General features: G+C 61.8%; 60 protein-coding genes (2 of these 60 cut by a window edge). 58 read left to right on the top strand and 2 right to left on the bottom strand.

The window, feature by feature from the left end; all coding sequences use genetic code 11:
• The 49 genes from ACMGG8_RS26425 to ACMGG8_RS26185 form a co-directional block, all read left to right on the top strand.
• Window positions 1-324 carry the 3' portion of a TIGR00180 family glycosyltransferase gene (locus ACMGG8_RS26425; RefSeq protein WP_414158706.1) on the top strand. Its footprint begins 2,610 nt before the window's first position, so only the last 324 of its 2,934 coding nucleotides appear in the window; the start codon falls outside the window, past its left edge; it ends in the stop codon at window positions 322-324.
• A gap of 10 nt (window positions 325-334) precedes the next feature.
• Window positions 335-1,336: a UDP-N-acetylglucosamine 4,6-dehydratase (inverting) gene (gene pseB / locus ACMGG8_RS26420; protein ID WP_414158705.1), complete on the top strand. Its 1,002-nt coding sequence runs from the start codon at window positions 335-337 to the stop codon at window positions 1,334-1,336.
• Entirely contained in the window at window positions 1,333-2,505 is a 1,173-nt protein-coding gene (gene pseC, locus ACMGG8_RS26415) for a UDP-4-amino-4,6-dideoxy-N-acetyl-beta-L-altrosamine transaminase (RefSeq protein WP_108544769.1), read from the top strand. The genes pseB and pseC overlap by 4 nt, the downstream gene beginning before the upstream one ends.
• Complete coding sequence (pseF, locus tag ACMGG8_RS26410; RefSeq protein ID WP_108544770.1) at window positions 2,502-3,209, top strand: pseudaminic acid cytidylyltransferase; 708 nt, start codon at window positions 2,502-2,504, stop codon at window positions 3,207-3,209. Before pseC ends, pseF begins: the two co-directional genes overlap by 4 nt.
• Complete coding sequence (gene pseG, locus ACMGG8_RS26405) at window positions 3,206-4,711, top strand: UDP-2,4-diacetamido-2,4,6-trideoxy-beta-L-altropyranose hydrolase (RefSeq protein WP_108544771.1); 1,506 nt, start codon at window positions 3,206-3,208, stop codon at window positions 4,709-4,711. Before pseF ends, pseG begins: the two co-directional genes overlap by 4 nt.
• Complete coding sequence (pseI, locus tag ACMGG8_RS26400; RefSeq protein ID WP_108544772.1) at window positions 4,704-5,756, top strand: pseudaminic acid synthase; 1,053 nt, start codon at window positions 4,704-4,706, stop codon at window positions 5,754-5,756. Before pseG ends, pseI begins: the two co-directional genes overlap by 8 nt.
• A 231-nt stretch (window positions 5,757-5,987) precedes the next feature.
• On the top strand, window positions 5,988-6,914 hold the full coding sequence (locus tag ACMGG8_RS26395; protein ID WP_060838135.1) for a ketoacyl-ACP synthase III: 927 nt from the start codon (window positions 5,988-5,990) through the stop codon (window positions 6,912-6,914).
• A gap of 82 nt (window positions 6,915-6,996) precedes the next feature.
• Complete coding sequence (locus ACMGG8_RS26390; protein ID WP_414158704.1) at window positions 6,997-8,283, top strand: motility associated factor glycosyltransferase family protein; 1,287 nt, start codon at window positions 6,997-6,999, stop codon at window positions 8,281-8,283.
• Window positions 8,280-8,549, top strand: coding sequence for a hypothetical protein (locus ACMGG8_RS26385; protein ID WP_060838137.1), 270 nt, complete (start codon window positions 8,280-8,282; stop codon window positions 8,547-8,549). The genes ACMGG8_RS26390 and ACMGG8_RS26385 overlap by 4 nt, the downstream gene beginning before the upstream one ends.
• A gap of 232 nt (window positions 8,550-8,781) precedes the next feature.
• Window positions 8,782-9,633 (top strand): flagellin domain-containing protein, encoded by an 852-nt coding sequence (locus ACMGG8_RS26380; RefSeq protein ID WP_060838138.1) that lies wholly within the window; start codon window positions 8,782-8,784, stop codon window positions 9,631-9,633.
• A gap of 73 nt (window positions 9,634-9,706) precedes the next feature.
• Window positions 9,707-10,078, top strand: a complete 372-nt coding sequence (locus ACMGG8_RS26375; RefSeq protein WP_060841896.1) for a flagellar protein FlaG — start codon at window positions 9,707-9,709, stop codon at window positions 10,076-10,078.
• A gap of 82 nt (window positions 10,079-10,160) precedes the next feature.
• Window positions 10,161-11,600, top strand: coding sequence for a flagellar filament capping protein FliD (gene fliD / locus ACMGG8_RS26370; protein ID WP_414158703.1), 1,440 nt, complete (start codon window positions 10,161-10,163; stop codon window positions 11,598-11,600).
• Window positions 11,601-11,728: 128 nt separating this feature from the next.
• Window positions 11,729-12,124 carry a flagellar export chaperone FliS gene (fliS, locus tag ACMGG8_RS26365; protein ID WP_060838140.1) on the top strand — a complete coding sequence of 132 codons (396 nt, stop codon included), beginning with the start codon at window positions 11,729-11,731 and terminating at the stop codon, window positions 12,122-12,124.
• 11 nt (window positions 12,125-12,135) lie between these two features.
• Window positions 12,136-12,432 carry a hypothetical protein gene (locus ACMGG8_RS26360; protein WP_016963150.1) on the top strand — a complete coding sequence of 99 codons (297 nt, stop codon included), beginning with the start codon at window positions 12,136-12,138 and terminating at the stop codon, window positions 12,430-12,432.
• A gap of 171 nt (window positions 12,433-12,603) precedes the next feature.
• Window positions 12,604-14,079 carry a sigma-54 dependent transcriptional regulator gene (locus ACMGG8_RS26355; protein WP_414158702.1) on the top strand — a complete coding sequence of 492 codons (1,476 nt, stop codon included), beginning with the start codon at window positions 12,604-12,606 and terminating at the stop codon, window positions 14,077-14,079.
• Window positions 14,080-14,207: 128 nt separating this feature from the next.
• Entirely contained in the window at window positions 14,208-15,401 is a 1,194-nt protein-coding gene (locus ACMGG8_RS26350) for a sensor histidine kinase (protein ID WP_414159983.1), read from the top strand.
• 5 nt (window positions 15,402-15,406) lie between these two features.
• Complete coding sequence (locus ACMGG8_RS26345; RefSeq protein WP_414158701.1) at window positions 15,407-16,813, top strand: sigma-54-dependent transcriptional regulator; 1,407 nt, start codon at window positions 15,407-15,409, stop codon at window positions 16,811-16,813.
• Between the two features lie 129 nt (window positions 16,814-16,942).
• Complete coding sequence (gene fliE, locus ACMGG8_RS26340; RefSeq protein ID WP_016963157.1) at window positions 16,943-17,269, top strand: flagellar hook-basal body complex protein FliE; 327 nt, start codon at window positions 16,943-16,945, stop codon at window positions 17,267-17,269.
• A 15-nt stretch (window positions 17,270-17,284) separates the two neighbouring features.
• A complete protein-coding gene (fliF, locus tag ACMGG8_RS26335; RefSeq protein WP_060838144.1) occupies window positions 17,285-19,072 on the top strand; it encodes a flagellar basal-body MS-ring/collar protein FliF in 1,788 nt (595 codons plus the stop codon).
• Window positions 19,065-20,084 (top strand): flagellar motor switch protein FliG, encoded by a 1,020-nt coding sequence (fliG, locus tag ACMGG8_RS26330; RefSeq protein ID WP_011059975.1) that lies wholly within the window; start codon window positions 19,065-19,067, stop codon window positions 20,082-20,084. Before fliF ends, fliG begins: the two co-directional genes overlap by 8 nt.
• A 9-nt stretch (window positions 20,085-20,093) precedes the next feature.
• A complete protein-coding gene (fliH, locus tag ACMGG8_RS26325) occupies window positions 20,094-20,930 on the top strand; it encodes a flagellar assembly protein FliH (RefSeq protein ID WP_414158700.1) in 837 nt (278 codons plus the stop codon).
• A complete protein-coding gene (fliI, locus tag ACMGG8_RS26320) occupies window positions 20,920-22,278 on the top strand; it encodes a flagellar protein export ATPase FliI (RefSeq protein ID WP_060838146.1) in 1,359 nt (452 codons plus the stop codon). Before fliH ends, fliI begins: the two co-directional genes overlap by 11 nt.
• A gap of 6 nt (window positions 22,279-22,284) precedes the next feature.
• Window positions 22,285-22,734, top strand: a complete 450-nt coding sequence (fliJ, locus tag ACMGG8_RS26315; RefSeq protein ID WP_016963162.1) for a flagellar export protein FliJ — start codon at window positions 22,285-22,287, stop codon at window positions 22,732-22,734.
• 87 nt (window positions 22,735-22,821) lie between these two features.
• Window positions 22,822-23,127, top strand: coding sequence for an STAS domain-containing protein (locus ACMGG8_RS26310; RefSeq protein ID WP_011059979.1), 306 nt, complete (start codon window positions 22,822-22,824; stop codon window positions 23,125-23,127).
• 14 nt (window positions 23,128-23,141) lie between these two features.
• Complete coding sequence (locus tag ACMGG8_RS26305) at window positions 23,142-24,839, top strand: SpoIIE family protein phosphatase (protein ID WP_414158699.1); 1,698 nt, start codon at window positions 23,142-23,144, stop codon at window positions 24,837-24,839.
• Between the two features lie 31 nt (window positions 24,840-24,870).
• Entirely contained in the window at window positions 24,871-25,215 is a 345-nt protein-coding gene (locus tag ACMGG8_RS26300; RefSeq protein WP_060838147.1) for an Hpt domain-containing protein, read from the top strand.
• Between the two features lie 95 nt (window positions 25,216-25,310).
• A complete protein-coding gene (locus ACMGG8_RS26295) occupies window positions 25,311-26,738 on the top strand; it encodes a flagellar hook-length control protein FliK (RefSeq protein WP_414158698.1) in 1,428 nt (475 codons plus the stop codon).
• Window positions 26,739-26,891: 153 nt separating this feature from the next.
• A complete protein-coding gene (fliL, locus tag ACMGG8_RS26290; protein WP_060838149.1) occupies window positions 26,892-27,392 on the top strand; it encodes a flagellar basal body-associated protein FliL in 501 nt (166 codons plus the stop codon).
• Between the two features lie 9 nt (window positions 27,393-27,401).
• Window positions 27,402-28,370, top strand: a complete 969-nt coding sequence (fliM, locus tag ACMGG8_RS26285; RefSeq protein WP_011059984.1) for a flagellar motor switch protein FliM — start codon at window positions 27,402-27,404, stop codon at window positions 28,368-28,370.
• Between the two features lie 55 nt (window positions 28,371-28,425).
• Window positions 28,426-28,887, top strand: a complete 462-nt coding sequence (fliN, locus tag ACMGG8_RS26280; protein ID WP_042940599.1) for a flagellar motor switch protein FliN — start codon at window positions 28,426-28,428, stop codon at window positions 28,885-28,887.
• Window positions 28,888-29,325, top strand: a complete 438-nt coding sequence (fliO, locus tag ACMGG8_RS26275; RefSeq protein ID WP_060838150.1) for a flagellar biosynthetic protein FliO — start codon at window positions 28,888-28,890, stop codon at window positions 29,323-29,325. It abuts the gene before it with no gap.
• Window positions 29,325-30,074: a flagellar type III secretion system pore protein FliP gene (fliP, locus tag ACMGG8_RS26270; protein WP_011059987.1), complete on the top strand. Its 750-nt coding sequence runs from the start codon at window positions 29,325-29,327 to the stop codon at window positions 30,072-30,074. The genes fliO and fliP overlap by 1 nt, the downstream gene beginning before the upstream one ends.
• Window positions 30,075-30,098: 24 nt before the next feature.
• Window positions 30,099-30,368, top strand: a complete 270-nt coding sequence (gene fliQ / locus ACMGG8_RS26265) for a flagellar biosynthesis protein FliQ (RefSeq protein WP_011059988.1) — start codon at window positions 30,099-30,101, stop codon at window positions 30,366-30,368.
• Window positions 30,369-30,372: 4 nt separating this feature from the next.
• Window positions 30,373-31,155, top strand: a complete 783-nt coding sequence (gene fliR / locus ACMGG8_RS26260) for a flagellar biosynthetic protein FliR (RefSeq protein ID WP_414158697.1) — start codon at window positions 30,373-30,375, stop codon at window positions 31,153-31,155.
• Between the two features lie 3 nt (window positions 31,156-31,158).
• Window positions 31,159-32,334 (top strand): flagellar biosynthesis protein FlhB, encoded by a 1,176-nt coding sequence (flhB, locus tag ACMGG8_RS26255; RefSeq protein WP_414158696.1) that lies wholly within the window; start codon window positions 31,159-31,161, stop codon window positions 32,332-32,334.
• 298 nt (window positions 32,335-32,632) lie between these two features.
• On the top strand, window positions 32,633-34,762 hold the full coding sequence (flhA, locus tag ACMGG8_RS26250; protein WP_060842820.1) for a flagellar biosynthesis protein FlhA: 2,130 nt from the start codon (window positions 32,633-32,635) through the stop codon (window positions 34,760-34,762).
• Between the two features lie 11 nt (window positions 34,763-34,773).
• A complete protein-coding gene (gene flhF, locus ACMGG8_RS26245; protein WP_060838154.1) occupies window positions 34,774-36,096 on the top strand; it encodes a flagellar biosynthesis protein FlhF in 1,323 nt (440 codons plus the stop codon).
• A 118-nt stretch (window positions 36,097-36,214) separates the two neighbouring features.
• Window positions 36,215-37,045 (top strand): flagellar synthesis regulator FleN, encoded by an 831-nt coding sequence (gene fleN, locus ACMGG8_RS26240; protein WP_016963180.1) that lies wholly within the window; start codon window positions 36,215-36,217, stop codon window positions 37,043-37,045.
• Window positions 37,042-37,782, top strand: a complete 741-nt coding sequence (fliA, locus tag ACMGG8_RS26235) for an RNA polymerase sigma factor FliA (RefSeq protein WP_011060003.1) — start codon at window positions 37,042-37,044, stop codon at window positions 37,780-37,782. Before fleN ends, fliA begins: the two co-directional genes overlap by 4 nt.
• A 165-nt stretch (window positions 37,783-37,947) precedes the next feature.
• Window positions 37,948-38,319 carry a chemotaxis response regulator CheY gene (locus ACMGG8_RS26230; protein ID WP_003183998.1) on the top strand — a complete coding sequence of 124 codons (372 nt, stop codon included), beginning with the start codon at window positions 37,948-37,950 and terminating at the stop codon, window positions 38,317-38,319.
• Window positions 38,320-38,349: 30 nt separating this feature from the next.
• Window positions 38,350-39,138, top strand: coding sequence for a protein phosphatase CheZ (locus ACMGG8_RS26225; RefSeq protein ID WP_047284566.1), 789 nt, complete (start codon window positions 38,350-38,352; stop codon window positions 39,136-39,138).
• 12 nt (window positions 39,139-39,150) lie between these two features.
• The gene (locus tag ACMGG8_RS26220) at window positions 39,151-41,424 is read left to right on the top strand and encodes a chemotaxis protein CheA (RefSeq protein ID WP_060842821.1); all 2,274 of its coding nucleotides are present in this window, start codon (window positions 39,151-39,153) and stop codon (window positions 41,422-41,424) included.
• Between the two features lie 47 nt (window positions 41,425-41,471).
• Complete coding sequence (locus ACMGG8_RS26215; protein ID WP_060838156.1) at window positions 41,472-42,587, top strand: protein-glutamate methylesterase/protein-glutamine glutaminase; 1,116 nt, start codon at window positions 41,472-41,474, stop codon at window positions 42,585-42,587.
• A complete protein-coding gene (locus ACMGG8_RS26210) occupies window positions 42,587-43,327 on the top strand; it encodes a flagellar motor protein (protein WP_016963185.1) in 741 nt (246 codons plus the stop codon). The genes ACMGG8_RS26215 and ACMGG8_RS26210 overlap by 1 nt, the downstream gene beginning before the upstream one ends.
• Before the next feature lie 2 nt (window positions 43,328-43,329).
• Window positions 43,330-44,214, top strand: a complete 885-nt coding sequence (gene motD, locus ACMGG8_RS26205) for a flagellar motor protein MotD (RefSeq protein WP_060842822.1) — start codon at window positions 43,330-43,332, stop codon at window positions 44,212-44,214.
• Between the two features lie 50 nt (window positions 44,215-44,264).
• A complete protein-coding gene (locus tag ACMGG8_RS26200) occupies window positions 44,265-45,053 on the top strand; it encodes a ParA family protein (RefSeq protein ID WP_047302706.1) in 789 nt (262 codons plus the stop codon).
• An 84-nt stretch (window positions 45,054-45,137) separates the two neighbouring features.
• Window positions 45,138-46,040, top strand: coding sequence for a CheW domain-containing protein (locus ACMGG8_RS26195; protein ID WP_060842824.1), 903 nt, complete (start codon window positions 45,138-45,140; stop codon window positions 46,038-46,040).
• A gap of 79 nt (window positions 46,041-46,119) precedes the next feature.
• A complete protein-coding gene (locus ACMGG8_RS26190) occupies window positions 46,120-46,602 on the top strand; it encodes a chemotaxis protein CheW (protein WP_011060011.1) in 483 nt (160 codons plus the stop codon).
• Window positions 46,603-46,995 carry a DUF2802 domain-containing protein gene (locus tag ACMGG8_RS26185; RefSeq protein WP_016965424.1) on the top strand — a complete coding sequence of 131 codons (393 nt, stop codon included), beginning with the start codon at window positions 46,603-46,605 and terminating at the stop codon, window positions 46,993-46,995.
• A gap of 57 nt (window positions 46,996-47,052) precedes the next feature.
• Here ACMGG8_RS26185 and ACMGG8_RS26180 read toward each other — a convergent pair whose 3' ends face one another.
• Window positions 47,053-47,382, bottom strand: coding sequence for an EscU/YscU/HrcU family type III secretion system export apparatus switch protein (locus ACMGG8_RS26180; protein ID WP_060838159.1), 330 nt, complete (start codon window positions 47,380-47,382; stop codon window positions 47,053-47,055).
• Window positions 47,379-48,968 (bottom strand): flagellar hook-length control protein FliK, encoded by a 1,590-nt coding sequence (locus ACMGG8_RS26175; protein WP_060842826.1) that lies wholly within the window; start codon window positions 48,966-48,968, stop codon window positions 47,379-47,381. The genes ACMGG8_RS26180 and ACMGG8_RS26175 overlap by 4 nt, the downstream gene beginning before the upstream one ends.
• A 196-nt stretch (window positions 48,969-49,164) precedes the next feature.
• Here ACMGG8_RS26175 and ccmA point away from each other — a divergent pair, with 196 nt between their 5' ends.
• From ccmA to ccmI, 9 genes are all read left to right on the top strand, one after another.
• A complete protein-coding gene (gene ccmA / locus ACMGG8_RS26170; RefSeq protein ID WP_060845086.1) occupies window positions 49,165-49,800 on the top strand; it encodes a cytochrome c biogenesis heme-transporting ATPase CcmA in 636 nt (211 codons plus the stop codon).
• On the top strand, window positions 49,797-50,465 hold the full coding sequence (ccmB, locus tag ACMGG8_RS26165; protein WP_060841898.1) for a heme exporter protein CcmB: 669 nt from the start codon (window positions 49,797-49,799) through the stop codon (window positions 50,463-50,465). The genes ccmA and ccmB overlap by 4 nt, the downstream gene beginning before the upstream one ends.
• 78 nt (window positions 50,466-50,543) lie before the next feature.
• A complete protein-coding gene (locus tag ACMGG8_RS26160; RefSeq protein WP_060838161.1) occupies window positions 50,544-51,299 on the top strand; it encodes a heme ABC transporter permease in 756 nt (251 codons plus the stop codon).
• Window positions 51,296-51,472 (top strand): heme exporter protein CcmD, encoded by a 177-nt coding sequence (gene ccmD, locus ACMGG8_RS26155; RefSeq protein ID WP_060838162.1) that lies wholly within the window; start codon window positions 51,296-51,298, stop codon window positions 51,470-51,472. The genes ACMGG8_RS26160 and ccmD overlap by 4 nt, the downstream gene beginning before the upstream one ends.
• On the top strand, window positions 51,469-51,924 hold the full coding sequence (gene ccmE, locus ACMGG8_RS26150; RefSeq protein ID WP_016965417.1) for a cytochrome c maturation protein CcmE: 456 nt from the start codon (window positions 51,469-51,471) through the stop codon (window positions 51,922-51,924). The genes ccmD and ccmE overlap by 4 nt, the downstream gene beginning before the upstream one ends.
• Window positions 51,925-51,927: 3 nt before the next feature.
• The gene (locus ACMGG8_RS26145; protein WP_060838163.1) at window positions 51,928-53,916 is read left to right on the top strand and encodes a heme lyase CcmF/NrfE family subunit; all 1,989 of its coding nucleotides are present in this window, start codon (window positions 51,928-51,930) and stop codon (window positions 53,914-53,916) included.
• Complete coding sequence (locus tag ACMGG8_RS26140; protein WP_060838164.1) at window positions 53,913-54,449, top strand: DsbE family thiol:disulfide interchange protein; 537 nt, start codon at window positions 53,913-53,915, stop codon at window positions 54,447-54,449. The genes ACMGG8_RS26145 and ACMGG8_RS26140 overlap by 4 nt, the downstream gene beginning before the upstream one ends.
• Window positions 54,446-54,916, top strand: coding sequence for a cytochrome c-type biogenesis protein CcmH (locus ACMGG8_RS26135; RefSeq protein ID WP_060838165.1), 471 nt, complete (start codon window positions 54,446-54,448; stop codon window positions 54,914-54,916). Before ACMGG8_RS26140 ends, ACMGG8_RS26135 begins: the two co-directional genes overlap by 4 nt.
• On the top strand, window positions 54,913-55,158 hold the 5' portion of the coding sequence (gene ccmI, locus ACMGG8_RS26130; RefSeq protein ID WP_108544782.1) for a c-type cytochrome biogenesis protein CcmI. The gene runs 960 nt beyond the window's last position; only the first 246 of its 1,206 coding nucleotides appear in the window; its start codon is at window positions 54,913-54,915; its stop codon lies beyond the right edge, outside the window. Before ACMGG8_RS26135 ends, ccmI begins: the two co-directional genes overlap by 4 nt.

Genomic DNA, 55,158 nt, shown 5'->3' with positions numbered 1-55,158 from the left:
TCCGGTGCCTGCCTGATGATCGCCAAGGCGCTGTTCGAGGCGGTGGGCGGACTGGACGAAGAGCATTTCGACCAAGCCTTCGCCGATGTCGACCTGTGCCTGAAAGTCGCCGATGCCGGTTACCTCACCGTAGTGACTCCCCAGGCGCAGATTCAGCACCCGGGCACCCTGGCGCAGGATTCACAAGCCGCAGCGGCCCTGCAGGACAAGTGGGCGGCGCGCTTTGCCCAGGATAGTGCCTATAACCAGAACCTTTCATTGAGCGGCAAGGGCTTTACCCTGGGCGTTGCTGGCGCGGTGAACTGGGCTCAGTTGCTCGGATAAGGAGCCAGTCATGTTTAACGGCAAATCGATTTTCATTTCCGGCGGCACCGGTTCGTTCGGGCGCAATTTCATTCGTCGTCTGCTGGAGCAGTATCAGCCCAAGCGGGTGGTGGTGTTTTCCCGTGACGAGCTTAAGCAGTATGAGATGCAGCAGACTTTCAATGCGCCCTGCATGCGTTACTTCCTGGGCGATGTGCGTGATGCCGAGCGTCTGCGCCAGGCGATGCGCGGCATCGACTATGTGGTCCATGCCGCAGCCCTGAAGCAGGTGCCGGCCGCCGAATACAATCCCACCGAGTGCATCCGTACCAACGTCAATGGTGCCGAGAACATCATTGCCGCAGCCATCGACAACGGGGTGAAGAAGGTCGTGGCCTTGTCCACCGACAAGGCGGCCAGTCCGATCAACCTGTACGGCGCCACCAAACTGCTGTCGGACAAGCTGTTTGTGGCGGCGAACAATATTGCCGGTGAGCAGCCAACCCGTTTTGCCGTGGTGCGCTACGGCAACGTCGCCGGCTCCCGTGGTTCGGTCGTGCCATTCTTCAGCAAGCTGATTGCCGAGGGAGCCAGGGAACTGCCGATCACCGATGAGCGCATGACGCGATTCTGGATCACGCTGGATCACGGCGTGCAGTTTGTTCTGGACAGCTTCGCCCGCATGCACGGCGGTGAGATCTTCGTGCCCAAGATTCCCTCGATTCGTATTGTCGATCTGGCGTCGGGCATGGCTGCCCATCTGCCACAGAAACAGGTCGGCATCCGTCCCGGAGAGAAGCTCCATGAGTTGATGGTGCCGCTGGATGATGCGCGCATGACCCTGGAGTTTGCCGATCACTACACGATTCAACCGTCCATTCGGTTTACCAGCGTCAATGTCGACTTTGCCGTTGATGGCGTGGGGGAGCGGGGCGTTTCGGTCGCCGAGGATTTCGAGTACCGCTCCGATACCAATCCGCATTTCCTCTCGGTGGGGCAGATTGCCGAGTTGCATGACGGAATCTCGGCATGATTCCTTACGGTCGCCAGAGTATCGACCAGGCGGATATCGATGCCGTCGTGGCCGTTCTGCAGTCCGACTGGCTGACTCAGGGGCCGGCCATCGAAGCCTTTGAGCAGGCCATCGCCGCGCGCTGCGAGGCGGCCCATGGAGTGGCCGTCTGCAATGCCACGGCGGCGTTGCATATCGCTTGCCTGGCGGCCGGTCTGGGGCCTGGTGATTGGCTGTGGACCAGCCCCAATACCTTTCTGGCTTCGGCCAACTGTGGGCGTTACTGCGGCGCGGATGTGGACTTTGTCGATATCGATCCGCAGACCTGGAATCTTGATGTCGAGGCCCTGGCCGACAAGCTGCAGGCTGCCCAGGCGAGTGGCCGGTTGCCCAAGGTGGTGGTGGCGGTGGCTTTTTCCGGGCAGAGCTGCGACATGCGCCGGTTGGCGGAGTTGGCTGAGCGCTATGCCTTCACAGTGATCGAAGATGCCTCCCACGCGGTGGGCGCCTGCTATGCGGGCCGGCCAGTCGGCTGCGGTGACTTTGCCGCGATGACCGTGTTCAGCTTTCATCCGGTGAAGATCATTACCAGCGCCGAAGGTGGGATGGTTCTGACCAATCGTCCGGAACTGGCGGAACGCCTGCGACGCCTGCGCAGCCATGGCATGACGCGTGATCCGGCACAGATGAGCGAGGCCAGTCATGGTCCCTGGTACTACCAGCAGGTGGAATTGGGCTTCAACTATCGGATGACCGATCTTCAGGCAGCGCTGGGTTTGTCCCAGTTGAACAGGCTGGATGACTTTGTGCGGCGCCGCCAGTACCTGGCTGCTCGCTATCAGCGCCTATTGCAGGGTCTGCCATTGACGCTGCCCCAGGCTCAGGCCGATGCACAGTCGGCCTGGCATCTGTACGTGGTGCGATTGCAGCTCGAAGGACTGAAGTGCTCTCATCGAGAGGTTTTCGAAGGGCTGCGTGAGTCGGGAGTTGGGGTCAATCTGCATTACATTCCGGTGCACCTGCAGCCGTATTACCAGGCGCTGGGCTTTGCTCGGGGGGACTTTCCCGAGGCCGAGCGCTATTACGCAGAAGCCATCAGCCTGCCGATTTATCCCGGGTTGAGTGACAGCGAGCAGGATTTCATTGTCCAGCAGGTACGACGCTGGCTGCAGGAGTCGTCAGGATCGTGAGTGCGGTTGCCATCATTCCTGCCCGAGGCGGCAGCAAGCGTATTGCCCGCAAGAACCTCAAGGCCTTCGATGGCGTGCCGATGCTCGCGCGCTCCATCGACAAGGCGCTGAGCAGCGGGTTGTTCCGGCAGGTGGTGGTCAGTACCGATGACCCCGAGATCGCGGAGCTGGCGCTCGCCTGTGGGGCCGAGGTGCCCTTCATCCGGCCGCCGGCCCTGGCGGATGACTTCACTGGCACTGCGGCGGTGATTGTCCATGCCTTGCAGGCGTTGCGGGAACAGGGGCGGGAATACGAGTACGCCTGTTGCATCTATGCCACGGCGCCCTTGCTGCAGGCACGTTATCTGCGTCAGGGGCTGGAGATGTTGATGCGACGCCCGGACAAGGGATTCGCCTTTTCGGTGTGCGGTTTCGGCTTTCCCGTGCAGCGGGCGTTGATCCTCGATGAGCAAGGGGCGCTCGATGCGCTGTATCCGCAGTTTCGTCAAAGCCGCTCCCAGGATCTGCCCGCGGCCTATCAGGATGCGGCGCAGTTCTATTGGGGCCGGAGCCAGGCCTGGCTGCAGGGCGAGGTGCTGTTCTCGCCTCGCAGCCTGCCGGTGATCCTGCCCCGGCATCTGGTGCAGGACATCGATACCGAAGAGGACTGGCGCCGCGCTGAATACCTGTATGCCGCGCTCAAGGCCGGGGGAGAGTTGGAGTGAGGGTGCTGATCCGCGCCGACGCCTCGCCGGCCATCGGCAGTGGCCATGTGGCTCGCTGCCTGACCCTGGCCCAGGAGCTGCGCCGCCAGGGCGCCAGCGTGGCATTCGCCTGTCGGCGTCTGCCCGGGCATCGCCTGGAGGCGCTGCAGGCCGAGGGGTTCCAGACCTTTGAATTGCCGGATCGCTATGCCGACGAGCATCCCGAACTGGGGATCGAGACGCCCTTGCCCTGGCAGGCGGACATCGCCGCATTGCAGCAGGCGCTGGCCACTCAAGCAGCCTTCGATTGGGTGCTGGTTGACCATTACGGCCTTGATCATCAATGGCAGAGTGCGGCTCGGCAGTGGGCGCCGAGGATCGCCGCCATCGACGATCTGGCCAACCGTAGGCATGCCGTGGACCTGTTGCTGGACCAGAATTTCAGCGGCAGCGCCCAGGCCTATGCCGGGTTGCATGACGAGCGCTGCCGGACCCTGTTCGGCCCGCATTTCGCCTTGCTGCGCGAAGAGTTCCGACGTCCCGCGGTCCCGATTCGTCCCCAGCCGCGGCGGATGCTGGTGAACTTCGGTGGCTTCGATGCCGCCGGTCAGACCCATAAGGCGATGTTGGCGCTGGCGGATTTCCATCAGTTGCAAGTGGATTTCGTCGCCGGCAGCGGCAACCCGGACTGGCAGGCCATGCAGGCCCTGGCCGCCGAGCGGCCGCACTGGCGCCTGCACAGCTATGTGAAGAATTTTGCCGCTCTGCTGGCCGAGGCCGATCTGTGCCTGGGCGCCGGGGGCGGTACCAGTTGGGAGCGCGCGGTGCTGGGTGTGCCCACGATGTGCATCACCGTGGCCGGCAACCAGGAGCTCAATGCGCGCTTGCTGGCCGAAACCGGTGCCCACTTGTATCTGGGGCCTTGTGAGCAGGTCAGTGTGGAGCAGGTGCGTCAGGCGGTGAGCCTGCTGCTGGACAATCCATGGTTGCGTCAGAGCCTGGCCCGGCGCGCTCGCGAACTGGTGGATGGCCTTGGCGTGCAGCGCGTGGCGGCGGCTTTGTTCGCCGCCGCGCTGCGCTTGCGTCCGGCGACCCTGGATGATGCCCGCCTGCTGTTCGACGGGCGCAATGCCGAGCTTGTCCGGTGTTGGTCACAGCAGCCCGGGACGCTTGAGTGGCCGGACCATCTGCGCTGGCTGGAGGCTTGTCTGAAGGATCCGCAGCGTTTGTTGCTGATTGCGCAAGTGCCCGAGGGGCCGGTGGGGGTGCTGCGCTATGACCGCCAAGGCGTGCAGGCCGAGGTGTCGATCTACCTGTTTGCCGAGCGCCTGGGCCTGGGCTGGGGGGCTGCGTTGCTGGAGCAGGGCGAGGCATGCCTGATGCGCCATTGGCCCGATGTGCAACGCCTGGGGGCCCGTGTGTTGGCAGAAAACCAGGTTTCACTGGCGTTGTTTCGCCGCGCCGGCTACCGCCAGGCACCCTGCGAATTCACCCGTGTATTGAAGGAATCTCTGGATGACTAGTTTCAAGATCGGCTCGCGCTCTGTAGGCGCCGGTGCGGCGCCGCTGATCATCGCCGAGATGAGCGGCAACCATAATCAGTCGCTGGAGGTGGCCCTGCAGATCGTCGAGGCCGCGGCCCGGGCCGGTGCCCATGCCCTGAAGTTGCAGACCTACACCGCCGATACCATGACCCTGGATCTGGATCAGGGCGAGTTCTTCATCAAGGACCCGGACAGTCTCTGGGCCGGTTCATCCCTGTATGACCTTTATCAGCGCGCCCATACGCCCTGGGAGTGGCACGCGCCGATCTTCGCCCGGGCGTGGGAGCTGGGCATGCTGGCGTTTTCCACCCCGTTCGACGAGAGCGCGGTGGATTTTCTCGAGAGCCTCGACGTCCCGGCCTATAAGATCGCCAGTTTTGAAAACACCGACCTGCCCTTGATTCGTCGGGTCGCCGCCACCGGTAAGCCGCTGATCATCTCCACCGGCATGGCCAGCATCGCCGAGCTGGACGAAAGTGTCCGGGCCGCGCGCCAGGCCGGTTGCCGGGATCTGGTGCTGCTCAAGTGCACCAGCACCTATCCGGCATCACCGGCCAACAGCAACCTGCTGACCATTCCCCACCTGCGGGAGCTGTTCGGCTGTGAAGTGGGGCTGTCCGACCACAGCATGGGGGTTGGCGTATCGGTGGCGGCGGTGGCCCTGGGAGCGACGGTGATCGAAAAGCACTTCACCCTGGACCGTTCGGCCGGTGGGGTCGACGCCAGTTTTTCCCTGGAGCCGGGAGAGTTGACCAGTCTGGTGGTAGAGACCGAGCGTGCCTGGCAAGCCATGGGGCAGGTGCGCTATGGCGCTACCCAGGCGGAAAAACAGTCGCTGATGTACCGCCGGTCGTTGTATGTCACCCGGGACATGCAGGCCGGAGAGCAGTTCAGCGCCGACAACCTGCGGGCGATCCGTCCCGGGCTGGGGCTGGCTCCCAAGCACTACGACGCGCTGCTCGGCCGCCGCGCGCGGCAGGCACTCAAGCGCGGCACCGCACTGGACTGGGCATTCGTCGAATAGGCCTTTGTGTGGCTGATTCGGCAAAATGGCGTGACCTGTGAGTCATAACGTGCATCTTCACTGTATTGTATTGCCCGGGAAGATGGCGCCAGCCCTGCGTGACAGGACCCGTGATAGCCCTTTGTTCTTCCCGATGCCGTTGTGTTCGGCGCAAGTATCTGTGTTTCTTTCGGCAGCCCCTGCTCAGTGACTGAGCGGGGGTATTGAGCTGTTTATTATTGGGAAGCCGTAATGATTGGCATAAAAAGCATTGCGAGCTACGTGCCTGTAGCCGGCGTGGACAATTACGCACAAGGTGCAAAATTCGCCAAGGATGAAGACTTCATCCTGGGCAAGATCGGTTCTGCTTTTCTGCCGCGCAAAGACGCCGGGCAAGAGACTTCCGATCTGTGTGTCGAAGCGGTCAATGCCCTGTTCGCCAGTAACCCGGAGCTCAAGCGCGAAGCCATCGACGTATTGATCGTGGTCACCCAGAACGGTGACGAGGAAGGGTTGCCCCACACCGCCGCGATCGTGCAGGACAAATTGGGCCTGCCGACTACCGTCGCGGCTTTCGATATCTCCCTGGGCTGTTCCGGGTATGTCTACGGTATCTATGCCATCAAGGGCTTCATGGAAGCTGCGGGCCTGAAAAACGGCCTGTTGGTCACCGCCGATCCCTATTCGAAGATCGTCGATCCCGAAGATCGCAACACCACCATGCTGTTCGGCGATGCCGCCACTGCCACCTGGCTGGGCGAGGGCGCGACCTGGCAGTTGGGCAAGGCCAAGTTCGGCACCGACGGTTCCGGCGCTCCGCACCTGAAGGTCAGCGATGGCGTGTTCTTCATGAACGGTCGTCAGGTGTTCAACTTCGCGTTGCTCAAGGTGCCGGCGCATCTGCATGAGTTGCTGGCCGAGTCGGGCTTGCAGCCGGACGATATCGATGCGTTCTGCATTCACCAGGGCAGTGCGGCCATTGTCGACGCCGTGGCCCGGCGCTTTGAGGGCGATCCGGACAAGTTCATCAAGGACATGGTGGAAACCGGTAATACGGTTTCCTCGAGCATTCCGCTGTTGCTGGAAAAACACATGTTCGATTCCAGCTGGAAGCGCGTGGCCTTGAGTGGCTTTGGCGTTGGCCTGTCCTGGGGCTCGGCGATCATCTATCGCGCCTGAGTTCCCGTTCCCGGCGGTACATGTAGCGCTCAAGGTGTAATCTTGAGCGCTATTTTTTTGCGCGAGTGATAGGCGAGGCAGCATGAGCGATAGCTTGGAACACAATGCCCAGGTACTGAGGGAGCGCTGGCCGGCGCTGCTGGAGCGGCTGTTGACTGAGGACAGTGCCGTATTGCAGGCGGATCTGGTGGAAGGCCTGGGGTCGACCCTGAGCGTCGCCGGTATCCAGCTCACCAGCCGTCATGATCGCACTCGCGAGGCTCGTACTCAGGCGGCCAGTCTGCCCGAGGCGCCTGTCCTGCATCTGTATGGCTGCGGCCTGGGGGATCTGCAACTGGCGTTGCTTGAGCGACCGGGGCTGACGCGACTTTACGTGCATATTCTCAACGGCGCGCTGTTCAAGCTGGTGCTGCAGTTGCTCGATCAGCAGTTCTGGTTGGCCGATCCGCGGGTCGAGCTGCTCTACGCCGGCGACCTGTCGGAGATTCAGCTGCCATTCTTTGCCCTGCCGTCCGAGTTGGTGCTGGCCGATGATTACAGCGCGAAGATTCGCGACCGATTGGTCAGTGAGACTCATGTGACGTTCAACAACCGCCTGTTCACCGAGGAGGCGGGTGTCGCCGAGCGCCTGGCTGCCGTCGAGCCGTGGGTGCGGGCTGATGCCGATGTCGCCGAGTTGTTTGGCCGCGATAGCGGGCGCGAGGTTTTTGTGATCGCGACCGGTCCGAGCCTGGAGCAGCATTTTGCAGCCTTGCGGGCATTGCGCGAACGGCCGCAACGACCGTTGCTGATCTGTGTCGACACCGCGTATCAGCCCCTGCAGCGCCACGGCATTCAGCCGGATGTGGTGGTGAGTATCGATCAGCGTATTTCCAGCCGGCATCTTCCGGCTCAGGACAGTGCCAGCACGACCCTCGTGTACATGCCTCTGGCGGATCCGCGGGTGCTTGAAGGCTGGCAGGGGCCACGTTACGTCGCTTACTCGGCCAGCCCGGTCTTTGCGTCTTTGCGTCAGCGATGGCCTAAGGCGCAGTTGCATGCCGGAGGCAGCGTGATCCATCCCGCGGTGGACCTGGCGGTGAAGATGGGAGGGCGGCGGATCACGTTGTTCGGTGCGGATTTTGCCTTTCCGATGGATCGAACCCATGCCGGCTGGCAGGACGGCGACCTGGGGCCGCAACTCAAGGCCGCCAAGCATTGGGTGCTGGACGGCAACGGGCAGCGAGTCAAGACCCAGCTCAATTTCCGCAGCTACCTGTGCGAGTTGGAGCGCTACATCCAGAGTCAGCCCGAGGTCAGGTTTTTCAATACCAGTCGCAGCGGCGCCATGATCGCGGGCACCACCTTCCATGAGGATTTTGTCCAATGAGCCGGCTTGAGTCTCTGATCGCCCGTGCCCGGGAGGTTGCCGATCTGTTCCGCCTGGGACGGGAGGTCGAAGCGGCGGTGAACATGATCGAGCTGTTCGACCCGGTGCAAGGCCTGGTCGATGTTGCCCCTCTGGCGGTTCAGCAGGAGTGGTCCGGGTTGCTGAGTCTGATGCTCAAGTGTCAGGAGGCGCAGGATTGGCTGGGCCTGGCCGACTACCTGGAGTACGAGTTGGTGGAGTGGCTGTCCATGGCATTTGGAGATTGAGGATTAGGCGCATCAGTCGGGTTTTGGTGGGGTTTTTCTGGCGTCATTTTTTAGTTGGACAAGGGTTTAACCCCTTGTTTTTCAAGGGGTGGCAGGGTGATGGCAAATATTTTTGAAAAAGCCCTAAAGCAACTTGCATTACCGACGATAACTATTACGAAGGTTCTCTAGGCCATTACCCGGCGGTTGCCAGGGCCGGAAGCCGCAGTACCCAACCAACGAGGAATTCGTCATGGCTTTAACAGTAAACACTAACGTCACGTCGTTGAACGTTCAGAAGAACCTGAACCGCGCTTCCGACGCTCTGTCGACTTCGATGACTCGCCTGTCTTCCGGCCTGAAAATCAACAGTGCAAAAGACGACGCCGCCGGCCTGCAGATCGCTACCCGTATGACCTCGCAGATCCGCGGTCAGACCATGGCAATCAAAAACGCCAACGACGGTATCTCCATCGCCCAGACCGCTGAAGGCGCGATGCAAGAGTCCACCAACATCCTGCAGCGTATGCGTGAACTGGCTGTTCAGTCGCGAAACGACTCCAACGGTACTCAAGACCGTGTTGCTCTGAACAAAGAATTTGCTCAGATGTCGGACGAGCTGACTCGTATCGCCAAGTCGACCAACCTGAACGGCAAGAACCTGATCGACGGTACTGCTGGCACCATGACCTTCCAGGTAGGTTCCAACACTGGCGCTACCAACCAGATCACCATCACTCTGGCCAGCGGCTTCGACGCTGCAACCCTGAGCGTGGGTTCGGCGACCATCGCCATCACCGGTACTGACAGCACCACTGCTGAAGCCAGCACCAAAGCTGCCATGGACGCTATCGACAAGGCGCTGCAGACCATCAACTCCAGCCGTGCCGACCTCGGTGCTGCCCAGAACCGTCTGACCAGCACCATCTCCAACCTGCAGAACATCAACGAAAACGCCAGTGCTGCACTGGGTCGCGTACAAGATACCGACTTCGCTGCTGAAACTGCCCAGCTGACCAAGCAGCAGACTCTGCAACAAGCTTCGACCGCAGTTCTGGCCCAGGCCAACCAACTGCCGTCCGCTGTACTGAAACTGCTTCAGTAATAGCTGGCTAAGCTTTGGCGGGGGAGTGCGCTGGTCGTGCTCTCTCGCTTTTTTACTTTAAGAGGTGATGGACATGGATATGAGCGTGAAGCTGAACTTGTCTTATCCAACGGCCAAGCCGGTAACGCCAGTTGCTGACAAGCCCGTGGAGAAGCCTCGAGAGGTGGTGCCTGCTGTGGTTGAAACTGCTAGCCATGACGGCAAGAAAGATGCGCAGGCTGAGCAAGATAAGTTGAAGATGGCCGTTCAGGAAATCGAGAAATTCGTCCAGTCGGTCAAGCGTAACCTGGAGTTCTCGATCGACGAGCCCTCCGGTCAGGTTGTGGTCAAGGTCATTGCCAGTGATTCGGGTGAGGTGGTTCGTCAGATCCCCAACGAGGAAGTGCTGAGATTGGCCAATAGCTTGAATGACGCCAGCAGTCTGCTGTTTAGCGCGAAAGTCTGATAGCTGGCATGAAATTTGTTGCTATGTTCTTTTGGACGTTGTAGTGGTCAAAAGATCGGCGGCACACTGAAGGGAGAAACACATGGCAAGTCCAATTCTACCGGGTACCGGTCTGGGTTCCGGCCTCGATACCGGTGCTATCGTCAAGGCGTTGGTTGCGGCTGACAAAGCGGCCAAGCAGGGTCAGATCGACCGTGCAACTACCAACAACAGCGCGAGTATCTCCGGTATCGGAACCTTGCAATCGCTGTTGTCGACTTTTCAGAGCACCCTGTCGGTCACAGGGCTCGGAAGCTCGGTCAATCCTTCCTTTGCCGGTTTTGCGGCGACCTCCACCGACAGTAAAATCGTGGATGCCACAGCCGACAACTATGCGGTGGCTGGCAAGTACACTGTTGAGGTAACCGATCTTGCAACTTCGTCAAAAGTGGCCAGTAAGGCTTTTGCCGGAGGAAATACCAGTGCCATTCCGAGTGGTACGTTGAACATCACTCAAAATGGCATTAACTATCCGCTGACAATCGGCGCGAATGCGACATTGCAGTCGGTGCGTGACTCGATCAATGCCGACTCCAAGATGGCCATGTCCGGAATCAGTGCCAACATTGTGACTGACTCGTTCGGTTCGCGTCTGGTGATCGGCTCTGACAAGACCGGTGCGGGCTCTGATATTTCTGTCAGTGGTATCGCTGGGTTGGAAGTTGATGGCACCCAGCCTATGGGGACTGGAGCCGCCGCTTCGGGCAACATTGGTGGGGTGGCCAGGGATGCGGTTTTTAGTATCGATGGCATGCAACTGACCAGCAAGACCAACACCGTCACTCAGGCTGTTTCCGGTCTCAAGCTCAACTTGTTGGCCAAGACCGATAAGCCGATCACTATCACCGTTGCGACCAATACTGAAGGTCTGAAGACTTCAATTCAGAAGTTTGTCGATGCCTATAACGCTGTGGCCAATGGTATTTCGACCCTGACTAAGCCCTCTTTGGATGACAATGGCAAGCTGACGGTCCCGGCTCAGTTGACCGGTGACGCTCTGCCTCGTTCGATTCTGGCGGCCATTCGTGAGCCGTTGTCACAGGTTGGGGCGGGCGACAAGCTCACCGTCCTGGCGCAGTTGGGGATTACCACCAACCAGAAGACTGGTGCGCTGGATTTCGACGATAAAAAATTCACTGTCGCCATGACCGATAAGAAGCTTGGTGGCGAAGTGCAGAAGCTGTTTTCGGGCGACGGCACCAATCCGGGGTTGCTCGATCGCATGACTTCCGCTATCAAGCCGTTCACTCAGGGTGTAGGCAGCATGACCGAGGGGATTCTGACCACTCGGACCAAGGCTCTGGATATCACCAAGAAAAAGCTCAGCGATCAACAGGATGCTTTGGATCGTCGAGTGGCAACACTGACGGCAGTACTGACCAAGAAGTACAACGATATGGATACTCTGGTGGGCAAGTTGAAGGCTACCGCCAGTAACATCACGTCGATGTTCGAAGCGTTGAACGCACAAAAGAAAGGTTAATATCTGGCCTGTGCCATAAGCCCGGCAGCGTTTTTCAACGCTCCGGGCTTTTGTATTTGGCCTAAAGTTTTTTGACGTTGCGTCGATACAATGCTTATACGAACCCTTGAGTTTTGAAGAGGTATCACATGAATCCGATGTTAGCCCTTCGGCAGTATCAGAAGGTCGGTGCGCAGGCGCAGACCTCCGAAGCCAGTCCACATCGTCTGGTGCAGATGTTGATGGAAGGCGGCCTGGATCGTATCGCTCAGGCCAAGGGTGCGATGGAGCGCAAGGATATCGCCAACAAGGGCGTGTTCATCAGCAAGGCCATTGGCATCATCGGTGGCTTGCGTGAGGGCCTGGACCTGGAAAACTCCATGGATACACTGGGGGATCTGGACAGTCTTTATACCTACATGATGAAGCGTCTGACTGAAGCCAATATCAAGACTGATCCGAAGATCCTTGATGAGGTTGCTGGTCTGCTGCGTACGGTCAAAGAGGGCTGGGATGCCATCGCTGCGCCGGGTCCGCAGTTCTGAGGAGGAACACCATGAGCGCTGTCCTGCAACGTATCGAAGAAACCCGCGAGGCATTGGTCGACGCCCTTGCTGAGCGCAATTGGCAAGCCATTGGTGAGTTGGATCTGGCTTGTCGTTCGTGCATGGAGGACGTGCTCAGCGAAGCTCAGGTCGATGAGGTCGCCTTGCGTGACAATCTGGAGGAGTTGTTGGGGGTTTACCGACAGCTGCTTGAGGTGGCGACCGGCGAGCGTCAGGCGATAGTCGACGAGATGTCGCAGATCACCCAAGCGCAGAACGCGGCAAAGGTTTACCATTTGTTCGGTTAATGTTGAGTTAATCCGAACGTTGCGCGCCATAAATTTGACTGTGCACGCATTTTTGACTTAACTAGTGGCTGTTTTCAGATTTCAGGCGTCTATAAGGCAGAAAATGCCTACAAGCGCGTCTAGCTTGCCCCTTATTCTGGGCATTGAGTTGACTAGGGAAGTTGCTATTGCATGTGGCGTGAAACCAAAATTCTGCTGATCGATGACGATGGCGTGCGCCGCCGCGACCTGGCGGTGATTTTAAATTTTCTCGGCGAAGAAAATTTACCCTGCGGTAGCCATGACTGGCAGCAGGCTGTCGGCTCTTTGTCGTCAAGTCGTGAAGTAATTTGCGTCCTCATTGGGACCGTAAATGCTCCGGGCGCGCTTCTGGGTCTGCTAAAGACACTCTCAACCTGGGATGAGTTCCTTCCGGTTTTGCTAATGGGCGAAAATTCTTCCATTGATTTGCCGGAAGACCAGCGGCGTCGAGTGCTTTCCACCCTGGAAATGCCACCCAGCTACAGCAAGTTGCTTGATTCCCTGCACCGCGCCCAGGTCTATCGTGAAATGTACGATCAGGCCCGCGAGCGCGGCCGTCATCGCGAGCCCAACCTGTTCCGTAGCCTGGTAGGCACCAGTCGCGCAATCCAGCACGTGCGGCAGATGATGCAGCAGGTCGCGGATACCGACGCCAGTGTGTTGATCCTTGGGGAGTCGGGAACCGGCAAGGAAGTGGTGGCGCGCAATCTGCACTATCACTCCAAGCGCCGTGATGCGCCTTTCGTTCCGGTCAATTGCGGAGCCATCCCTGCCGAGCTGTTGGAAAGCGAATTGTTCGGTCACGAGAAGGGGGCGTTCACCGGGGCCATTACCAGCCGTGCCGGTCGCTTCGAGTTGGCCAATGGCGGCACTCTGTTCCTCGATGAAATTGGCGATATGCCATTGCCGATGCAGGTCAAGCTGCTGCGGGTGCTGCAGGAGCGGACCTTTGAGCGGGTGGGGAGCAACAAGACCCAGGGTGTCGATGTGCGGATCATTGCCGCCACCCACAAAAACCTGGAAAGCATGATCGAGGTCGGGACCTTCCGTGAGGATTTGTACTACCGCCTCAACGTGTTCCCTATCGAGATGGCGCCGCTGCGCGAGCGGGTGGAAGATATTCCGCTGCTGATGAATGAATTGATTTCGCGCATGGAGCACGAGAAGCGCGGTTCGATTCGTTTCAATTCCGCCGCCATCATGTCGCTGTGCAGGCATGGCTGGCCGGGCAACGTCCGAGAGCTGGCCAACCTGGTGGAGCGTATGGCGATCATGCATCCATATGGGGTGATCGGTGTGGTCGAGCTGCCCAAGAAGTTCCGCTACGTCGATGATGAAGACGAGCAACTGGTGGATAGCTTGCGTAGCGATCTGGAAGAGCGGGTAGCGATCAATGGTCATGCCCCGGACTTCGCTGCCACCGCCATGTTGCCGCCGGAAGGCCTGGACCTGAAGGATTACCTCGGTAGCCTGGAGCAGGGGTTGATCCAGCAAGCCCTGGACGACGCCAATGGCATCGTGGCGCGTGCCGCCGAGCGCCTGCGCATCCGTCGCACGACGCTGGTGGAGAAGATGCGCAAGTACGGCATGAGCCGTCGTGAAGGTGATGAACAGGCGGATGATTGACGCCTGTTTTTCAAGTCGTTGAAAACTGGGTAGTTTTTTTTAGGCACGGGTATTGCTAAGTCTCTTGTAACGTTCCGTTTAACTGACGGTCAGCCAAGCGAGAGAGCACGATGCCCCAAGCCGCCCAGATGTCTCCTGTCCCCGATGCGCCGGGGCCATCGTCGTCCGTAGAGCAGGCAAGCCGGCAGGGTCTTGAGCAGGCCTTCGCCTTGTTCAACCAGATGTCGAGCCAACTTACTGACTCCTACAGCATGCTTGAGGCCAGGGTGACCGAGCTCAAGGGCGAGTTGGCCGTGGTCAGCGCCCAGCGCATGCAGGAGCTGGCGGAAAAAGAGCGTCTGGCCAACCGTCTGCAGAACCTTCTCGACCTGTTGCCGGGCGGCGTTATCGTCATCGATGGCCAGGGTATCGTCAGTGAAGCCAACCCGGCGGCCTGTGATCTTTTAGGTTTGCCTCTGGAAGGGGAGTTGTGGCGCAACATCATTGCCCGCAGCTTTGCGCCCCGCGAGGACGACGGTCATGAAATTTCCCTGCGCGACGGTCGGCGCCTGTCGATTGCTACCCGTTCGCTGGATGCCGAGCCCGGGCAACTGGTGTTGCTCAACGATTTGACTGAAACCCGTCATCTGCAGGATCAACTGGCTCGTCACGAGCGCCTGTCCTCCCTGGGCAAGATGGTCGCCTCCCTGGCACACCAGATTCGCACCCCTCTTTCGGCAGCCTTGCTGTATGCCAGCCACCTCACCGAACAGGAGTTGCCACTGGCCACTCATCAGCGTTTCGCTGGGCGGCTCAAAGAGCGCTTGCATGAGCTGGAGCATCAGGTGCGCGACATGCTGGTATTCGCCCGTGGCGAATTGCCCCTGACCGATCGCCTGTCCCCCAAGTCGCTGCTGCAGTCGTTGCAGGCCGCGGCCCAGACCCATGTCCAGGACGTTGCCGTGCGCTGGCAGTGCGACAGTCATCAAGGGGAGTTGCTGTGCAACCGCGACACCCTGGTCGGCGCCTTGCTCAATCTGATCGAAAACGCCGTGCAGGCCAGTGCTGGCGCGGCGCGACTCAAGGTGCATCTGTATACCCGGGGTGACACCCTCAGGTTGTGTGTCAGTGACAGTGGCAGCGGAATTGACGCTGCGGTTCTGGAGCGCTTGGGCGAGCCGTTTTTCACCACCAAGGCCAACGGCACCGGGCTCGGCCTGACGGTGGTCAAGGCGGTGGCCCGGGCTCATCAGGGAGAATTATCCCTGCGTTCGCGTCCTGGGCGCGGTACTTGTGCGCTGGTGACACTGCCTCTGTTCTCCAGTGCTCATGGAGTGGAGTGAAGTTAATGGCAATCAAGGTTCTACTGGTTGAAGACGATCGTGCTTTGCGCGAGGCCCTGGCAGATACCCTGCTGCTGGCCGGTCATGACTACAAGGCGGTTGGCAGCGCGGAAGAGGCGCTGGAAGCGGTAGCCGTCGAGTCCTTCAGCCTGGTGGTCAGCGATGTGAACATGCCGGGTATGGATGGCCATCAGTTGCTGGGGCTGTTGCGTGCCCGGCAACCGCAATTGCCGGTGTTGCTGATGACCGCCCACGGCGCCGTCGAACGTGCCGTGGAGGCCATGCGCCAGGGGGCTGCCGATTATCTGGTCAAGCCCTTCGAGCCCAAGGCGTTGCTGGAGCTGGTGGCTCGTCATGCCCTGGGCTGCCTGGGGGTGGCTGATGGGGAAGGGCCGGTGGCTTTCGAGCCGGCCAGTGCCCAGTTGCTGGAGTTGGCCGCGCGCGTGGCTCGCAGTGATTCCACGGTGCTGATCTCCGGCGAGTCCGGCACTGGCAAGGAAGTGCTGGCGCGCTATATCCATCAGCATTCCCATCGGGCCAGCCAGCCGTTCATTGCCATCAACTGCGCAGCGATTCCCGACAACATGCTTGAAGCCACCCTGTTCGGGCATGAGAAAGGATCCTTTACCGGCGCCATTGCGGCCCAGCCCGGCAAGTTCGAGCAGGCCGATGGCGGCACCATTCTTCTGGATGAAATCTCCGAAATGCCCCTGGGGCTGCAGGCCAAGTTGCTGCGGGTCTTGCAGGAGCGCGAGGTGGAGCGGGTCGGCGCTCGCAAGCCCATCACCCTGGATATCCGGGTGGTGGCCACCACCAACCGCGATCTGGCGGGGGAGGTGGCGGCCGGGCGCTTCCGTGAGGATCTGTACTATCGCCTGTCGGTCTTTCCCCTGGCATGGCGCCCGTTGCGTGAGCGGACCGCCGATATCCTGCCGCTGGCCGAGCGATTGTTGGCCAAGCACGTCAATAAAATGAAGCATGCCGCCGCCAGACTCTCTGCCGAGGCTCAGGCCTGCCTGCTGGCCTATCCCTGGCCGGGCAACGTTCGCGAACTGGACAATGCCTTGCAGCGAGCCCTGATCCTGCAGCAAGGGGGGCTGATCCAGCCGGAGGACTTCTGTCTGGCTGGGCCGGTCGCCTGTGCGCCGCTGCCGGCCTTGCCGGTGGCCGGTCAGTCGGCGCCGCGCGGTCTGGTCAATGCCGGGGAGGGTGCGCCCCAGGAGTCGGGCGGCCTGGGCGACGATCTAAGGCGTCGGGAATTCCAGATGATCATCGATACCTTGCGTTCCGAGCGCGGGCGGCGCAAGGAGGCGGCGGAGCGATTGGGGATCAGTCCGCGCACCCTGCGTTACAAGTTGGCGCAGATGCGTGACGCCGGAATGGATGTCGAAGCCTATCTGTTTGCCACTTGATCGTTCATGGACGAAGCCTCGGACAGGCTTTTGTCGCGCAAGGCCATGGAGCTGGCACCCTTGTTGCTAACACCTCACTAACCGCACAGTGAGTGTCAAAAAATTGCGGGTCGTCAGAGAGAGTAGACCATGAGCCAAGGTGTTGAATTTAATCGGTTGATGCTGGATATGCGGGCCATGCAGATGGACGCGATGTCGCAGCCTAAATCCGCCGCAGTGGCAGAAGTCGGCGGCAGTAGCTTCGCTGACATGCTTGGTCAGGCCGTGAACAAGGTCAATGACACTCAGCAGGCTTCCAATCAGCTGGCCAGCGCTTTTGAAATTGGTAAAAGCGGCGTCGACCTGACTGACGTGATGATTTCCTCGCAAAAGGCCAGCGTGTCTTTTCAAGCTTTGACCCAGGTGCGCAACAAGCTGGTTCAAGCGTATCAAGACATCATGCAGATGCCGGTTTAAGGACGAGATTGAGTCATGGCAGAAGCAGTCGCCGATAACGTACCGGCCAAGGCCACCCCGATAGACGGTAAACCGCCGCTGTTCGGTCTGTCCTTCCTGGAAAACCTGTCCCAGATGACCATGCTGCGTCAGGTTGGCCTGTTGGTAGGCCTGGCCGCCAGCGTGGCGATCGGCTTTGCCGTGGTGCTGTGGTCGCAGCAGCCCGATTACCGGCCGCTGTATGGCAGCCTGGCCGGTATGGATGCCAAGCAGGTCATGGATACCCTGGCTTCTGCCGACATTCCTTACACCGTCGAGCCCAATTCCGGTGCCTTGCTGGTCAAGGCCGATGATCTGTCCCGAGCTCGCATGAAGCTGGCTGCCGCTGGCGTGGCGCCGGGAGACGGTAACGTCGGCTTCGAGATCCTCGATAAGGACCAGGGCCTGGGTACCAGCCAGTTCATGGAAGCGACCCGCTATCGTCGCGGCCTGGAAGGCGAGCTGGCCCGGACCATCTCCAGCCTGAACAACGTCAAGGGCGCCCGCGTGCACCTGGCGATTCCGAAAAGCTCGGTGTTCGTCCGCGACGAGCGCAAGCCCAGCGCATCGGTACTGGTAGAGCTGTACTCCGGTCGCTCTCTGGAGCCGGGTCAGGTCATGGCCATCGTCAACCTGGTGGCCACCAGCGTTCCTGAGCTGAGCAAGTCCCAAGTCACCGTGGTCGACCAGAAGGGCAACCTGCTCTCCGATCAGGCGGAAAACTCCGCATTGACCATGGCCGGCAAACAGTTCGATTACAGCCGTCGCCTGGAAAGCATGCTGACCCAGCGGGTGCACAACATTCTGCAGCCAGTGCTGGGCAACGATCGCTATAAGGCTGAAGTCTCGGCAGATGTCGACTTCAGCGCGGTGGAGTCCACTTCCGAGCAGTTCAACCCCGATCAGCCGGCCCTGCGCAGCGAGCAATCGGTCAACGAACAGCGCTCCAGCAGCAATGGCCCGCAAGGCGTGCCGGGTGCTCTGAGCAACCAACCGCCGTCACCGGCGTCGGCGCCGCAAACCACTGGGGGCGCGACTGCCTCTGCGGGCATGGTGCAACCCGGCCAGCCGCTGCTGGATGCCAATGGCCAACAGGTCATGGATCCGGCCACCGGTCAGCCGATGCTGGCACCTTACCCGGCGGACAAGCGTCAACAATCCACCAAGAACTTCGAGCTCGATCGCTCCATCAGCCACACCAAGCAGCAGCAGGGTCGGGTCAATCGCCTGTCGGTAGCGGTGGTGGTGGACGATCAGGTCAAGGTCAATCCGGCCAATGGCGAAACCACCCGTGCTCCCTGGAGCGCCGACGAATTGGCGCGGTTCACCCGACTGGTGCAGGACGCGGTAGGTTTCGACGCCAGCCGTGGCGACAGCGTCAGTGTGATCAACGTGCCATTCTCCGCCGAGCGTGGAGAAGCGGTCGCCGATATTCCGTTCTATTCGCAACCTTGGTTCTGGGACATCGTCAAGCAGGTCCTGGGCGTGCTGTTCATCCTGGTGCTGGTGTTCGGTGTCCTGCGTCCGGTGCTCAACAACATCACCGGCGGTGGCAAAGACAAGCAATTGGCAGGTCTTGGCAGTGATGTCGAGCTGGGCGGCATGGGCGGCCTGGATGGCGAGTTGGCCAACGATCGCGTCAGCCTCGGTGGTCCGCAAAGCATCCTGCTGCCGAGCCCGAGCGAGGGCTATGACGCTCAGTTGAACGCAATCAAGAGTCTGGTGGCTGAAGACCCGGGTCGTGTGGCTCAGGTCGTGAAAGAGTGGATTAACGCAGATGAGTGATAACCGAGCCGCTACCGCCAAACTGACCCGGGTCGACAAAGCCGCGATTCTGCTGCTGTCCCTGGGGTCCACCGATGCCGCGCAGGTGCTGCGCCACATGGGGCCCAAAGAGGTCCAGCGTGTGGGTGTGGCCATGGCGCAGATGGGCAACGTGCACCGCGAGCAGGTCGAGCAGGTGATGAGCGAGTTCGTCGACATCGTCGGCGATCAGACCAGCCTGGGCGTGGGCTCCGATGACTACGTGCGCAAAATGCTCACCCAGGCCCTGGGCGAAGACAAGGCCAACGGCCTGATCGACCGCATCCTGCTGGGTGGCAACACCAGCGGCCTGGACAGCCTGAAGTGGATGGAGCCCCGGGCCGTGGCGGACGTGATTCGTTACGAGCACCCGCAGATCCAGGCGATCGTCGTCGCCTATCTGGATCCGGATCAAGCCGGTGAAGTGCTGGGCAACTTCGACCACAAGGCGCGACTGGATATCATCTTGCGGGTTTCCTCGCTCAATACCGTGCAGCCGGCGGCGCTCAAAGAGCTGAACCAGATTCTCGAGAAGCAGTTCTCCGGTAACTCCAACGCCTCCCGTACCACTTTGGGCGGTATCAAGCGTGCGGCCGACATCATGAACTTCCTCGACAGCTCGATCGAAGGCCAGTTGATGGATTCGATCCGCGAAGTCGACGAAGACCTGTCCGGCCAGATCGAAGACCTGATGTTCGTGTTCAACAACCTGGCCGATGTCGACGATCGCGGCATTCAGGCGCTGTTGCGCGAAGTGTCTTCCGACGTGCTGGTGCTGGCCCTCAAGGGGTCGGACGAAGGGGTCAAGGAAAAGATCTTCAAGAACATGTCCAAACGTGCGGCGGAGCTGCTGCGCGACGATCTGGAAGCCAAGGGGCCGGTTCGCGTCAGCGACGTGGAAACGGCGCAGAAGGAAATCCTCACCATTGCCCGCCGTATGGCCGAAGCCGGAGAGATCGTTCTCGGCGGGAAGGGCGGCGAAGAAATGATCTAAGGTCGCTTTATGTCGTCCAGCAGTGATGAGTCCCACAGCGAACTGATTCGCGCCCGGGACGTCGAGGGTTTTGACGTCTGGGCGCTGCCCAGTTTCGATCCCGAGCCGCCCGAGCCCGAGCCGGAGCCTGAAGAGATTCCGGAAGAGATCGAGGAAGTGCCGCTGGAGGAAGTCCAGCCGCTGACCCTTGAAGAGCTCGAGAGCATTCGTCAGGAAGCCTATAACGAAGGTTTTGCCACCGGCGAGAAAGAAGGCTTCCACAGCACTACGCTCAAGGTCCGGCAGGAAGCTGAAGTCGCTCTGGTCGCCAAGTTGCAGGCCCTCGAGCAACTGATGGTCAACCTGTTCGAGCCGATTGCCGAGCAGGACATGCAGATCGAGAAAACCCTGGTGGAACTGGTCAAGCATGTCACCCGTGAGGTGATCCAGCGTGAATTGGCGATGGACTCCAGCCAGATCGAGCACGTCATGCGCGAAGCCCTCAAGCTGCTGCCCCTGGGTGTCGGCAATGTGCGTCTCTACGTCAATCCGCAGGACTTCGAGCAGGTCAAGAGCCTGCGCGAGCGGCATGAGGAAAGTTGGCGCATCGTCGAGGACGAGGCACTGCTGCCTGGCGGCTGTCGGGTCGAAACCGAGCACAGCCGCATCGATGCCAGTGTCGAAACCCGCATTACCCAAGCCATGGATCAATTGTTCGATCGGATGCACGAGCAGTCGCTGCACCCGGGCGCTGCGGACCTGAGCCTGGATCTGGGGCCGCGGACGCCGTCAGTGGCGAATATCGATCCCGAGCAATCTTTCGTCACCGAGCACCCCGAGCCTGCGGAAGCCGCTGATGCGCCTTGAACGCACCAGTTTCGGCAAGCGTCTGGGGAGCTACGCCGAGGCCGTCAAGCTGCCTGGTCAGCCCATCCTGGAGGGGCGTCTGCTGCGCATGGTCGGCCTGACCCTGGAAGCGGAAGGATTGCGTGCCGCCATGGGCACTCGTTGCCTGGTGATCAACGATGACAGCTATCACCCGGTCCAAGTCGAGGCCGAGGTCATGGGGTTCTCCGGAGGCAAGGTGTTCCTGATGCCGGTGGGCAGTGTCGCCGGGATTGCGCCGGGTGCCCGGGTGGTGCCTCAGGCCGACACCGGGCGCCTGCCCATGGGCATGAGCATGCTCGGGCGCGTGCTGGATGGCGCCGGTCGGGCGCTGGACGGCAAGGGCTCCATGCGCGCCGAAGACTGGGTGCCGATGGATGGTCCGACCATCAACCCCCTCAAGCGCGATCCCATCAGTCAGCCGCTGGATGTGGGGATTCGCAGCATCAACGGTTTATTGACGGTGGGGCGCGGCCAGCGTCTTGGCCTGTTCGCCGGTACCGGTGTGGGCAAGAGTGTGCTGCTGGGGATGATGACCCGCTTCACCGAGGCCGACATTATCGTGGTCGGGCTGATCGGTGAGCGGGGGCGTGAGGTCAAGGAGTTCATCGAACACATCCTGGGCGAAGAAGGTCTCAAGCGTTCGGTGGTGGTGGCTTCGCCGGCGGACGACGCGCCGCTGATGCGGTTACGAGCGGCAATGTACTGCACGCGGATCGCCGAATATTTTCGCGACAAGGGCAAGAATGTCCTGTTGCTGATGGATTCCCTGACTCGTTTCGCCCAGGCCCAGCGGGAAATCGCCCTGGCCATTGGCGAGCCGCCCGCTACCAAGGGTTATCCGCCTTCGGTGTTCGCCAAGCTGCCCAAGCTGGTGGAGCGGGCCGGTAACGCCGAGGCCGGCGGTGGTTCGATCACGGCCTTCTACACCGTGCTGTCGGAGGGCGATGACCAGCAGGATCCTATCGCCGACTCGGCCCGAGGCGTGCTCGACGGGCATATCGTGCTGTCCCGGCGCCTGGCGGAGGAAGGGCATTATCCCGCCATCGACATCGAAGCCTCCATCAGCCGGGTCATGCCGGCGGTGATCAGCCCCGACAACATGGCGCGGGCCCAGTACTTCAAGCAGTTGTGGTCGCGTTATCAGCAGGCGCGGGATCTGATCAGCGTCGGCGCCTACGTGGCAGGCGGTGATCGCGACACCGACACGGCGATTTCCCTGCAGCCGGCCATGGTTGCCTACCTGCGCCAGGGGCTGAACGACAACGTCAGCCTGGGCCACAGCCAAACCCATCTGGAGATGCTTTTCGCTCCGGCGGCGGGCGGTTAACCGGCCATGGCCGATAGCCGTGCGGCGCGCCTGGCGCCGGTGGTGGACATGGCTGAAAGCGCCGAGCGTACCGCTGCCCAGCGCTTGGAGTACTTCCATGGCCAGGTGCGCGTGGCCGAGAGCAAGCTGGGGGATCTGGAGCGCTTTCGCGGCGATTACCAGGAGCAGTGGGTCGAGCGCGGCAAGCTGGGCGTCAGCGGTCACTGGCTGATGAACTACCAGTACTTTCTCAGTCAGTTGGACACGGCGGTGGCCCAGCAGCGGCAAAGCCTGGCCTGGCATCAGAACAACCTCGATCGCGCGCGGGAGGCCTGGCAGCAGGCTTATGCCCGGGTGGAAGGGCTGCGCAAGCTGGTGCAGCGCTACATTGACGAGGCTCGGGCGCTTGAGGACAAGCGCGAACAGAAGTTGCTGGATGAACTTTCCCAGCGTCTGCCCCGTCAGAATCCCTACTGATTGCGCTCATTTTTCGTCTGCAGGTTGTTCGTCTGCCCGGTGGGTGCTAAACCTTTTAAACGTCGTCAATGACAAGGAAGCAGTCACATGTCGGTCGTTACAGAAATATCCCCGGACGGTCAGAAACTCACGATCTCCATCCGTGGGCGCTTTGATTTCGGGCGTCATCAGGAGTTTCGCGAATCCTATGAGCGGCTCAATCGGACGCCGGAGTCCATCGTGGTGGATCTCAAGGAAGCCACCTACCTCGACAGCTCTGCCCTGGGCATGCTGCTACTGCTGCGTGACCATGCCGGCGGTGACAATGCCGATGTCCGGGTGATCAACAGCAACTCGGATGTGCGCAAGATTCTCGCCATCTCCAATTTCGACAAGCTTTTCGATATCAGTTGAGCGGGCTGCGCTCGATGGCCGAGCCCCTGTGTGTGCTGATTGCCGAAGATGGCGCGGCGGACCGTCTGCTGCTGTCCGGCATTATCCGGCGCCAGGGGCATCAGGTACTGGTGGCCGGCAATGGCGCCGAGGCCCTGGCGCTGTTCGAGCAGCAGCGGCCACAGATCGTGCTGATGGATGCGCTGATGCCGGTGATGGACGGCTTCGAGGCGGCGCGGCGGATCAAGGCCCTGGCGGGCGAGACGCTGGTACCGATCATCTTTCTGACCTCCCTGAGTGAGAGCGAGGCGCTTGCCCGTTGTCTGGAGGCGGGCGGCGACGACTTTCTGGCCAAGCCTTACAACCCGGTGATCCTGGGCGCCAAGATCAACGCCATGGATCGATTGCGCCGCCTGCAGGAAACCGTGCTGGCCCAGCGCGATCAGATCACCCGTCACCACGATTACCTGCTCAACGAGCAGCGAGTGGCCAAGGCGGTGTTCGACAAGGTGGCCCACTCCGGCTGCCTGGACGCGCCGAACATCCGCTATCTGCAATCGCCTTATGCGCTGTTCAACGGCGATCTGTTGCTGGCGGCCTATACCCCGGCGGGGGACATGCATGTGCTGCTGGGGGATTTCACCGGGCACGGATTGCCTGCGGCCGTCGGGGCGATGCCTCTGGCCGAAGTGTTCTATGGCATGACCGCCAAGGGCTACGGTTTGCCGGAAACCCTGCGGGAGATGAACGCCAAGCTCAAGCGCATCCTGCCGGTGGACATGTTTTGTTGCGCGACCCTGTTGTGCCTGAGCTACCAGCGACGGTCGGTGGAGGTGTGGAACGGCGGCATGCCCGAGGGCTACCTGTATCGCCATGCCGGTGATGCGCGCACGCCACTGGTGGCGCGGCATCTGCCCCTTGGCATATTGAGTGCCGAGGCGTTCGAGGATCGTACCGAGGTGTTCTCCATGATGCCCGGAGATCGGGTGTTCCTGCTGTCCGACGGGGTGATCGACACCTGCAATGCCGAGGAGGAGCTGTTTGGCGTGGAACGACTGCATCGGGTGTTCGCCGCCAACCGCCAGCCGGAGCGACTGTTCGAGGAGGTCCAGCTGGCCCTGGAGAGCTTTGGCGGTAGTGCCCGGGACGATGTGAGCATGGTCGAGGTCGGGTTGCCGGAGTTTCCCAGGTTGACGCCGCCAGCCCCGGTGTACTCCGACAGCGGCCAGTCCTGTCCACTGGATTGGTCGTTGAGTTTCGAGTTTCGCGCGGCCACCCTCAAGCGCTTCAATCCGCTGCCATACCTATTGCAATTGCTGCTTGAAGTGCACGGCCTGCGCTCCCAGAGCGGGGCTCTTTACAGTGTCCTGGCCGAGCTCTATTCCAATGCTCTGGAGCATGGAGTGCTCAAGCTCGACTCCCGGCTCAAGCGCGATGCCGAGGGGTTTACCCGCTACTACCGCGAGCGTGCGACGCGGCTGGAGCAGTTGCAGGAAGGGTTTGTCCGGGTGCACCTGCAGGTACAGCCGCTGGAGGCGGGAGGGCGTCTGGTGGTGCGGGTCGAAGACAGTGGCGAGGGCTTTGATGTGGCGGCCGTTCTGGCCCGTCCCAACGATGCCGGACGGTTTTCTGGGCGTGGCGTCAGCCTGATCCGACAGATGAGCCGCGAGGCTCTGTGGTCGGACGATGGGCGCAGTGTCTGCGTGGAGTTTTCCTGGGACGCTCTGGCATAATCCCGAAGTTTCTTGATCAAGGAGTGAACAAGTGGCTGAGATCCATCTGGACCACACGGTGCTCAATGCATTGCAGGAAGTCATGGAGGATGAATACCCCGTCCTGCTGGACACGTTCGTCTGCGATTCCGAGGAGCGGGTGCGCTTGTTGCACCAGTCCGAGGACGCTCTGCAGCTGGTGGCCACCGCTCACAGCCTCAAGGGCAGCAGCAGCAACATGGGGGCCATCCGCCTGGCGGAACTCTGCCATGAGCTGGAGTTGCGGGCCGGGCAATCCGCCACTGACGGCATAGCCCGCCTGGTAGGGGAGATTGATGGCGAGTTCGCCATTGTCCGGCGCTTGTGCGAGCAGGAACTGCAGCGCTTTCACTGTTGAACAATATTTTTTCATCGGGTTGACGAAACTGGCTCGACCTTTGCAATCAAGTTTCCCGACTGTACCTACGATCCCCGTGCAGCGGAGACTGTCCCATGGCTGTTACCCCTAATACGCTTCTTCAGGCCACCGCTCAGGCCAGCGCTAAGTCCAAGACTCAAGCGACTCCTGCCAGCCCCCTGGCAAGCGTTGCCGAGCCTGGTGACAAGGCGTCCAGCTTCGCCCAGCTCTATGCCAAGGAGGCCCAGAGCCAGCCGCTGAGCAAGTCGCCAACCTTTGCCGACAACTCGCCCAGGCCGGTGCGTGACAAGGGCGCCGACAATAGTCCAAAGAAAGATGTCGCCAGCAATCAGTCTGCCGCGTCGCAGCCCGTGGTTGCCGATAGCGGCAAATCCTTGCCTGCCGACAAGTCGACGAGCAGCGACAGCAAAACGGCCAGCGCCGCCAGTGACGACAGTAAGCCGGCCGACAGCAAGTCGGCTGATAGCCAGTCGGTCGATAACTCCCAGGCCGATGCTTCGGTAAATCCGGCACCGCTGGACCCTGGTCTGTTGCCGGCCATCCAGCCCCAGCCTCAGGTCGCCGAAGTGCCGCCGGTGGCAGCGCCGCAACCTCAGGTTGAAGTGCCCGTGGTGGTGCCGGCAGTGGTGGCCGCGGCAGTGCCGGCGGTGGCCCCTGCGGCCGAGCCGCCCAAGGCCGTGTTCGACCCCGAGGCCGATCCTCTGGATGCCATGCCGGCAGTGCGCCTGGCCATGGAACAGGGCGGTCACGTCTCGGCTTCCAGTCAGGCTCAGCCCAAGGCCGCACCGGCGAGCGCCAATACCGAGGGTCAGTTGGCGTCGGTGCAGAACTTCGCCAATGCCATGGTCGGCATGTTGGAGCAGCAGGCCGGCAAAGGCGGTACTGAGCAAGGCGGTGAAAAGGCCTTCACCGGTCTGATTGCCGATGGCCTGAAAGACCTCAAGGGGGCTTCCAGCGATACCCGGGTGGATGATTTCGCCAATCGCCTGGCGGCTCTGACTCAGGCGGCAACGCCCAAGACCGCCAACGCGGTGCCGGTCAACCAGCCCCTGGCCATGCACCAGAGCGGCTGGACCGATGAAGTGGTCAACCGGGTGATGTACCTGTCCAGTGCCAACCTCAAGTCGGCGGACATCCAGTTGCAGCCTGCGGAGCTGGGGCGCCTGGATATTCGCGTGCACATGATCCCCGACCAGCAGACCCAGGTGACCTTCATGAGTGCCCATGCCGGCGTCCGCGAAGCCCTGGAGGGGCAGATGCACCGCATGCGGGACATGTTCAACCAGCAGGGGCTGGGGCAGGTGGACGTCAACGTATCCGATCAGTCCCGCGGCTGGCAGGGGCAGGAGCAGGCTCAGCAGGAACAGGCCCGTCGCAGTGGCTCCAGCACCCGTGGCACAAGCCTGGACGGTGGCGACGAAGAGTTGCCCCATGGCGTGGCTGAAGTGGCCGCGCCCGTGCAGACGGTCATTGGTACCAGCGCGGTCGACTATTACGCTTGATTGAGTGACAAAGGGGCCGTGACGATCCGCTCGCCATGGCCCTTGCTTCTCCCTCCCCGCAGCTCATCCCCGCATTCCAGACAAATCTGGCATAACACTTGCTCTTGCCTTGCCGTGCGACTGTGAACCCCCGAATAGTGACGGATTATTGGCATGGCGAAGAGCGAAGCAGCAGAGAAACCCACCGCAGGGAAAAGCAAACTCAAGCTTATCCTCTTGATTGTCCTGGCGTTGTTGCTGGCCATCGGCCTGTCGGTCGGCGCCACCTGGTATTTCATGCACAGCTCCCAGAGCAAGCCCGCCCCGGCCGCGGAAACCGCCAGCAATGTCAAGCCGGCGGCGATCTACGAGCCCATGGCTCCGGCCTTTGTCGCCAACTACACGCAGAATGGCCGGCAGCGCTACATGCAGGTGAGCATTACCCTGCTGGCGCGCAACCAGGCCGATCTGGATGCGCTGAAAGTGCACATGCCGGTGATCCGCAACAACCTGGTAATGCTTTTCTCCGGACAGAATTTCGACACCCTGGCGACTCCTGTCGGTCAGGAAATGCTCCGCCAGAAGGCTACGGCCAGCGTCCAGGAAGTGGCGCAGAAAGAGGTGGGCAAAGTGGTGGTCGAGCAGTTGCTCTTTACTAACTTCGTACTGCAGTAGGAACACGACATGGCCGTGCAGGACCTGCTGTCCCAGGATGAGATCGACGCACTGTTGCATGGTGTCGACGACGGTCTGGTACAGACCGAACACGCTGCCGAACCCGGCAGTGTCAAAAGCTACGACCTGACCAGCCAGGATCGCATCGTCCGCGGACGCATGCCGACCCTGGAAATGATCAACGAGCGTTTCGCCCGCTATACAAGGATCAGCATGTTCAACATGCTGCGTCGTTCCGCCGATGTGGCGGTAGGTGGCGTGCAGGTCATGAAGTTCGGTGAGTACGTGCACTCGCTGTACGTGCCCACCAGCCTCAACCTGGTGAAGATCAAGCCGCTGCGTGGCACGGCGCTGTTCATTCTCGATGCCAAGCTGGTGTTTAAGCTGGTGGACAACTTCTTCGGTGGCGACGGCCGTCACGCCAAGATCGAAGGGCGTGAATTCACCCCGACCGAGCTGCGGGTGGTGCGCATGGTGCTGGAGCAGGCCTTCGTCGATCTGAAGGAAGCCTGGCAGGCGATCATGCCGGTCAACTTCGAGTACATAAACTCCGAAGTGAACCCGGCCATGGCCAACATCGTCGGTCCCAGCGAGGCTATCGTGGTGTCGACCTTCCATATCGAACTCGATGGCGGTGGCGGCGACCTGCACGTGACCATGCCGTACTCGATGATCGAGCCGATCCGGGAAATGCTCGACGCCGGCTTCCAGTCCGACCTGGACGACCAGGACGAGCGCTGGAGCAAGGCCCTGCGCGAGGACGTGCTGGATGTGGCCGTACCGCTGAGCGCCACCGTGGCTCGTCGTCAGTTGCGCCTGCGGGACATCCTGCACATGCAGCCGGGCGATGTGATCCCGGTGGAGCTGCCGGAAGACATGATCATGCGCGCCAACGGCGTACCGTCGTTCAAGGTCAAGCTGGGTTCCCACAAGGGCAACCTGGCGCTGCAAGTGATCGAGCCGATCGAGCGCCGTTGAGCGGCGCTCCAACCTGTTTGCTGTTCAATGAATTTTTGCCCGTCGAGGACCCATGATGGCTGACGAAATTAACTCCCAGGACGACCAGGCACTGGCCGACGAATGGGCTGCTGCGCTGGAAGAAACCGGTGATGCCGGTCAAGCGGATATCGACGCTCTGTTGGCGGCCGATGCTGGGGCGGCGTCAAGTTCCGGGCGTTTGCAGATGGAAGAGTTCGGCAGCGTGCCCAAGAGTCACGAGCCGGTCACCCTGGATGGCCCCAACCTGGATGTGATTCTCGACATTCCGGTGTCGATCTCCATGGAAGTGGGCAGCACCGATATCAACATCCGCAACCTGTTGCAGCTCAACCAGGGTTCGGTGATCGAGCTTGACCGCCTGGCCGGCGAGCCGCTGGACGTGCTGGTCAACGGCACCCTGATCGCGCACGGTGAAGTGGTGGTGGTCAACGAAAAGTTCGGCATTCGCCTGACCGACGTGATCAGCCCCAGCGAACGCATCAAGAAGCTGCGCTAAGTGAACAAGCTGCCTGGCGTTGTGCTCGGTTTGCCTCTGAGCGCCCTGGCTGCGGAGCCGGTGGCGAGTGCCGCGGCTGCAGCGCCCGCGGTGGGCAGTGTCAGTGGCCAGCTGACCCAGCTGGTGCTGGGGTTGCTGCTGGTGATCGGGCTGATCTTCTTCCTCGCCTGGCTGTTGCGCCGGGTGCAGCAGGCCGGTCCTGCGGGCAAGGGCCAGGTGATCGAACTGATCGGCTCCCGCGCATTGGGGCCGCGGGATCGCCTGGTGCTGGTGCAGGTGGGCAATGAGCAGGTTCTGCTGGGCCTGACCCCGGGCACCATCACTGCTTTGCATGTACTCAAAGAGCCGGTGCAGGTGCCCAGTGCCGAGCAGGCGACGCCCGAGTTCGCCCAGCGCCTGATGGAGCTGTTGGGCAAGGATCAGAAGGATAAGAAGTAATGCCGTTGCGCATCATCTTGACGTTGGCACTGATGTTGGCGGCGCCACTGGCGCTGGCCGCCGACCCGTTGTCGATCCCGGCGATCACCCTTGGCACCAACGCCAGCGGCCAGCAGGAATACTCGGTCAGCCTGCAGATTCTGCTGATCATGACCGCGCTGAGCTTCATCCCGGCGTTCGTCATGCTGATGACCAGCTTCACCCGGATCATCATTGTCTTCTCGATCCTGCGTCAGGCTCTGGGCCTGCAGCAGACCCCATCGAACCAGATCCTTACCGGCATGGCGCTGTTCCTCACCATGTTCATCATGGCGCCGGTATTCGATCGGGTGAATCAGGATGCCTTGCAGCCCTACCTGGCGGAAAAACTCACCGCCCAGGATGCGGTGGCCAAGGCGCAGGTGCCGATCAAGGACTTCATGCTGGCACAGACCCGCAGCAGTGACCTGGAGCTGTTCATGCGCCTGTCCAAGCGCACCGACATCGCCAGTCCCGACCAGGCGCCGCTGACCATCCTGGTGCCGGCCTTCGTCACCTCCGAGCTCAAGACCGCGTTCCAGATCGGCTTCATGATCTTCATCCCGTTCCTGATCATCGACCTGGTGGTGGCCAGTGTGCTGATGGCGATGGGCATGATGATGCTCTCGCCGCTGATCATTTCCCTGCCGTTCAAGATCATGCTGTTCGTTCTGGTGGACGGCTGGGCATTGATCATCGGCACCTTGGCGGGCAGTTTCGGCGGTGTCTAAAACCTTGTTAGCGGGTACTCGACAATGACTCCTGAAGTCGCGGTAGACCTGTTTCGCGAAGCGCTCTGGCTGACCACCATGATGGTGGCGGTGCTGGTGGTGCCCAGCCTGCTGGTGGGCTTGATGGTGGCCATGTTCCAGGCGGCCACCCAGATCAACGAGCAGACCCTGAGCTTTCTGCCGCGCCTGCTGGTGATGCTGGTGACCCTGATCGTCGCCGGCCCCTGGCTGGTGCAAACCTTCATGGAATACATCCGTCAGTTGTACGGCAGTATTCCTCAGCTGATCGGCTGAGCCGATGTCCCTGCTGGCGTTGACCGACACCCAGATCAGTACCTGGGTGGCGAGCTTCATGCTGCCGCTGTTCCGGGTCACTTCGCTGCTGATGGTGATGCCGATCTTCGGTACCACCCTGGTGCCGCGTCGCGTGCGTCTGTACTTCGCCCTGGCGATTACCGTGGTCATCGCTCCGGGCCTGCCGCCCATGCCCGAGGTGCATGCCCTGGACCTCAGCGGCCTGCTGCTGATTGCCGAGCAGATCCTGATCGGCGCGGTGCTGGGCTTCTCGCTGCAGTTGTTCTTCCAGTCCTTCGTGGTTGCTGGGCAGATCGTGGCGATCCAGATGGGCATGGGCTTCGCCTCCATGGTCGACCCCACCAACGGCGTGTCGGTGGCGGTGATCGGGCAGTTCTTCACCATGCTGGTGAGCTTGCTGTTCCTGGCCATGAACGGCCATCTGGTGGTGTTCGAGGTGCTCACCGAGAGCTTTACCACGTTGCCTGTGGGAGGCGGCCTGATGGTCAATCACTACTGGGAGCTGGCGGGCAAGCTGGGTTGGGTGCTGGGAGCGGCGCTGCTGCTGGTGCTGCCGGCGATCACGGCCCTGCTGGTGGTCAACATCGCCTTTGGCGTGATGACCCGGGCGGCGCCGCAGTTGAACATCTTCTCCATCGGTTTCCCGCTGACCCTGGTGCTGGGCATGGCCATCGTCTGGATCAGCCTGGCCGACATTCTCAACCAGTATCAACCGCTGGCCTCCGATGCCCTGCAGTTCTTACGCGAACTGGCAAAGGCGCGCTGAGCCATGGCCGAGAGCGAAAGCGGTCAGGACAAGACAGAAGACCCCACGGAGAAGCGCAAGAAGGACTCCCGGGAAAAGGGCGAGATCGCCCGTTCCAAGGAGCTCAATACCCTGGCGATCATGTTGGCGGGGGCCGGCGGTCTGCTGGTGTATGGCGGTGGCCTGGCCCAGGACCTGCTGGAAATCATGCGCCTGAATTTTTCCTTGCCCCGGGAGGTGCTGCTCAGTCCGGGAGCCATGGGGCAGTACCTGCTGCACTCGGGCAAGATCGCCATCCTGGCGGTGCAGCCGGTGCTTTTGACTTTGCTGCTGGCGGCCATCATCGGTCCGATTTCCCTGGGGGGCTGGCTGTTCGCGGGCAAGAGCCTGGCGCCCAAGTTCAGTCGGATGAATCCGGCCGCCGGCCTCAAGCGGATGTTTGCCTTCTCGGCGGTGATCGAATTGATCAAGGCCCTGGCCAAGTTCGGCCTGGTGCTGTTCGTGGCGCTTTCGGTGTTGTCGTCGGACATTGACGACCTGCTGCGGATCGCCCACGAACCCCTTGAGCTGGCGATCATCCACAGCGTCCAGGTGGTGGGCTGGAGCACCTTGTGGATGGCGTGCGGGCTGATCCTGATCGCCGCGGTGGATGTGCCGGTGCAGATGTATCAGGCCCACAAGAAACTGCTGATGACCAAGCAGGAAGTGCGTGACGAGCACAAGGATCAGGAGGGGCGGCCCGAGGTCAAGCAGCGGATTCGCCAGACTCAGCGCGAGATGTCCCAGCGGCGGATGATGGCCGCGATTCCCGAGGCCGACGTGGTCATCACCAACCCGACCCACTACGCCGTGGCTCTCAAGTACGACGCCGAGAAGGGCGGGGCGCCAGTGCTGCTGGCCAAGGGAAGCGATTTTCTGGCCTTGAAGATCCGCGAAATTGCCGTGGCCCATGAAGTGATGCTGCTGGAATCCCCGGCGCTGGCGCGTTCGATCTACTACTCCACCGAACTTGAGGAAGAGATCCCTGCGGGCCTGTACCTGGCGGTGGCTCAGGTCCTGGCCTACGTCTACCAGATCCGCCAGCATCGCGCGGGCAAGGGCAAGCGCCCCGATCCGCTCAAGGACCTGCCGATTCCGCCAGACTTGCGGCGTGACACGTCCGGCAAGCAATCCCCCGGCGGCCCGGTGGAGCCTCTCTAGGTACGGGTATCCAGGGGCGGGCATCGACCGGGCGCGGCTTTATCGGCGAACGGGACCTGATTCAGTCAGAAAAATGGCTAATTGCCATTATCTGGCCTTGTAACCCTGGCTCCTGCAGCTGACCTGCGTCGTCCCTCTTGCCCACGAGGGCGGCCTCGCGATCTTGTCCATCGACACCCGGATTCCTTCAGGTTCAGGGCGCGATCACGCTCTGCGGCAAAGTTGGAAGGCTTCTTGCAGTAGCAGCCCCGTGCCGCTTCAGGCGTCAAAAGTTTGCTTTACGGAACGGGGTAAATCGGTGGATCGCTCTCAGTTAATCAGCACGGCTCGCAGTAACCTGGCTGACCTCGGTCGAGGCAACCTGGGTGTACCGGTGCTGCTGTTGGTCATGCTGGCCATGATGATGCTGCCGGTGCCGGCGTTCCTGCTGGACGTGTTTTTCACCTTCAACATCGCCCTGTCGATCGTGGTCCTGCTGGTTTGCGTGTATGCCCTGCGGCCGTTGGACTTTGCCGTGTTCCCCACCATCCTGCTGGTGGCCACGCTGTTGCGCCTGGCGCTCAACGTGGCCTCGACCCGGGTGGTCATGCTTCACGGCCAGGAGGGCCATGCCGCCGCCGGTAAGGTGATCCAGGCCTTCGGTGAGGTGGTGATCGGCGGCAACTACGTGGTCGGTATCGTGGTCTTCGCGATCCTCATGATCATCAACTTCGTGGTCGTGACCAAGGGTGCCGGACGGATCTCCGAGGTGAGCGCACGCTTCACCCTGGATGCCATGCCCGGTAAGCAGATGGCCATCGACGCTGACTTGAACGCCGGCCTGATCGACCAGAACCAGGCCAAGCTGCGCCGTCTGGAAGTGGCCCAGGAGGCCGAGTTCTACGGCTCCATGGACGGTGCCAGCAAGTTCGTCCGCGGTGACGCCATCGCCGGTCTGCTGATTCTCTTCATCAACCTGATTGGCGGCATGGCGGTCGGTATCTTCCAGCACAACATGAGCTTTGCCGATGCCGGCAAGGTCTACGCCTTGCTGACCATCGGTGACGGTTTGGTGGCGCAATTGCCATCGCTGTTGCTGTCCACCGCGGCGGCCATCATGGTCACCCGGGCTTCGGGTTCCGAAGAAATGGGCAAGCAGATCAACCGGCAGATGTTCGCTTCGCCCAAGGCGCTGGCGGTGGCGGCGGGGTTGATGGCGGTGATGGGGCTGGTGCCGGGCATGCCGCACTTCTCCTTCCTGAGCCTGGCGGCGGTGGCCGGCGGCGCGGCGTATCTGGTCTGGAGAAAGCAGAATCTGGTCAAGGTCAAGGCGCAGGAAGAGATCCAGCGTCAGCAGGACCTGCTGCCGTCTCCGGCCCGGGCCATGGAAACCAAGGAGCTGGGCTGGGACGACGTGACTCCGATCGACATGATCGGCCTGGAAGTGGGTTATCGCCTGATTCCCCTGGTGGATCGCAACCAGGGTGGGCAGTTGCTGGCGCGGATCAAGGGGGTGCGCAAGAAGCTCTCCCAGGACCTGGGTTTCCTCATGCCCACCGTGCATATCCGCGACAACCTGGACCTGGCGCCCAGCGCCTATCGCCTGACGCTGATGGGGGTGATCCTGGCCGAGGCCGAGATCTACCCGGATCGCGAGCTGGCGATCAACCCGGGGCAGGTCTACGGCACCCTCAACGGCATTTCCGCCCGGGATCCGGCCTTCGGCCTGGAGGCGGTGTGGATCGAGATCAGCCAGCGGCCCCAGGCGCAGTCCCTGGGCTACACCGTGGTGGACGCCAGTACCGTGGTCGCCACCCACTTGAACCAGATTCTCTACAAGCACTCCAGCGAGCTGATCGGTCACGAGGAAGTGCAGCAACTGATGCAACTGCTGGCCAAGAGTTCGCCAAAGCTGGCGGAAGAACTGGTGCCGGGGGTGCTGTCGCTGTCACAACTGCTCAAGGTGTTGCAGGCGCTGCTGGCCGAACAGGTGCCGGTGCGGGACATCCGCAGCATCGCCGAGGCCATCGCCAACAATGCCGCCAAGAGTCAAGATACTGCCGCTTTGGTCGCGGCGGTTCGCGTCGGACTGTCTCGTGCAATCGTCCAAAGCATTGTAGGCACTGAGTCTGAGCTGCCTGTGATCACCTTGGAGCCAAGGTTGGAACAAATTTTGCTCAGCAGTTTGCAGAAGGCAGGACAAGGCCAGGAAGAAGGCGTTCTGCTGGAGCCAAGCATGGCTGAGAAGCTGCAACGTTCGCTGATCGAAGCGGCGCAGCGTCAAGAGATGCAAGGTCAACCGGTGATTCTGTTGGTAGCGGGTCCGGTCCGCGCCATGCTTTCGCGGTTCGGGCGTCTCGCCGTTCCAGGTTTGCATGTGCTGGCGTACCAGGAAATTCCCGACAACAAGCAAGTGACCATCGTTGCGACAGTAGGGCCCAACGGCTGAGGTAGTGGGTTATGCAAGTTAAGCGTTTTTTCGCCGCCGATATGCGTCAGGCCATGAAACTGGTTCGTGATGAGTTGGGCGCTGAAGCTGCCATCATCGGAAACCGGCGGATTGCTGGCGGGGTCGAGCTGACGGCTGCCCTGGATTACAAGTTGTCGGCCCTGTCGCCACGGGTTCCGAACATGGAGCTTGAGGACGAGCTGCGCAAGACTCAGTCGCGGATCGTCACCGCCCAGGCCGAACTGAGCCTGCGGGGCGAGGGCGACAACGCCTCGATCACCAATCGCCAGCTGTTCGCCGGCCTGCCGCTGACCGCTGCCGAACCGCTGATCGAGCCGACCCTGACCGAGCGTCCGCGTCCGGCCCCGGCGCCAGTCGCACCGGCTGCGGATTCCCGCGCGCTGGACTCGATGCGTTTCGAGCTCAACGGCCTGCGCGAGCTGCTGGAAGTGCAGCTCGGTTCCCTGGCCTGGAGCCAATTGCAGGGCAGTCGCCCGGAGCAGGCCAACCTCTGGCGCCGTCTGCAGCGCATCGGCCTGTCCGGTCCGCTGGCCCGTGATCTGCTGGCATTGATCACCGATATCGACGAGCCGCGTCAGGCCTGGCGCATGCTGCTGGCGCACCTGGCGCGGATGATCCTGACGCCGGAAGTCGAGCCCCTGGAAGAAGGTGGCGTAATCGCCATGGTCGGCCCCGCCGGCATGGGCAAGACCACCACCCTGGCCAAGCTGGCCGCACGCTATGTACTCAAGTACGGCGCACAGAACATTGCCCTGGTCAGCATGGACAGCTTCCGTATCGGCGCCCAGGAGCAGCTCAAGACGTTGGGGCGTATCCTCAATGTCTCGGTGACCCATGTCGATCCTGGCCAATCCCTGGCCCAGGCGCTGGACCCGCTGCTGCGCAAGCGCGTGGTGCTGATCGACACCGCCGGCCTGCAGGCCAGCGATCCGGCATTGCGCATGCAGCTGGAAAGCCTGGCCGGTCGCGGGATCCGCGCGAAGAACTATCTGGTGCTGGCGACCACCAGCCAGAAGCAGGTGCTGACCGCCGCCTACCACAGCTACAAGCGCTGCGGTCTGGCCGGTTGCATCCTGACTAAACTGGATGAAACAGCCAGTCTTGGCGAGGTCTTGAGCCTGGCCATCAGTCATGAATTGCCGGTCGCCTATCTGACCGACGGCCCGCGGATTCCTGACGATTTGCACCTGCCTCGCCGGCATCAGTTGGTGAGCCGCGCAGTGAGCGTGCAGATGCAGGAAGAGCCCAGCGAAGAAGCCATGGCCGACATGTTCGCTGACCTCTACCACAGCCCGACCAAGCGGGTCGGCTGAGTTAGACATGAAAAGATTGCAGTGTATCTACATCGATGGTCTGCCATGCATTGTTCCAACGGTGAACGCGCAGCCAGTTATGTGGCCCCGTCTAAGTAAGACAAGGTAAAGAAAGAACATGGGCAGCATGCATCCCGTACAGGTGATTGCGGTGACCGGCGGCAAGGGTGGCGTCGGCAAGACTAATGTGTCAGTGAACTTGTCCCTGGCTCTGGCTGAGCTCGGCCGGCGGGTCTTGCTGCTGGACGCCGACTTGGGACTGGCCAACGTCGATGTCCTGCTGGGCCTGACACCCAAGCGCACCCTGGCGGATGTCATCGAAGGGCGCTGTGAGTTGCGCGATGTGCTGCTCCAGGGCCCCGGCGGTATCCGTATCGTCCCGGCCGCCTCCGGCACCCAAAGCATGGTGCACCTGAGTCCCGCCCAGCATGCCGGCCTGATCCAGGCCTTCAGCGACATCGGCGACAACCTCGATGTGCTGGTGATCGATACCGCTGCGGGTATTGGTGACTCGGTAGTCAGTTTTGTACGCGCGGCCCAGGAAGTGTTGCTGGTGGTCTGCGACGAACCGACTTCGATCACCGATGCCTATGCGTTGATCAAGTTGCTCAACCGCGACTACGGCATGAACCGTTTCCGGGTCCTGGCCAACATGGCCCAAAGCCCTCAGGAAGGGCGCAACCTGTTTGCAAAATTGACCAAGGTCACGGATCGCTTTCTGGACGTGGCCTTACAATACGTCGGCGCAGTTCCCTACGACGAAAGCGTGCGCAAGGCCGTGCAAAAGCAGCGTGCGGTCTATGAAGCCTTTCCTCGTTCGAAGTGTGCATTGGCGTTCAAGGCCATCGCGCAAAAAGTCGATACCTGGCCGTTGCCGGCGAACCCACGCGGGCATCTGGAGTTTTTTGTCGAGCGCCTAGTGCATCAAACAGCGGGACCGGTGCTATGACTGCCAGCGGCTACAACCTCTACAAGAAGTCGGCACGTGACAGCCAATATGAATTGATCGAGCGCTACGCGCCTCTGGTCAAGCGCATTGCCTATCACTTGCTGGCGCGGTTGCCGGCCAGTGTTCAGGTGGAAGACCTGATTCAGGCCGGGATGATCGGTTTGCTCGAAGTGTCGACCAAGTACGACGCGAGCAAGGGGGCGAGTTTCGAAACCTATGCGGGTATCCGTATCCGAGGGGCGATGCTCGACGAGGTTCGCAAAGGCGACTGGGCACCGCGTTCGGTGCACCGTAATACACGCATGGTCAGCGATGCCATTCGTGCAATTGAAGCTAAAACCGGTCGTGACGCTAAAGATCACGAAGTTGCGGCCGAACTTCAATTGAGTCTCGACGATTATTACGGGATTTTGAACGACACCTTGGGCAGCCGCCTGTTCAGTTTCGACGACCTGTTGCAGGACGGCGAACATGAAGGGCTGCATGAGGATGGCGCCAGTGCTCATCTCGAGCCGTCACGGGACCTGGAGGATGAACGCTTCCAGGCTGCCTTGGCGGATGCGATTGCCAATTTGCCGGAGCGCGAGCGACTGGTGTTGGCGCTGTACTACGACGAAGAACTGAATCTCAAGGAAATCGGTGAGGTCCTGGGGGTCAGCGAATCGCGGGTCAGCCAGTTACACAGCCAGTGCGCGGCCCGTTTGCGGGGGCGTTTGGGGGAGTGGCGAGCGCGCTGACAGGCAGTGTGGGGACACTGCGATCGGGACCGGTAAGGCAAGCGCTGCGCCGGTCTTGCAGTATGTGCTCCATGCAGTCGTTGTGTGTTATGCCGAATTGATTGAATGGCGCGTTCAGGTGCTGGATGCGTTTAAGACTGCTTGGAGGTCGAATTGGACAAGAACATGAAAATCCTCATCGTTGATGACTTTTCAACGATGCGGCGGATCATAAAAAACCTGTTGCGTGATCTGGGTTTCACCAACACGGTCGAGGCCGACGATGGCACTACCGCCATTCCGGTACTCAACAGCGGGAGCATCGACTTTCTGGTAACGGACTGGAACATGCCGGGCATGACCGGGATCGACCTGCTGCGCCACGTGCGTGCCGATGAAAAGCTCAAGCACCTGCCGGTGTTGATGGTGACTGCGGAAGCCAAGCGCGAGCAGATCATCGAAGCTGCCCAGGCCGGCGTTAACGGCTATGTAGTCAAACCATTCACGGCTCAGGCGTTGAAAGAGAAGATCGAAAAGATCTTCGAACGCATCGGTTGATGTACGTAGCCATTCCGCCACGGGGGAGCTATGGAGCATAACGAATCTTCACTGGGCGACTTTGAGTCGACCCTGAAAAAACATGCGCTGGAACTGGTCGAAAGCCTGGAAAAGGGCAAGTTCGGCGAAGCTGTGCAATTGATCCATGAGCTCAATCAGACCCGTGACCGCGGCCTGTATCAGGAAGTGGGCAAGCTCACCCGCGAGTTGCATAGCGCGATCGTCAATTTCCAGATTGACCCGCACATGCCGCAAGCCGAGGAAGTTTCACAGATCACGGATGCCACTGAGCGCCTGTCCTATGTGGTCCGGCTCACGGAAGCCGCCGCCAACCGCACCATGGACCTGGTAGAGAGCAGCACCCCGCTGGTCAATGGCCTGAGCACTGAAGCCCAGGCCCTGAGCGCAGATTGGGGGCGCTTCATGCGGCGCGAGGTCGGTGCTGAAGAGTTTCGCGAACTGGCGCGCCGGGTCGACAGTTTCCTGACGCGCAGCGAGCAGGAAACCCGCACCGTTTCCGGCCACCTTAACGACATTCTGCTGGCGCAGGATTACCAGGACCTGACCGGTCAGGTGATCAAGCGTGTGACCCAGTTGGTCACTGAAGTCGAAAGCAATCTGCTCAAACTTGTCTTGATGGCCAGCCAGGTCGATCGCTTCGCCGGTATCGAACATGACCGTGAATCGATCCTCGCGGAAAAAGATCCGCAAAAACATCTCGCCAAGGGTGAAGGTCCGCAGATTCATGCCGATAAACGGGAAGACGTTATGTCCGGTCAGGACGATGTAGACGATTTGCTTTCCAGCCTTGGATTCTAGGAGCACCCATTAATGAGCTTCGGCGCCGATGAAGAGATCCTTCAGGATTTCCTGGTTGAGGCCGGCGAGATTCTAGAGCAACTGTCCGAACAACTGGTCGAGCTGGAAAGCCGGCCAGATGATGCGGACTTGCTCAATGCAATTTTTCGCGGTTTTCACACTGTTAAAGGGGGCGCCGGCTTCCTCCAGCTCAATGAGCTGGTGGAGTGCTGCCACATCGCCGAGAACGTCTTCGACATCCTGCGCAAGGGTGAGCGACGGGTCGATTCGGAGCTGATGGACGTGGTGCTCGAGGCGCTGGACGCGGTGAACGGCATGTTCAGCCAGGTCCGTGAGCGCACCGAAATCACTGCTGCGACACCGGAACTGCTGGCCGCGTTGGCGCGTCTGGCCGAGCCTGCCGGTGCCGAACCTGCAGCGCCGGCGGTCGAAGAAGTGGCCGAAGTCGCTGCCGAGCCTGAGCCCGAGGCTGAGGCCTCATCAGGGGATATCACCGATAACGAATTCGAACTCTTGCTCGACTCGCTGAATGCCGCCAAGGCCGACGCCGAGGCTGCGCCTGCTGCCGCACCGGTGGCCGAGGGCGAGCCTGCCAGCGATGAGATCACCGATGCCGAGTTCGAGTCCCTGCTGGACCAGCTGCATGGCAAGGGGCAGTTCGCTCCCGATGCCGTAGCTCCCGCAGCGCCTGCTGCTGCCGCTGGTGCTGCCGCGGCTGGCGACGAAATCACCGATGACGAATTTGAAGCCCTGTTGGACCAGTTGCATGGCAAGGGCAACTTTGCCGTGGACGCACTGGAGTCAGCAGTGGCCGCGGTGCCTGCCGCGCAGGCGCCCAGCGCCGCAGCAGCCGGTAGCGACCTGATCACCGATCACGAATTCGAATCCCTGCTGGATGAGCTGCACGGCAAGGGCAAGTTCTCTGAAGCCCCGGGTGCGGCGAAACCTGCAGCGGCAGTTGCCCCGGCTCCGGCTGCAGCAACCAGCGCCGCCGTTGCCAAACCCGTGGCCAAGAAGCCCGAAGCCAAGGCCGAAGCGCCGAAACCGGCTGCGGCTGCAGCGCCGGCACCGGCTCGTGCCGCAGCGGCGCCGCCAGCGGAAAAACCGGCCAGCGAAGCGGAAACCACGGTGCGGGTCGATACCGCGCGCCTGGACGAAATCATGAACATGGTCGGCGAGCTGGTGCTGGTGCGTAACCGTCTGGTGCGCCTGGGTCTGAACAGCGGCGACGAAGCCATGTCCAAGGCGGTGTCCAATCTGGACGTGGTGACCGCCGACCTGCAGACCGCGGTGATGAAGACCCGCATGCAGCCGATCAAGAAGGTCTTCGGGCGCTTCCCGCGTCTGGTTCGCGACCTGGCCCGGCAGCTCAAGAAAGAGATCAACCTGGAACTGGTGGGGGAAGAAACCGACCTCGACAAGAACCTGGTAGAGGCCCTGGCCGACCCGCTGGTGCACTTGGTGCGCAACGCGGTGGACCACGGCATCGAATCGCCGGAAGAGCGCGAAGCCTCGGGCAAGGCCCGTGGCGGCAAAGTGGTGCTGGCGGCGGAGCAGGAGGGTGACCACATCCTCCTGTCGATTTCCGACGACGGCAAGGGCATGGACCCCAACGTTCTGCGAGCCATTGCCGTCAAGCGCGGCGTGATGGACAAGGACGCCGCCGACCGCCTGAGCGACACCGAGTGCTACAACCTGATCTTCGCCCCGGGCTTCTCCACCAAGACCGAGATCTCCGACGTCTCCGGCCGTGGCGTGGGCATGGACGTGGTGAAGACCAAGATTTCCCAGCTCAATGGTTCGATCAACATCTACTCGACCAAGGGCCAGGGTTCCAAGATCGTCATCAAGGTGCCGTTGACCCTGGCGATCATGCCGACCCTGATGGTGATGCTGGGCAACCAGGCGTTCGCCTTCCCGTTGGTCAACGTCAACGAAATCTTCCACCTCGACCTGTCCCGCACCAATGTGGTGGACGGCCAGGAAGTGGTGATCGTGCGTGACAAGGCATTGCCCCTGTTCTACCTCAAGCGCTGGCTGGTCAGTTCCGCCGCTCATGAAGAGCAGCGTGAAGGCCACGTAGTGATCCTTTCGGTGGGCACCCAGCGGATCGGCTTTGTCGTCGATCAGTTGGTGGGCCAGGAAGAAGTGGTCATCAAGCCCTTGGGCAAAATGCTTCAGGGAACCCCGGGCATGTCCGGCGCCACCATTACCGGTGACGGCCGCATCGCTCTGATTCTCGATGTTCCGAGCATGCTCAAGCGTTACGCCGCACGGCGTATTTGATTCGGCGGGGAGGGGCGGTTGGCCTCGCCCCACCTAACGGAGTGTTTATGGCAGTCAAAGTCCTGGTGGTGGACGATTCGGGTTTTTTCCGCCGCCGCGTCTCGGAAATTCTTTCAGCGGATTCGAATATCCAGGTCGTCGGTACGGCGACCAACGGTAAAGAGGCGATCGATCAGGCCCTGGCGCTCAAGCCGGACGTGATCACCATGGACTACGAGATGCCGATGATGGATGGCATCACCGCAGTACGGCATATCATGCAGCGCTGCCCGACGCCGGTCCTGATGTTCTCTTCCCTGACCCATGAAGGCGCTCGAGTGACCCTCGATGCGCTGGATGCGGGGGCCGTGGATTTCCTGCCGAAGAATTTCGAAGACATCTCGCGCAATCCCGAGAAGGTCAAGCAGCTGCTGTGCGAGAAAGTCCACAGCATCTCGCGCAGCAATCGTCGTTTCAGCAGCTACAGCGCTCCGGCGCCGCAACCGGCTGCACCGGCTCCGACTCCGTCGAGCTTCGGCGGTGCGCGCCCGGCGCCAGCACCGGCTCCGGTCCGCGCTCCGGCAGCGGCTCCAGGTCCTGCATCGCCGGCGCCCAAGCGCAAGGCCTACAAGCTGGTGGCGATCGGTACGTCCACCGGTGGCCCGGTGGCCCTGCAGCGGGTCCTGACCCAGCTGCCGGCCAACTTCCCGGCCCCCATCGTGCTGATCCAGCACATGCCGGCGGCCTTCACCAAGGCCTTCGCCGAGCGTCTGGACAAGCTCTGCCGCATCAGCGTCAAGGAAGCCGAGGATGGCGACATCTTGCGTCCAGGCTTGGCGCTGCTGGCGCCGGGCGGCAAGCAGATGATGATCGACGGTCGTGGCGCGGTGAAGATTCTTCCTGGCGATGAGCGTCTGAACTACAAGCCGTGCGTGGACATCACCTTCGGTTCTGCGGCCAAGTCCTACAGCGACAAAGTTCTGGCGGTGGTCCTCACCGGCATGGGCGCCGACGGTCGCGAAGGCGCCCGCCTGCTCAAGCAGGGCGGCAGCGCGGTCTGGGCCCAGGATGAAGCCAGCTGCGTGATCTATGGCATGCCCATGGCCATCGTCAAAGCCAACCTGGCGGACGCGGTGTACAGCCTGGACGACATCGGCCGGCATCTGGTCGAGGCCTGTCTCTGATGGATGTGCTCAGCCTAATCGGGATCATCATGGCGTTTGTCGCCATCATTGGCGGCAACTACCTGGAAGGTGGTCACCTGTCGGCACTGGCCAACGGCCCGGCCGCACTGATCGTGCTCGGCGGCACTATCGGTGCGGCCTTGCTGCAGTCGCCGTTGAGCGCTTTCAAGCGAGCCATGCAGATCCTGGTGTGGATCCTGTTTCCGCCGCGGGTCGATCTGCCCGGCGGCATCGACCGGGTGGTCAACTGGAGCCTGACCGCGCGCAAGGAGGGCCTGCTGGGCCTGGAAGGCGTGGCCGATGCCGAGCCGGACACCTATTCGCGCAAGGGCCTGCAGCTGTTGGTGGACGGCGCCGAGCCGGAAGCCATCCGCAGCATCCTCGAAGTGGATTTCTACACCCAGGAAAGTCGTGATATCGAGGCCGCCAAGGTCTTCGAGAGCATGGGCGGCTATGCGCCGACCATCGGCATCATCGGTGCGGTCATGGGGCTGATCCACGTCATGGGCAACCTGGCCGATCCGTCGCAACTGGGCAGCGGTATTGCGGTGGCGTTCGTCGCCACCATCTACGGGGTGGCCAGCGCCAACCTGGTGTTGCTGCCGATCGCCGCCAAGCTGAAGTCCATCGCCCTGCGCCAGTCCCGTTACCGGGAAATGCTGCTCGAAGGCATCCTGTCGATCGCCGAAGGCGAAAACCCCCGCTCCATCGAGTTGAAGCTGCAAGGCTTCATGGACTGACTATGGCTCGTCGTCGCCAGCAAGAAGAACACGTCAACCACGAACGCTGGTTGGTTTCCTACGCCGACTTCATCACCCTGCTGTTCGCGTTTTTCGTGGTCATGTACTCGATCTCCTCGATCAACGAGGGCAAGTACAAGGTGATTTCCGAGGCGCTGATCGGGGTCTTTACCGACTCCGATCGCAGCCTCAAGCCGATTCCCATCGGTGATGAGCGGCCCAAGACCGTGACCCCGGCCAAGCCTCTGGTCAAGGACAGCGAGCAGACCGACGCCGGGATTTCCGCTGGCAGCGATCCGCTCAAGAGCATCGCCGATGACATCAGCGCGGCCTTTGGCGATCTGATCAGCTCGAACCAGATGACCGTGCGCGGCAACGAGTTGTGGGTGGAGATCGAACTCAACTCCAGCCTGTTGTTCGGCAGTGGCGACGCCATGCCCAGCGACCAGGCGTTCACCATCATCGACAAGGTGGCGAAGATCCTCAAACCCTTCGACAACCCAATCCATGTCGAAGGCTTCACCGACAATCAGCCGATCCAGACCGCGCAATACCCGACCAACTGGGAGCTGTCCTCGGCTCGCTCGGCGAGCATCGTGCGCATGCTGGCGATGCAGGGTGTCAATCCGGCGCGAATGGCCTCCGTGGGCTATGGCGAGTTCCAGCCGGTGGCCAACAACGCCACTGCCGAAGGCCGTGCACGCAATCGGCGGGTGGTGCTGGTGGTGTCGCGCAATCTCGATGTGCGGCGCAGCCTGACCGGCACCGGCACCGCCAATGCAACACCGGATGCGGCACTCAAGCGTGCTGGCACACAAACTGCACCAACCCCGGTCAAAACGCCGGTACAGGGAAGCGCCGTCAATTCTCCGTCACCCGCTTTATAACTTAGCGCTATGTCTCGCCCTGCTGTGGCCGGGCGGGAGGAACCAACCGAATGAGAGTCTGGGCAGTCGCCAATCAAAAGGGTGGTGTTGGTAAAACCACCAGTTCCATCGCTTTAGCCGGCTTGCTGGCCGAGGCGGGCAAGCGCGTGGTCGTGGTCGATCTCGACCCCCACGGTTCCATGACCAGCTACTTCGGCTACGACCCGGACAGCCTGGAGCACAGCAGCTACGATCTGTTCCTGCACAAGGGCAACGTGCCCCAGGACCTGCCGGGCCAGCTGCTGCTGGGCACCAGCCATGAACACATTTCCCTGTTGCCGTCGAGCACCGCCCTGGCCACCCTCGAGCGCCAGTCGCCGGGGCAGAGCGGCCTGGGACTGGTGATCGCCAAGAGCCTGGCGCAGCTGTGGCAGGATTTCGACTATGCGGTCATCGACAGCCCGCCGTTGCTCGGCGTGTTGATGGTCAACGCCCTGGCGGCCAGCCAGCAGTTGGTGATCCCGGTGCAGACCGAACACCTGGCGGTCAAGGGCCTGGAGCGCATGGTCAACACCCTGGCGATGGTCAACCGCTCGCGCAAGCAGCCACTGCCGTTCACCATTGTGCCGACCTTGTTCGATCGACGGACCCAGGCGTCCCTGGGCACGCTGCGGATCCTGCGGGACAAGTTTCCCGACGAAATCTGGCAAGGCTACATCCCGGTGGATACCCGCCTGCGGGACGCCAGCCGGGCAGGGGTCACTCCTTCCCAGTTCGATGGCAAGAGTCGCGGCGTACTGGCCTACAAGGCCTTGCTCAAGCACTTGCTGGCCCAGCAGCTCGTGGCGCAGGTGGCTTGACGTGAAGGCTTATTCAAGTCGCCCGACGGCCTGGCCGATAACCTCGACAGGTCACTGTGTCGAGGTTTTCGCGTGGGTATCCTTATGAACCGTCCTCTGGATATCAAGAGCCGGCCCCAACTGGCGCTGCAGTCGTACCTGGACGCTTTGCTGCAGGACGCCACCGAAGAAGAACTGGCTCCGGAGCCTGCCGTTGCGGTTGCCGTCGAGGTCACGCCGCCAGCTCCGCTGGTCACGCCCGAGGCCGGCACTGAAGTGTTGGACGAGTTCCAGGCAGCAGTGCTGGAAGAGCAGGCGCGGGATGCGCTGATTCAGCAGCAGGCGGCTCCCGTCGCCCGAGTGGCGGAGTCGATGCCGGCGCCGGCCGTTCTGGAAGCACCGCCGCCGGTGCTGACTTCGATTTCCCCCGTGGTGCCGATGCTTCAGGCGCTGGTGCCGCCGGTGGTCGAAGTGCACCTGCCACCCAGCAATACGCCGCCGCCGGTCACCGGCAGCGACCGTCCCAGCTGGGCGGCAGAGCCTTTCGAATGCCTGTTGTTCGATGTCGCCGGGCTGACTCTGGCGGTGCCGCTGGTGTGCCTGGGGTCGATCTATTCTTTGGCAGGGCAGGAACTGACGCCGCTGTTCGGTCAGCCGGAGTGGTTCCTCGGTATCCTGCCGAGCCAGGCCGGTAACCTGAAAGTGCTGGATACCGCCCGTTGGGTCATGCCGGATCGTTACCGTGATGATTTCCGCCAGGGCCTGCAGTACGTGATCTCGGTCCAGGGCTATGAGTGGGGGTTGGCGGTGCATCAGGTCAGCCGTTCGTTGCGCCTGGACCCCAACGAAATCAAGTGGCGCAGTCATCGTGGCCAACGCCCGTGGCTCGCCGGCACCGTGATCGAACACATGTGCGCCTTGCTCGACGTGGCCGAACTGGCGGAGTTGATCGCCACCGGTGGTGCCAAGCAGCTGGCTATCAGTCAAGCGGCCCACAAGCCGAAGTGAAGCAAACACAGGCGGCGTCCGTTGGGCGCAGCCACACAGAACACACGCCGTTTTCAACGGTTTTTTGAGGGGTCAGGGTATGAATAAGTCGTCGTCTGCACAGGGTTCCGAAGATCCGATCCTGCAATGGGTCACCTTCAAGCTGGATAACGAGTCCTACGGCATCAACGTGATGCGCGTCCAGGAAGTGCTGCGCTACACCGAGATCGCTCCGGTGCCGGGTGCTCCGAGCTACGTGCTGGGGATCATCAACCTGCGCGGCAATGTGGTCACCGTGATCGATACCCGCCAGCGTTTTGGCCTGGTGCCCACCGAAGTCAATGACAACACCCGGATCGTCATCATCGAAGCCGACAAGCAAGTGGTCGGGATCATGGTCGACAGCGTGGCGGAAGTGGTTTACCTGCGTCAGTCGGAAGTCGAAACCGCACCGAATGTGGGTAACGAAGAGTCGGCCAAGTTCATTCAAGGCGTCTGCAACAAGAACGGCGAACTGCTGATTCTGGTCGAGCTGGACAAGATGATGAGCGAAGAGGAATGGTCGGAACTGGAGAGTATCTGATTGATCCTCGAGGTAGCGGTGATTGTCCTGGCGATCCTCTGGGTCGCCACTGTGGCGCTGTTTCTGTCGTACACCCGCAATCAGCGGCAGATCGCCGCCCAGCAAGCCGAAGGCGATGCCGTGCGCGATCAGCGGATCAAGGAGCTGGCCAAGCGTGTCGACCATTACCAGAACGGTACGGTGCGCATGGGCGAGGATCTGCATGAACTGCGGGCGGTGGTGGCGCCGTTGCCGGACAAACTGGCCCAGCTGGAGCAGCGCGACCCCTCCAGCCTGTCCTTCGCCCAGGCCGCGCGCCTGGTGGGCATGGGTGCCAGCGTCGATGAACTGACCCAGTCCTGCGGCCTGACCCAGGCCGAGGCGGAACTGGTCAGCAAGCTGCACAAAGGTTGAGCTTCAGCGGCAAGCTGCAAGCCGTCAGCTGCAAGTTTCCAGCTTGAAGCTTGCGGCTTACAGCTTGTAGCTGCCCTCCGTGATGTCCTTCTCCTGTTCGACCTGTTGCGGATCATGTCCGGCCGGAAACTTGCCCTTGAGGTTCCAGGCGAAGGCGATGATTTCGGCAATGGTCCGGTACAGCTCCGGCGGAATGCTCTCGCCCAGTTCCAGGCGGGCCAGCAGCTTCACCAGTTCGGCGTTCTCATAGATCGGTACTTCATAGTCCCGAGCGATCTTCAGGATGGCTTGCGCCAGTTCATCGTCGCCCTTGGCGGTGAGGGTCGGCGCTTGCTGGCCGTCGTACTTGAGGGCAATGGCCTGGCGCGGTGGTGGAGAGTCTTTCATGCGGTTTCGTCGACCCAGCGTTGTTCCAATCGGGTTTGCGGACCCCGGGGCGGGATGCCCAGGTGGCAGTCCAGATCGCCGACATCCAGTCCCGAGGCTAGCAAGCGTTCGCGCAGGTGGCCCAGGTGGCTCTCGATCAGGCTTGCCGTGTAGGGACGCTCGGCCCACAGCTGGCTGGACAGGCGCCCTTGAATCAGTTGCGCCTGGACCTGCAGCGGGCCCAGCGGGTCGAGATCGAACGCCAGGTCGACCCGCCACAGCGCCTGCTTGGACGGACGCTCTTCACGCTTGTGCGAGGGTTCAGGTTCGGGATCCGGCGCTTCTTCCCGTTGCAGCTTGACCTGCAAGGGCACGATGTCCTGCAGGTTGCGCATGGGGATCTCCAACTGCCAGGTGGTCAGTTTTCGACCATCATCGGTCAGGCCGCTCTGTTCCAGGCTCGCCAGCTGGTGGCTTTGCAGGCGTGATACCGCCGCCGCCGCCAGGCGCAGCAAATGTTGCAGATCGCCTTCGCCTTCCAGGCTTTGCAGCAGTCGTTCCGGCAGTGGGAAGCCGCCGGGTGGTGTCTTGGCGCTGACCTGGCCGAGGGTGCCCAGGGCGCTGCGCACGAAGCTCGGCAGCGATTGCGCCAGGGTGTTGGCGGCGATGATCGCGTTGAAGCTGCTGGAGGAGGGCAGTCCCGGGGTCAGCTGGGCGATCAGGCGCAGCAGGTCGGCCTTCAGGTCGGGCGTCTGAGCGGGATTGGCTCCGGCCAGCAGCTTGGCTTCCAGAAACAGACCGCTGCCCAGCAGGGCCTGGGCCACTCCGCGCGAGTTGCTCAGTTGCTGCTGGTCCGGCAAGCCGGCCAGCAAGCGTTCCACGGCGGCCCGCAGGTCGGTCGATGAAGTGGACAGTTCGCTGTCGGCGGGCAGGCTCTGCAGGAGGTTGATCAGTCCGTTCAGGGAGCCCTGGCGGCTTTGCTGGCTGGCCAGTTGTGCGGCGATGGCCAGTTGTTCCTGGCGGTTGCCCAGGGGGACGAAGTTCAGGGTCTGCGCATCCGAGACCAGGGCGCTGAGCAGGCTGCCGATACGCAGCGGCTGCGGGCTATCGATGCTCAAGGTGGCGCCGCTTTGAGCGGTATTGAGCAGGCTGACCAGAGAGCGGTAGATCGCCGGCTGGTTGCTGCCCTGGGGCAGAAGCTGGCTCGTCAGGACCTTGCCCTGGAGCAGGGTGCCTGGAGGCAGTTGGCTGGTGTCCAGGCGGGTCAGGGCGGCGACGCTGGAGGCAATGGCCTGCTGCACGGTGATCGCCAGGTTGCCGGCCGAAGGCTGGATCACCGCCAGGCTGGTGCCCTGGGGCAAGGGCTGGCTGCTGGAGGCCTGCACGGTGGTTTGCCGGCCATTGTCCAGGGTCACCTTGAGCAGCAGCTGGAAGGTCTGGTCGGTCTGCTTGAGCGACAGCACTTCGGCCTTGGCGCTCTGGCCGGCGGCAATCAAGCCTTCCAGGGGCGGCACCAGCTTGAGCAGTTCGCCGCTGATCGGCTGAGGGCGCGAGGGGCCGGGGGCGGGCGCCTGGGGCAGCGGCAGGATGTTTATTTCGCCAGTCATTCGGACACAACCTGTGGAAATTAGCCCTCTTGAGAGTAGGGCTTCGCATGTATAATGCCGCCCGTCTTTGGGGGAGTGGGGAAAACATTGCAAATGTTTGACGCAGCTCTCTAGAACAGGCCGCCAATGCATTTATTCTGCATCCCTTTAACGGCCGCGCCACTGCCGACTTGAACCCGTGAAGGCCCACCATCCCTTGACCAGCCCTCTTCTCGAAGCCGTAGCACTCTCTTGTGAGCGCGACTGGCGGATGCTGTTTGAACACTTGGAGTTGCGTCTGACCGGCGGAGACATGGTGCAGATCAGCGGTCCCAACGGCAGTGGCAAGACCAGCCTGCTGCGTTTGCTCGCCGGCCTGATGCAACCCACTGCTGGCCAGGTACTACTCAATGGCCAGCCCTTGCATGGCCAGCGTGCCGAACTGGCGCGCAACCTGTTGTGGATTGGCCACGCCGCCGGAATCAAGGATGTCCTGACTCCCGAGGAAAACCTCAACTGGCTCTGTGCCCTGCACCAGCCGGCCACGCGCGAGGCTATCTGGCACGCCCTGGCGGCCGTCGGCCTGCGCGGTTTCGAGGACGTCGCCTGTCACACCCTGTCCGCCGGCCAGCAGCGCCGTGTGGCCCTGGCCCGGCTGTATCTGGACGGCCCGCCGCTGTGGATCCTCGACGAACCCTTCACCGCCCTGGACAAACAGGGGGTGGCCCAGCTCGAGGAGCACCTGGCCAATCATTGCGAACGCGGCGGCATGGTGGTCCTGACCACTCACCACAGTCTGACCCGCATGCCGTCGGGCTACCGCGATCTGGACCTGGGACGGTGGGCGGCATGAGCGTCTTTGCCCAATTGCTGGCCCGTGAGGCGCGCTTGCTGTTCCGACGCCCGGCGGAGCTGGCCAACCCCCTGGTGTTCTTCGCCATCGTCGTTGCACTGTTCCCATTGGCCGTGGGACCTGAGACAAATCTGTTGCAAACCTTGTCACCGGGGCTGGTCTGGGTAGCGGCCTTATTGTCCGTCCTGCTCTCGCTGGACGGGCTTTTTCGCAGTGATTTCGAGGACGGATCCCTTGAACAGTGGGTCCTTTCGTCGCACCCCCTGCCTCTTCTGGTTTTGGCAAAGGTACTGGCACACTGGGCCTTTTCCGGCCTGGCACTGGTATTGCTTGCACCCTTGCTGGCCTTGATGCTCGGCTTGCCTACCGCCTGCCTGCCGGTGTTGCTGCTGTCACTGCTGCTGGGCACTCCGGTGCTGAGCCTGCTGGGCGCAGTGGGCGCAGCACTGACGGTGGGATTGAAGCGCGGTGGCTTGCTGCTGGCGTTGCTGATCCTGCCTTTGTACATCCCGGTACTGATTCTCGGCAGTGGCGCCCTGCAGGCGGCACTGCAGGGCATGCCGGCGACAGGTTATCTGCTGTGGCTTGGGAGCCTGACCGCCCTGGCAGTGACCCTTACACCCTTTGCAATAGCTGCTGGCCTGAAGATCAGCGTCGGCGAATAATGAGGTCTGGTTGTTTTTTGACCAGTAAAGACCCTGGCTGTTCGTGAGAGCGAAGAGCAACCGTGATGGAAACAACGAATGAACTGGACCTGGTTTCACAAGCTCGGCTCGCCTAAATGGTTCTATGGCATCAGCGGAAAAATGCTGCCCTGGCTCAGCGTCGCGGCGGTCTTGCTGATCGCTGTCGGCGTGGCCTGGGGCCTGGCCTTCGCGCCGCCGGACTACCAGCAGGGCAACAGCTTCCGCATCATCTATATTCATGTCCCGGCGGCCATGCTGGCGCAGTCCTGCTACGTGATGCTGGCGGTCTGCGGCGTGGTTGGCCTGGTGTGGAAGATGAAGCTGGCGGACGTGGCGCTGCAATGCGCGGCGCCGATCGGTGCCTGGATGACCGCCGTGGCACTGGTGACCGGGGCCATCTGGGGCAAGCCGACCTGGGGCTCATGGTGGGTCTGGGATGCACGACTTACGTCGATGCTCATTCTTCTGTTTCTGTACTTCGGTCTGATTGCCCTGGGCAACGCCATCAGCAATCGTGACAGCGCCGCCAAGGCCTGCGCGGTACTGGCCATTGTCGGTGTGGTGAACATCCCGATCATCAAGTACTCGGTGGAGTGGTGGAACACCCTGCACCAGGGCGCCACCTTCACCCTCACGGAGAAACCGGCGATGCCGGTGGAAATGTGGCTGCCGCTGCTGCTCACCGCCTTGGGCTTCTACTGCTTCTTCGGCGCCGTGCTGTTGCTGCGCATGCGCCTGGAAGTGCTCAAGCGCGAAGCCCGGGCCAGTTGGGTCAAGGCCGAAGTCCAAGGTTGTCTGGAGACTGTTCGATGAGCTTTGCATCCTTCAGCGACTTTCTCGCCATGGGCCATCACGGCCTCTATGTCTGGTCGGCGTATGGCATCTGCCTGGCAGTCCTGATCATCAACGTGGCGGAGCCGATCCTGGCGCGCAAGCGTTATCTGCAACAAGAGGCGCGTCGTCTGCGCCGGGAGAACGGTAAGTGAATCCGCTGCGTAAAAAGCGTCTTTTGATCATCCTGGCGATCCTGGTGGGCGTCGGCATCGCCGTTGGCCTGGCCCTCAGCGCGCTGAAGGAAAACATCAACCTGTTCTACACCCCGACCCAGATCGCCAACGGCGAAGCGCCGCTGGACACGCGGATTCGTGCCGGAGGCATGGTCCAGGCCGGTTCCCTGGAGCGCTCCGCCGACTCTCTGGACGTCAAGTTCGTGGTCACCGACTTCAACAAGTCGGTGACCATCACCTACCGTGGCATCCTCCCGGACCTGTTCCGCGAAGGGCAGGGCATCGTCGCTCTGGGCAAGCTCAACGCCGACGGCGTGGTGGTGGCCGATGAAGTGCTGGCCAAGCACGACGAGAAGTACATGCCGCCGGAAGTCACCAAGGCGTTGAAAGACAGCGGCCAGTCGGCACCGACACCAGCGAAAGAGGGTTAAGCCATGAGTTCCGCACTGTTCATTCCTGAACTCGGCCAATTGGCGATGATCCTCGCCTTGTGCTTTGCCCTGGTCCAGGCCGTGCTGCCGCTGCTGGGGGCCTGGCGCGGCGACCGGCTGTGGATGAGCCTGGCCCAGCCGGCGGCCTGGGGGCAGTTCGCCTTCCTGGTATTCGCCTTCGGCTGCCTGACCCATGCCTTCATGACCGACGACTTCTCGGTGGCCTATGTGGCCCACAACTCCAACAGCGCCTTGCCCTGGTACTACAAGTTCAGTGCCGTCTGGGGCGCCCACGAAGGTTCGCTGCTGCTCTGGGCGCTGATCCTCGGTGGCTGGACCTTCGCCGTGTCGGTGTTCTCGCGCCAGTTGCCCCAGGTGATGCTGGCCCGGGTGCTGGCGGTGATGGGGCTGATCAGCACCGGCTTCCTGTCGTTCCTGATCGTCACTTCCAACCCGTTCGCGCGGATCCTGCCGCAGGTGCCGGCCGATGGCCGTGACCTCAATCCGCTGCTGCAGGACATCGGCCTGATCGTTCACCCGCCGATGCTCTACATGGGCTACGTCGGTTTCTCGGTGGCCTTCGCCTTTGCCATCGCGGCCTTGCTGGGCGGTCGCCTGGACGCCGCCTGGGCCCGCTGGTCGCGGCCCTGGACCATCGTCGCCTGGGCCTTCCTCGGCATCGGTATCACCCTGGGCTCCTGGTGGGCCTACTACGAACTCGGCTGGGGCGGCTGGTGGTTCTGGGACCCGGTGGAAAATGCTTCGTTCATGCCCTGGCTGGTGGGCACGGCGCTGATCCACTCCCTGGCGGTCACGGAAAAGCGCGGCGTATTCAAGAGCTGGACCGTGCTGCTGGCGATTGCGGCCTTCTCCCTGAGCCTGCTGGGGACCTTCCTGGTGCGCTCCGGGGTCCTGACCTCGGTTCACGCCTTTGCCGCGGATCCCGAGCGTGGGGTGTTCATCCTGATCTTCCTGTTGTTCGTGGTGGGCGGCTCGCTGACCCTGTTCGCCCTGCGCGCGCCGGTGGTCAAGAGCCATGTGGGCTTCAACCTGTGGTCCCGGGAAACCCTGCTGCTGGGCAACAACCTGGTGCTGGTGGTGGCGGCCTCTATGATTCTGCTGGGCACTCTGTACCCACTGGTGCTGGACGCCCTGACCGGCGCCAAGCTGTCGGTGGGCCCGCCGTACTTCAATGCGCTGTTCATTCCGCTGATGGCCTTGCTGATGGTGGTGATGGCGGTGGGCGTGCTGGTGCGCTGGAAAGACACCCCGGTGAAATGGCTGATGGGCATGCTCGGTCCGGTGTTGCTGGGCAGCGTGGCCCTGGCCGTGGTGGCGGGCATTGCCTACGGCGATTTCAACTGGGCGGTGCTGGCGACCTTCCTACTGGCGGCCTGGGTGCTGCTGGCCGGGGTGCGCGACATCTTCGACAAGACCCGGCACAAGGGCCTGATCAAGGGCCTGCCAGGCCTGACCCGCAGTTACTGGGGCATGCAACTGGCGCACCTGGGCATCGCCGTCTGTGCCCTGGGCGTGGTGCTGTCGAGCCAGAACAGCGCCGAGCGCGACTTGCGCCTGGAACCGGGTGAGTCCATGGAGCTGGCCGGCTATCACTTCATCTTCGAGGGTGCCAAGCATTTCGAAGGGCCGAACTTCACTTCCGACAAGGGCACCGTGCGTGTGGTGCGCGATGGCAAGGAGGTGGCGGTGCTGCACCCGGAAAAACGCCTGTACACCGTGCAGAGCTCGATGATGACCGAGGCCGGGATCGATGCCGGTTTCACCCGTGACCTGTATGTGGCCCTGGGCGAACCCCTGGGTGAAGGCGCCTGGGCGGTGCGGGTGCACGTCAAGCCGTTCGTGCGCTGGATCTGGTTCGGCGGCCTGCTCACCGGTTTCGGTGGCTTGCTGGCGGCCATGGACCGGCGTTACCGGATCAAGGTTAAAAGCCGCGTGCGCGAAGCACTGGGCATGACAGGAGCTACGGCATGAGACGCTGGATGATGATGTTGCCCCTGGCGGTGTTCCTGGTGGTGGCGGTGTTTCTCTATCGCGGGTTGTACCTGGACCCGGCCGAGCTGCCATCGGCAATGATCGGCAAGCCGTTCCCGGAGTTCTCCCTGCCGTCGGTGCAGGGCGACAAGACCCTGACCCGTGCCGACCTGCTGGGCAAGCCGGCGCTGGTCAATGTCTGGGGCACCTGGTGCATTTCCTGCCGGGTCGAGCACCCGGTGCTGAACAAGCTGGCCGAGAAGGGCGTGGTGATCTACGGCATCAACTACAAGGACGTCAACGCCGACGCCCTGAAGTGGCTGGCCGAGTTCCACAACCCCTACCTGCTGGACGTGCGCGACGAGGAGGGCTCCCTGGGGCTCAACCTCGGCGTCTACGGCGCTCCGGAAACCTTCTTCATCGATGCCAAGGGCATCATCCGCGACAAGTTCGTCGGGGTGATCGACGAAGTGGTGTGGCGCGAACAGCTGGCCGCCAAGTACCAGGCCCTGGTCGATGAGGCCAAGCCATGAAGCGCTGGTTAGCCGCCGCCATCCTGGGCCTGAGCATCGCCGGCGTGGCCCACGCCGCTATCGATACCTATCAGTTCGCCAGCGACGCCGACCGCGAAAGGTTCCACCAACTGACCAAGGAACTGCGCTGCCCCAAGTGCCAGAACCAGGACATCGCCGACTCCAACGCGCCGATTGCCGCCGACCTGCGCAAAGAGATTTTCCGCATGCTCGGCGAGGGCAAGGACAATCAGCAGATCATCGACTTCATGGTCGACCGCTACGGCGACTTCGTGCGCTACCGGCCGGCCCTGACCGGCAAGACCGCGCTGCTCTGGTTCGGTCCCGCCGGGCTGCTGCTGGGCGGCCTGGTGATCATTGCCGTGATTGTCCGGCGTCGTCGCGTCGAGCTTCGTGACAGCCCGAACACGCTTTCCGTCGAAGAGCGTCAGCGCCTCGACCAACTGCTGGATAAAAACCACCCATGATTGATTTCTGGCTTGCAGCAGGCCTGCTGCTCCTGATCGCCCTGAGTTTCCTGTTGATCCCGGTATTGCGCGAGCGTCGTGCCCAGCGTGAAGAGGATCGTACCGCGCTGAACGTGGCGCTCTATGAAGAACGAGTGGCCGAGCTCAACAGTCAGCAAGCCGAAGGCGTGCTCAGTGCCGAACAGATGGACGCCGGACGCGCCGAAGCGGCTCGCGAGCTGCTGGCGGACACCGAAGGCAGC

Source organism: Pseudomonas sp. BNK-45, from assembly GCF_047456255.1.
Taxonomy (GTDB): Bacteria; Pseudomonadota; Gammaproteobacteria; order Pseudomonadales; family Pseudomonadaceae; genus Aquipseudomonas.
Note: the sequence above shows the minus strand (reverse complement) of the source record. Positions and strands in the feature narration are given on the sequence as shown.

Excerpts from the sequence above, each read along its gene's own strand:
- pseB (WP_414158705.1), top strand. The coding sequence starts at position 335 with ATGTTTAACGGCAAATCGATTTTCATTTCCGGCGGCACCGGTTCGTTC.
- pseC (WP_108544769.1), top strand. The coding sequence starts at position 1,333 with ATGATTCCTTACGGTCGCCAGAGTATCGACCAGGCGGATATCGATGCC.
- pseI (WP_108544772.1), top strand. The coding sequence starts at position 4,704 with ATGACTAGTTTCAAGATCGGCTCGCGCTCTGTAGGCGCCGGTGCGGCG.
- ACMGG8_RS26395 (WP_060838135.1), top strand. The coding sequence starts at position 5,988 with ATGATTGGCATAAAAAGCATTGCGAGCTACGTGCCTGTAGCCGGCGTG.
- ACMGG8_RS26390 (WP_414158704.1), top strand. The coding sequence starts at position 6,997 with ATGAGCGATAGCTTGGAACACAATGCCCAGGTACTGAGGGAGCGCTGG.
- ACMGG8_RS26385 (WP_060838137.1), top strand. The coding sequence starts at position 8,280 with ATGAGCCGGCTTGAGTCTCTGATCGCCCGTGCCCGGGAGGTTGCCGAT.
- ACMGG8_RS26380 (WP_060838138.1), top strand. The coding sequence starts at position 8,782 with ATGGCTTTAACAGTAAACACTAACGTCACGTCGTTGAACGTTCAGAAG.
- ACMGG8_RS26375 (WP_060841896.1), top strand. The coding sequence starts at position 9,707 with ATGGATATGAGCGTGAAGCTGAACTTGTCTTATCCAACGGCCAAGCCG.
- fliD (WP_414158703.1), top strand. The coding sequence starts at position 10,161 with ATGGCAAGTCCAATTCTACCGGGTACCGGTCTGGGTTCCGGCCTCGAT.
- fliS (WP_060838140.1), top strand. The coding sequence starts at position 11,729 with ATGAATCCGATGTTAGCCCTTCGGCAGTATCAGAAGGTCGGTGCGCAG.
- ACMGG8_RS26360 (WP_016963150.1), top strand. The coding sequence starts at position 12,136 with ATGAGCGCTGTCCTGCAACGTATCGAAGAAACCCGCGAGGCATTGGTC.
- ACMGG8_RS26355 (WP_414158702.1), top strand. The coding sequence starts at position 12,604 with ATGTGGCGTGAAACCAAAATTCTGCTGATCGATGACGATGGCGTGCGC.
- ACMGG8_RS26350 (WP_414159983.1), top strand. The coding sequence starts at position 14,208 with ATGTCTCCTGTCCCCGATGCGCCGGGGCCATCGTCGTCCGTAGAGCAG.
- ACMGG8_RS26345 (WP_414158701.1), top strand. The coding sequence starts at position 15,407 with ATGGCAATCAAGGTTCTACTGGTTGAAGACGATCGTGCTTTGCGCGAG.
- fliE (WP_016963157.1), top strand. The coding sequence starts at position 16,943 with ATGAGCCAAGGTGTTGAATTTAATCGGTTGATGCTGGATATGCGGGCC.
- fliF (WP_060838144.1), top strand. The coding sequence starts at position 17,285 with ATGGCAGAAGCAGTCGCCGATAACGTACCGGCCAAGGCCACCCCGATA.
- fliG (WP_011059975.1), top strand. The coding sequence starts at position 19,065 with ATGAGTGATAACCGAGCCGCTACCGCCAAACTGACCCGGGTCGACAAA.
- fliH (WP_414158700.1), top strand. The coding sequence starts at position 20,094 with ATGTCGTCCAGCAGTGATGAGTCCCACAGCGAACTGATTCGCGCCCGG.
- fliI (WP_060838146.1), top strand. The coding sequence starts at position 20,920 with ATGCGCCTTGAACGCACCAGTTTCGGCAAGCGTCTGGGGAGCTACGCC.
- fliJ (WP_016963162.1), top strand. The coding sequence starts at position 22,285 with ATGGCCGATAGCCGTGCGGCGCGCCTGGCGCCGGTGGTGGACATGGCT.
- ACMGG8_RS26310 (WP_011059979.1), top strand. The coding sequence starts at position 22,822 with ATGTCGGTCGTTACAGAAATATCCCCGGACGGTCAGAAACTCACGATC.
- ACMGG8_RS26305 (WP_414158699.1), top strand. The coding sequence starts at position 23,142 with ATGGCCGAGCCCCTGTGTGTGCTGATTGCCGAAGATGGCGCGGCGGAC.
- ACMGG8_RS26295 (WP_414158698.1), top strand. The coding sequence starts at position 25,311 with ATGGCTGTTACCCCTAATACGCTTCTTCAGGCCACCGCTCAGGCCAGC.
- fliL (WP_060838149.1), top strand. The coding sequence starts at position 26,892 with ATGGCGAAGAGCGAAGCAGCAGAGAAACCCACCGCAGGGAAAAGCAAA.
- fliM (WP_011059984.1), top strand. The coding sequence starts at position 27,402 with ATGGCCGTGCAGGACCTGCTGTCCCAGGATGAGATCGACGCACTGTTG.
- fliN (WP_042940599.1), top strand. The coding sequence starts at position 28,426 with ATGGCTGACGAAATTAACTCCCAGGACGACCAGGCACTGGCCGACGAA.
- fliP (WP_011059987.1), top strand. The coding sequence starts at position 29,325 with ATGCCGTTGCGCATCATCTTGACGTTGGCACTGATGTTGGCGGCGCCA.
- fliQ (WP_011059988.1), top strand. The coding sequence starts at position 30,099 with ATGACTCCTGAAGTCGCGGTAGACCTGTTTCGCGAAGCGCTCTGGCTG.
- fliR (WP_414158697.1), top strand. The coding sequence starts at position 30,373 with ATGTCCCTGCTGGCGTTGACCGACACCCAGATCAGTACCTGGGTGGCG.
- flhB (WP_414158696.1), top strand. The coding sequence starts at position 31,159 with ATGGCCGAGAGCGAAAGCGGTCAGGACAAGACAGAAGACCCCACGGAG.
- flhF (WP_060838154.1), top strand. The coding sequence starts at position 34,774 with ATGCAAGTTAAGCGTTTTTTCGCCGCCGATATGCGTCAGGCCATGAAA.
- fleN (WP_016963180.1), top strand. The coding sequence starts at position 36,215 with ATGGGCAGCATGCATCCCGTACAGGTGATTGCGGTGACCGGCGGCAAG.
- fliA (WP_011060003.1), top strand. The coding sequence starts at position 37,042 with ATGACTGCCAGCGGCTACAACCTCTACAAGAAGTCGGCACGTGACAGC.
- ACMGG8_RS26230 (WP_003183998.1), top strand. The coding sequence starts at position 37,948 with ATGAAAATCCTCATCGTTGATGACTTTTCAACGATGCGGCGGATCATA.
- ACMGG8_RS26225 (WP_047284566.1), top strand. The coding sequence starts at position 38,350 with ATGGAGCATAACGAATCTTCACTGGGCGACTTTGAGTCGACCCTGAAA.
- ACMGG8_RS26220 (WP_060842821.1), top strand. The coding sequence starts at position 39,151 with ATGAGCTTCGGCGCCGATGAAGAGATCCTTCAGGATTTCCTGGTTGAG.
- ACMGG8_RS26215 (WP_060838156.1), top strand. The coding sequence starts at position 41,472 with ATGGCAGTCAAAGTCCTGGTGGTGGACGATTCGGGTTTTTTCCGCCGC.
- ACMGG8_RS26210 (WP_016963185.1), top strand. The coding sequence starts at position 42,587 with ATGGATGTGCTCAGCCTAATCGGGATCATCATGGCGTTTGTCGCCATC.
- motD (WP_060842822.1), top strand. The coding sequence starts at position 43,330 with ATGGCTCGTCGTCGCCAGCAAGAAGAACACGTCAACCACGAACGCTGG.
- ACMGG8_RS26200 (WP_047302706.1), top strand. The coding sequence starts at position 44,265 with ATGAGAGTCTGGGCAGTCGCCAATCAAAAGGGTGGTGTTGGTAAAACC.
- ACMGG8_RS26195 (WP_060842824.1), top strand. The coding sequence starts at position 45,138 with ATGAACCGTCCTCTGGATATCAAGAGCCGGCCCCAACTGGCGCTGCAG.
- ACMGG8_RS26190 (WP_011060011.1), top strand. The coding sequence starts at position 46,120 with ATGAATAAGTCGTCGTCTGCACAGGGTTCCGAAGATCCGATCCTGCAA.
- ACMGG8_RS26180 (WP_060838159.1), bottom strand. The coding sequence starts at position 47,382 with ATGAAAGACTCTCCACCACCGCGCCAGGCCATTGCCCTCAAGTACGAC.
- ACMGG8_RS26175 (WP_060842826.1), bottom strand. The coding sequence starts at position 48,968 with ATGACTGGCGAAATAAACATCCTGCCGCTGCCCCAGGCGCCCGCCCCC.
- ccmB (WP_060841898.1), top strand. The coding sequence starts at position 49,797 with ATGAGCGTCTTTGCCCAATTGCTGGCCCGTGAGGCGCGCTTGCTGTTC.
- ACMGG8_RS26160 (WP_060838161.1), top strand. The coding sequence starts at position 50,544 with ATGAACTGGACCTGGTTTCACAAGCTCGGCTCGCCTAAATGGTTCTAT.
- ccmD (WP_060838162.1), top strand. The coding sequence starts at position 51,296 with ATGAGCTTTGCATCCTTCAGCGACTTTCTCGCCATGGGCCATCACGGC.
- ACMGG8_RS26145 (WP_060838163.1), top strand. The coding sequence starts at position 51,928 with ATGAGTTCCGCACTGTTCATTCCTGAACTCGGCCAATTGGCGATGATC.
- ACMGG8_RS26140 (WP_060838164.1), top strand. The coding sequence starts at position 53,913 with ATGAGACGCTGGATGATGATGTTGCCCCTGGCGGTGTTCCTGGTGGTG.
- ACMGG8_RS26135 (WP_060838165.1), top strand. The coding sequence starts at position 54,446 with ATGAAGCGCTGGTTAGCCGCCGCCATCCTGGGCCTGAGCATCGCCGGC.